Origin of the sequence: Roseovarius sp. SCSIO 43702, from assembly GCF_019599045.1 — a bacterium.
GTDB lineage: Bacteria > Pseudomonadota > Alphaproteobacteria > Rhodobacterales > Rhodobacteraceae > Roseovarius.
Map to the genome: position 1 here is coordinate 2,145,493 of NZ_CP080623.1, position 56,883 is coordinate 2,202,375.

50 protein-coding genes and 1 tRNA gene (2 of these 51 cut by a window edge) are annotated in these 56,883 nt (G+C 66.6%); 21 read left to right on the forward strand and 30 right to left on the reverse strand.

Features of this window, described 5'->3' with window-relative positions:
* On the forward strand, nt 1-489 hold the 3' end of the coding sequence (locus K1T73_RS10585) for a CTP synthase (RefSeq protein ID WP_220600677.1). The gene continues 1,155 nt to the left of window position 1, outside the view; the window shows 489 of its 1,644 coding nt (coding positions 1,156-1,644); its start codon lies beyond the left edge, outside the window; it ends in the stop codon at nt 487-489.
* A 304-nt stretch (nt 490-793) separates the two neighbouring features.
* Here the strand turns inward: K1T73_RS10585 and K1T73_RS10590 are convergent, their stop codons facing one another.
* From K1T73_RS10590 to K1T73_RS10600, 3 genes are all read right to left on the reverse strand, one after another.
* Entirely contained in the window at nt 794-1,729 is a 936-nt protein-coding gene (locus tag K1T73_RS10590) for an HNH endonuclease (RefSeq protein WP_220600678.1), read from the reverse strand.
* A 179-nt stretch (nt 1,730-1,908) separates the two neighbouring features.
* Nucleotides 1,909-4,038 (reverse strand): methylmalonyl-CoA mutase, encoded by a 2,130-nt coding sequence (gene scpA / locus K1T73_RS10595; RefSeq protein ID WP_220600679.1) that lies wholly within the window; start codon nt 4,036-4,038, stop codon nt 1,909-1,911.
* The gene (locus K1T73_RS10600; protein WP_220600680.1) at nt 4,010-4,945 is read right to left on the reverse strand and encodes a hypothetical protein; all 936 of its coding nucleotides are present in this window, start codon (nt 4,943-4,945) and stop codon (nt 4,010-4,012) included. The genes scpA and K1T73_RS10600 overlap by 29 nt, the downstream gene beginning before the upstream one ends.
* 172 nt (nt 4,946-5,117) lie before the next feature.
* On the opposite strand from K1T73_RS10600, the gene K1T73_RS10605 reads away from it, so the two are divergent.
* A complete protein-coding gene (locus K1T73_RS10605; protein WP_220600681.1) occupies nt 5,118-5,582 on the forward strand; it encodes a DUF4174 domain-containing protein in 465 nt (154 codons plus the stop codon).
* 31 nt (nt 5,583-5,613) lie between these two features.
* Here K1T73_RS10605 and K1T73_RS10610 read toward each other — a convergent pair whose 3' ends face one another.
* The 7 genes from K1T73_RS10610 to K1T73_RS10640 form a co-directional block, all read right to left on the reverse strand.
* Nucleotides 5,614-5,973, reverse strand: a complete 360-nt coding sequence (locus tag K1T73_RS10610; protein ID WP_220600682.1) for a hypothetical protein — start codon at nt 5,971-5,973, stop codon at nt 5,614-5,616.
* Nucleotides 5,973-8,018, reverse strand: coding sequence for an acetyl/propionyl/methylcrotonyl-CoA carboxylase subunit alpha (locus tag K1T73_RS10615; protein WP_220600683.1), 2,046 nt, complete (start codon nt 8,016-8,018; stop codon nt 5,973-5,975). The genes K1T73_RS10610 and K1T73_RS10615 overlap by 1 nt, the downstream gene beginning before the upstream one ends.
* Before the next feature lie 140 nt (nt 8,019-8,158).
* Entirely contained in the window at nt 8,159-8,374 is a 216-nt protein-coding gene (locus tag K1T73_RS10620; RefSeq protein ID WP_220600684.1) for a hypothetical protein, read from the reverse strand.
* A 391-nt stretch (nt 8,375-8,765) separates the two neighbouring features.
* Complete coding sequence (locus K1T73_RS10625) at nt 8,766-9,110, reverse strand: hypothetical protein (protein ID WP_220600685.1); 345 nt, start codon at nt 9,108-9,110, stop codon at nt 8,766-8,768.
* Nucleotides 9,111-9,194: 84 nt separating this feature from the next.
* Complete coding sequence (locus K1T73_RS10630) at nt 9,195-9,350, reverse strand: hypothetical protein (protein WP_220600686.1); 156 nt, start codon at nt 9,348-9,350, stop codon at nt 9,195-9,197.
* Between the two features lie 217 nt (nt 9,351-9,567).
* Nucleotides 9,568-9,960 (reverse strand): DUF6497 family protein, encoded by a 393-nt coding sequence (locus K1T73_RS10635; RefSeq protein ID WP_259400218.1) that lies wholly within the window; start codon nt 9,958-9,960, stop codon nt 9,568-9,570.
* Between the two features lie 90 nt (nt 9,961-10,050).
* Nucleotides 10,051-11,583: an acyl-CoA carboxylase subunit beta gene (locus K1T73_RS10640; protein ID WP_220600687.1), complete on the reverse strand. Its 1,533-nt coding sequence runs from the start codon at nt 11,581-11,583 to the stop codon at nt 10,051-10,053.
* Nucleotides 11,584-11,766: 183 nt separating this feature from the next.
* Between K1T73_RS10640 and K1T73_RS10645 the strand changes: the two genes are divergently transcribed.
* Nucleotides 11,767-12,984, forward strand: a complete 1,218-nt coding sequence (locus tag K1T73_RS10645) for a multidrug effflux MFS transporter (RefSeq protein WP_220600688.1) — start codon at nt 11,767-11,769, stop codon at nt 12,982-12,984.
* A gap of 56 nt (nt 12,985-13,040) precedes the next feature.
* Nucleotides 13,041-14,438, forward strand: coding sequence for a short-chain fatty acyl-CoA regulator family protein (locus K1T73_RS10650; RefSeq protein ID WP_220600689.1), 1,398 nt, complete (start codon nt 13,041-13,043; stop codon nt 14,436-14,438).
* 4 nt (nt 14,439-14,442) lie between these two features.
* Here the strand turns inward: K1T73_RS10650 and K1T73_RS10655 are convergent, their stop codons facing one another.
* From K1T73_RS10655 to betI, 5 genes are all read right to left on the reverse strand, one after another.
* On the reverse strand, nt 14,443-14,964 hold the full coding sequence (locus K1T73_RS10655; protein WP_310794387.1) for a superoxide dismutase family protein: 522 nt from the start codon (nt 14,962-14,964) through the stop codon (nt 14,443-14,445).
* 53 nt (nt 14,965-15,017) lie between these two features.
* A complete protein-coding gene (locus K1T73_RS10660) occupies nt 15,018-15,461 on the reverse strand; it encodes a hypothetical protein (RefSeq protein ID WP_220600690.1) in 444 nt (147 codons plus the stop codon).
* A 296-nt stretch (nt 15,462-15,757) separates the two neighbouring features.
* Complete coding sequence (gene betA / locus K1T73_RS10665) at nt 15,758-17,416, reverse strand: choline dehydrogenase (protein ID WP_220600691.1); 1,659 nt, start codon at nt 17,414-17,416, stop codon at nt 15,758-15,760.
* A 76-nt stretch (nt 17,417-17,492) separates the two neighbouring features.
* Entirely contained in the window at nt 17,493-19,001 is a 1,509-nt protein-coding gene (gene betC, locus K1T73_RS10670; RefSeq protein ID WP_220600692.1) for a choline-sulfatase, read from the reverse strand.
* Nucleotides 18,998-19,600: a transcriptional regulator BetI gene (betI, locus tag K1T73_RS10675; protein WP_220600693.1), complete on the reverse strand. Its 603-nt coding sequence runs from the start codon at nt 19,598-19,600 to the stop codon at nt 18,998-19,000. The genes betC and betI overlap by 4 nt, the downstream gene beginning before the upstream one ends.
* Before the next feature lie 264 nt (nt 19,601-19,864).
* Between betI and K1T73_RS10680 the strand changes: the two genes are divergently transcribed.
* Nucleotides 19,865-21,421, forward strand: a complete 1,557-nt coding sequence (locus tag K1T73_RS10680; protein WP_220600694.1) for an ABC transporter substrate-binding protein — start codon at nt 19,865-19,867, stop codon at nt 21,419-21,421.
* A gap of 102 nt (nt 21,422-21,523) precedes the next feature.
* Here the strand turns inward: K1T73_RS10680 and K1T73_RS10685 are convergent, their stop codons facing one another.
* A complete protein-coding gene (locus K1T73_RS10685) occupies nt 21,524-22,438 on the reverse strand; it encodes a DMT family transporter (RefSeq protein ID WP_220600695.1) in 915 nt (304 codons plus the stop codon).
* Between the two features lie 153 nt (nt 22,439-22,591).
* Between K1T73_RS10685 and K1T73_RS10690 the strand changes: the two genes are divergently transcribed.
* The 4 genes from K1T73_RS10690 (at nt 22,592) to K1T73_RS10705 (ending at nt 28,339) form a co-directional block, all read left to right on the forward strand.
* Nucleotides 22,592-23,737, forward strand: a complete 1,146-nt coding sequence (locus K1T73_RS10690) for an alpha-hydroxy acid oxidase (protein WP_220603705.1) — start codon at nt 22,592-22,594, stop codon at nt 23,735-23,737.
* Nucleotides 23,738-23,950: 213 nt separating this feature from the next.
* Entirely contained in the window at nt 23,951-27,391 is a 3,441-nt protein-coding gene (locus tag K1T73_RS10695) for a pyruvate carboxylase (RefSeq protein ID WP_220600696.1), read from the forward strand.
* Between the two features lie 55 nt (nt 27,392-27,446).
* A complete protein-coding gene (locus K1T73_RS10700) occupies nt 27,447-28,184 on the forward strand; it encodes a TerC family protein (RefSeq protein ID WP_220600697.1) in 738 nt (245 codons plus the stop codon).
* 80 nt (nt 28,185-28,264) lie between these two features.
* Nucleotides 28,265-28,339 (forward strand) — tRNA-Gly (locus tag K1T73_RS10705).
* Nucleotides 28,340-28,369: 30 nt separating this feature from the next.
* On the opposite strand, the gene K1T73_RS10710 is transcribed toward K1T73_RS10705, so the two are convergent.
* Nucleotides 28,370-28,810: a hypothetical protein gene (locus K1T73_RS10710; RefSeq protein ID WP_220600698.1), complete on the reverse strand. Its 441-nt coding sequence runs from the start codon at nt 28,808-28,810 to the stop codon at nt 28,370-28,372.
* Between the two features lie 82 nt (nt 28,811-28,892).
* Here K1T73_RS10710 and K1T73_RS10715 point away from each other — a divergent pair, with 82 nt between their 5' ends.
* On the forward strand, nt 28,893-29,348 hold the full coding sequence (locus K1T73_RS10715) for a MarR family winged helix-turn-helix transcriptional regulator (RefSeq protein ID WP_220600699.1): 456 nt from the start codon (nt 28,893-28,895) through the stop codon (nt 29,346-29,348).
* Between the two features lie 18 nt (nt 29,349-29,366).
* Here the strand turns inward: K1T73_RS10715 and K1T73_RS10720 are convergent, their stop codons facing one another.
* The 5 genes from K1T73_RS10720 to K1T73_RS10740 are packed head-to-tail and all read right to left on the reverse strand — an operon-like array spanning nt 29,367 to nt 36,331.
* Nucleotides 29,367-30,863 (reverse strand): aldehyde dehydrogenase family protein, encoded by a 1,497-nt coding sequence (locus tag K1T73_RS10720; protein WP_220600700.1) that lies wholly within the window; start codon nt 30,861-30,863, stop codon nt 29,367-29,369.
* A complete protein-coding gene (locus K1T73_RS10725; protein ID WP_220603706.1) occupies nt 30,860-31,900 on the reverse strand; it encodes an ACP S-malonyltransferase in 1,041 nt (346 codons plus the stop codon). Before K1T73_RS10725 ends, K1T73_RS10720 begins: the two co-directional genes overlap by 4 nt.
* Nucleotides 31,900-34,089 carry an alpha-ketoacid dehydrogenase subunit alpha/beta gene (locus tag K1T73_RS10730; RefSeq protein ID WP_220600701.1) on the reverse strand — a complete coding sequence of 730 codons (2,190 nt, stop codon included), beginning with the start codon at nt 34,087-34,089 and terminating at the stop codon, nt 31,900-31,902. The genes K1T73_RS10725 and K1T73_RS10730 overlap by 1 nt, the downstream gene beginning before the upstream one ends.
* Nucleotides 34,090-34,100: 11 nt before the next feature.
* Nucleotides 34,101-35,270, reverse strand: a complete 1,170-nt coding sequence (locus K1T73_RS10735; RefSeq protein WP_220600702.1) for a pyridoxal phosphate-dependent aminotransferase — start codon at nt 35,268-35,270, stop codon at nt 34,101-34,103.
* Complete coding sequence (locus tag K1T73_RS10740) at nt 35,267-36,331, reverse strand: saccharopine dehydrogenase family protein (RefSeq protein WP_220600703.1); 1,065 nt, start codon at nt 36,329-36,331, stop codon at nt 35,267-35,269. Before K1T73_RS10740 ends, K1T73_RS10735 begins: the two co-directional genes overlap by 4 nt.
* Nucleotides 36,332-36,444: 113 nt before the next feature.
* Between K1T73_RS10740 and K1T73_RS10745 the strand changes: the two genes are divergently transcribed.
* Nucleotides 36,445-37,335, forward strand: coding sequence for a LysR substrate-binding domain-containing protein (locus K1T73_RS10745; protein WP_220600704.1), 891 nt, complete (start codon nt 36,445-36,447; stop codon nt 37,333-37,335).
* Here K1T73_RS10745 and K1T73_RS10750 read toward each other — a convergent pair.
* Genes K1T73_RS10750 through K1T73_RS10760 form a run of 3 tightly spaced genes read right to left on the reverse strand, consistent with a single transcriptional unit; the run spans nt 37,304 to nt 40,708 of the window.
* Nucleotides 37,304-38,683 (reverse strand): cytochrome P450, encoded by a 1,380-nt coding sequence (locus K1T73_RS10750; protein WP_220600705.1) that lies wholly within the window; start codon nt 38,681-38,683, stop codon nt 37,304-37,306. The genes K1T73_RS10745 and K1T73_RS10750 overlap by 32 nt on opposite strands.
* On the reverse strand, nt 38,680-39,903 hold the full coding sequence (locus tag K1T73_RS10755; RefSeq protein ID WP_220600706.1) for a hypothetical protein: 1,224 nt from the start codon (nt 39,901-39,903) through the stop codon (nt 38,680-38,682). The genes K1T73_RS10750 and K1T73_RS10755 overlap by 4 nt, the downstream gene beginning before the upstream one ends.
* 52 nt (nt 39,904-39,955) lie before the next feature.
* Nucleotides 39,956-40,708 carry a cytochrome c biogenesis CcdA family protein gene (locus K1T73_RS10760; protein ID WP_220603707.1) on the reverse strand — a complete coding sequence of 251 codons (753 nt, stop codon included), beginning with the start codon at nt 40,706-40,708 and terminating at the stop codon, nt 39,956-39,958.
* Between the two features lie 92 nt (nt 40,709-40,800).
* Between K1T73_RS10760 and K1T73_RS10765 the strand changes: the two genes are divergently transcribed.
* On the forward strand, nt 40,801-41,031 hold the full coding sequence (locus tag K1T73_RS10765) for a sulfurtransferase TusA family protein (RefSeq protein ID WP_220600707.1): 231 nt from the start codon (nt 40,801-40,803) through the stop codon (nt 41,029-41,031).
* Between the two features lie 182 nt (nt 41,032-41,213).
* On the opposite strand, the gene K1T73_RS10770 is transcribed toward K1T73_RS10765, so the two are convergent.
* A complete protein-coding gene (locus K1T73_RS10770) occupies nt 41,214-44,036 on the reverse strand; it encodes an Rne/Rng family ribonuclease (protein WP_220600708.1) in 2,823 nt (940 codons plus the stop codon).
* Nucleotides 44,037-44,537: 501 nt separating this feature from the next.
* Between K1T73_RS10770 and K1T73_RS10775 the strand changes: the two genes are divergently transcribed.
* A complete protein-coding gene (locus tag K1T73_RS10775; RefSeq protein WP_220600709.1) occupies nt 44,538-46,538 on the forward strand; it encodes a CocE/NonD family hydrolase in 2,001 nt (666 codons plus the stop codon).
* A 23-nt stretch (nt 46,539-46,561) separates the two neighbouring features.
* Here K1T73_RS10775 and K1T73_RS10780 read toward each other — a convergent pair whose 3' ends face one another.
* Both K1T73_RS10780 and K1T73_RS10785 read right to left on the reverse strand, forming a co-directional pair.
* Entirely contained in the window at nt 46,562-47,296 is a 735-nt protein-coding gene (locus K1T73_RS10780) for an aspartate/glutamate racemase family protein (RefSeq protein ID WP_220600710.1), read from the reverse strand.
* Nucleotides 47,293-48,393 carry an anhydro-N-acetylmuramic acid kinase gene (locus tag K1T73_RS10785; RefSeq protein WP_220600711.1) on the reverse strand — a complete coding sequence of 367 codons (1,101 nt, stop codon included), beginning with the start codon at nt 48,391-48,393 and terminating at the stop codon, nt 47,293-47,295. The genes K1T73_RS10780 and K1T73_RS10785 overlap by 4 nt, the downstream gene beginning before the upstream one ends.
* 63 nt (nt 48,394-48,456) lie before the next feature.
* On the opposite strand from K1T73_RS10785, the gene tyrS reads away from it, so the two are divergent.
* From tyrS to arsB, 4 genes are all read left to right on the forward strand, one after another.
* Complete coding sequence (tyrS, locus tag K1T73_RS10790) at nt 48,457-49,710, forward strand: tyrosine--tRNA ligase (protein WP_220600712.1); 1,254 nt, start codon at nt 48,457-48,459, stop codon at nt 49,708-49,710.
* A 67-nt stretch (nt 49,711-49,777) separates the two neighbouring features.
* Nucleotides 49,778-50,107, forward strand: a complete 330-nt coding sequence (locus K1T73_RS10795; RefSeq protein WP_220600713.1) for a helix-turn-helix transcriptional regulator — start codon at nt 49,778-49,780, stop codon at nt 50,105-50,107.
* Between the two features lie 12 nt (nt 50,108-50,119).
* A complete protein-coding gene (locus K1T73_RS10800; protein ID WP_220600714.1) occupies nt 50,120-50,635 on the forward strand; it encodes an arsenate reductase ArsC in 516 nt (171 codons plus the stop codon).
* A 27-nt stretch (nt 50,636-50,662) separates the two neighbouring features.
* Nucleotides 50,663-51,709 (forward strand): ACR3 family arsenite efflux transporter, encoded by a 1,047-nt coding sequence (arsB, locus tag K1T73_RS10805; RefSeq protein ID WP_220600715.1) that lies wholly within the window; start codon nt 50,663-50,665, stop codon nt 51,707-51,709.
* Nucleotides 51,710-51,723: 14 nt separating this feature from the next.
* Here the strand turns inward: arsB and aroB are convergent, their stop codons facing one another.
* Together aroB and K1T73_RS10815 are read right to left on the reverse strand one after the other, a co-directional pair.
* Nucleotides 51,724-52,842 (reverse strand): 3-dehydroquinate synthase, encoded by a 1,119-nt coding sequence (aroB, locus tag K1T73_RS10810; RefSeq protein WP_220600716.1) that lies wholly within the window; start codon nt 52,840-52,842, stop codon nt 51,724-51,726.
* Nucleotides 52,839-53,441: a shikimate kinase gene (locus tag K1T73_RS10815; RefSeq protein ID WP_220600717.1), complete on the reverse strand. Its 603-nt coding sequence runs from the start codon at nt 53,439-53,441 to the stop codon at nt 52,839-52,841. The genes aroB and K1T73_RS10815 overlap by 4 nt, the downstream gene beginning before the upstream one ends.
* A 32-nt stretch (nt 53,442-53,473) precedes the next feature.
* Between K1T73_RS10815 and K1T73_RS10820 the strand changes: the two genes are divergently transcribed.
* From K1T73_RS10820 to K1T73_RS10835, 4 genes are all read left to right on the forward strand, one after another.
* A complete protein-coding gene (locus K1T73_RS10820) occupies nt 53,474-53,659 on the forward strand; it encodes a hypothetical protein (protein ID WP_220603810.1) in 186 nt (61 codons plus the stop codon).
* Nucleotides 53,646-55,172: a hypothetical protein gene (locus K1T73_RS10825; RefSeq protein ID WP_259400219.1), complete on the forward strand. Its 1,527-nt coding sequence runs from the start codon at nt 53,646-53,648 to the stop codon at nt 55,170-55,172. The genes K1T73_RS10820 and K1T73_RS10825 overlap by 14 nt, the downstream gene beginning before the upstream one ends.
* Entirely contained in the window at nt 55,169-56,140 is a 972-nt protein-coding gene (locus K1T73_RS10830) for a tyrosine recombinase (RefSeq protein ID WP_220600718.1), read from the forward strand. The genes K1T73_RS10825 and K1T73_RS10830 overlap by 4 nt, the downstream gene beginning before the upstream one ends.
* Nucleotides 56,141-56,239: 99 nt before the next feature.
* Nucleotides 56,240-56,883: the 5' end (the start) of an HlyC/CorC family transporter gene (locus K1T73_RS10835; protein WP_220600719.1), read on the forward strand. Its footprint extends 667 nt past the window's final position; the window shows 644 of its 1,311 coding nt (coding positions 1-644); the start codon lies at nt 56,240-56,242; the stop codon falls past the right edge of the window.

Below are 56,883 nucleotides of genomic sequence, written 5' to 3' on the forward strand. Positions count from 1 at the left end.
GCCGTGATCGAAGCCGCGCGCAACGTCGCCGGCATCACGACCGCGGGCTCCGAGGAATTCGACCACGAGGCCGGCGCCCGGCGGTTCGAGCCCGTGGTGTATCACCTCAAGGAATGGGTGCAGGGCAACGAGAAGGTGAAACGCAAGGTCTCCGACGACAAGGGTGGCACCATGCGCCTCGGGGCCTATGACGCGACCCTGAAGGACGACAGCCGCGTTGCCGAGATCTACGGCACGACCTCCATCGACGAACGCCATCGCCACCGCTACGAGGTCGACATCGCCTATCGCAAGCAGCTCGAGGATTGCGGTCTCGTCTTCTCGGGCATGTCCCCCGACGGACGCCTCCCCGAGATCGTGGAATGGGCCGATCATCCCTGGTTCATCGGGGTTCAGTTCCACCCCGAGCTGAAATCGAAACCCTTCGCGCCCCACCCGCTCTTCGCCGATTTCGTGCGTGCGGCGGTGGAAACCTCGCGCCTGGTCTGAATCCGCGCAGCCCACGCCGCCTCACGACGAGCGCGCCACCGGCGCATCGACCGGCAGGACACCGCCCCCGTCTCACACCCGGACGGTCCGCCGACACGCGGCCCGCAACGCAGCGCCACCGCCACGTCGGGGCGCCTTGACCCTGACATTCCTCGCCCCGCCCGACCCTTCTCCTGCCGGAAATATCCCGGGGTGAGCCGTGAAAGCCCATGGGCTTTCACGGTGAGGGGCCGCGCCCCTCCTGCCACGGAACCGGCGCGGCGCGGCCGCACCGTTCAGGCCGAAACCCGCCCCTCTCCACCGCTCAGGGCGCGCATCCCTCCCACGGTGCAGCGCCTTCGGGACTGACCTGCCCGAACACGTTCTCGCGATGCCACCGCAGATTGACCGGATGCGGCCAATCCCGCGGATGCGCGGGGCGCAAGAGCTTGCCGTCCCGAGGCAGAAGCCGATCCACCACGTCCCCGGGTACCTTGTTGCCTGATACAAGGATCGTCTCGCAATCCTCCGCCACCGAGACGAGCCCCCGGTCGAACATCCAGTGCAACGTGCCCGAAAGCGCCAGCCCGTTGCGCACGGCATCGCTCCCGCCATGCGCGACGGGCCGGATATGCGCGGCCTCAACCTCCGGCCGCCCGCCGCCATTGCGCAGTTGCAGGCCCGACATGGCACAGCGATACCCATAAGCCTCCCGCACCTTCCGGCGGAACGCGACATCCCGATAGGCCCGGCGCGTCAACCGCTCCACCACCGGGCGCGCGAAGGTCGCGCCGGCGTCCTCCATGGCGTCCGCGTCGCGCTCGTATCGCGCCGCCTCGATCCGCTCCAGGTCCTGCGGCAGGCCCATGTCGACGATCCGCGCGAAATCCGCCTCGGGCAGGCGCCGCACGGCGCTCTGGTTCAGGCCGCCGATCGTGGGCCGCCCCTCGCCATCGGCCAGCAGGCTCTCGACCGGGCGACCCTCGATCAGGCGCGGCACCTCGCGGTCGAGCGGCAGATAACTGCCCGGCGCGATCAGCGCGAGGTATCGCCCCGCCACACCCAGCTTCGGGATCACCCGTGAGATCCTCGCCACCGCGAAATACCCGCGCGGTCCGGCCTTGACCGGCTCGTAATAGACGATCCAGTCCCCCACGGCCTCTTCCACGGCGCGCAGATACCGCCGCGGAAAGTCATAGACCGTGTCGGGCTCATCCTCGTAGATCGAGTCGGCCTTGTGCAGGAGAACCAGTTTCACCATGCCGCCAGGAAACCCCGCCGGTGGAGCGGCGCAAGCCAAAACACGCACCCGTCCCCTTCTTCTTGCCAAAAAATATCCTGGGGTGAGCCGCGAAAGCCGTCAGGCTGTCGCGGCGAGGGGCGAAGCCCCTTCCCTGCGGGGCGCCCATCCCAGGAGGTCCGACCGAAGTCTCGCCCCCCTTACCCCCGCGTCTCGCGAATGAGTTTGAGGATATCCTGCGCCGCTTCTGGAATGTTCGTGCCCGGACCGAAGATGGCCTTCACGCCCGCCTTCCTCAGAAACTCGTAATCCTGCTGCGGGATCACTCCGCCGCAAATCACGATGATATCGCCCGCGTCGTTCTCCTCGAGCGCCTGGATCAGCTTCGGCGCCAACGTCTTGTGCCCCGCCGCCTGCGACGAGATGCCGATCACGTGCACGTCGTTGTCGATGGCGTCCTGCGCGGCCTCCTCGGGCGTCTGGAACAGCGGGCCCACGTCGACGTCGAAGCCGATGTCGGCAAAGGCCGTGGCGATCACCTTCGCGCCCCGGTCATGCCCGTCCTGACCCATCTTGACCACCAGCATGCGCGGCCGGCGGCCCTCGGCCTCGGCGAACTCCTCCACCGATTTCTGGATCGCGGCGAAGCCCTCGTCGCCCTCGTAGGCCTTGCCATAGACCCCGGCCAGCGTCTTGACCTCCGCCCGATGCCGCCCGAACACCTTTTCCATCGCCATGCTGATCTCTCCCACCGTGGCGCGTGCGCGCGCCGCCTCGACGGCCGCCTCGAGAAGGTTGCCCCCCTCGCCCGCGCGGCGCGTCAACTCGTCCAATGCCGCGTCACAGGCTGCCTGGTCGCGGCCCTCGCGAATGCGCGCGAGCGCGGCCACCTGTCCCTCGCGGACCTTGACGTTGTCCACGTCGAGGATGTCGATCGGGTCCTCCTTGTCCTTGCGGTACTTGTTGACGCCCACGATCACCTCCTCGCCGCGGTCGATCATCGCCTGCCGCGTGGCCGCGCTTTCCTCGATCCTGAGCTTCGGCATGCCGCTCGCGACGGCCTTGGTCATGCCGCCCATCTCGTCGATCTCGCCGATCACCTTCCACGCCGCCTCGGCCAGTTCGTGGGTGAGCCGCTCAACATAGTAGGACCCGGCCAGCGGATCGACCACGTTGGTGATCCCCGTTTCCTCCTGCAGGATCAACTGCGTGTTGCGTGCGATGCGCGCGCTGAAATCGGTGGGCAGCGCGATCGCCTCATCAAGCGCGTTGGTATGCAGCGACTGCGTGCCGCCCAGCACCGCGCTCATCGCCTCGTAGGCGGTGCGGATCACGTTGTTGTAGGGATCCTGCTCCTGCAAGGACACGCCGCTCGTCTGGCAATGCGTGCGCAGCATCTTCGAGCGGTCCTCCTTGGCGCCGAACCCCTCCATGATCCGATGCCATAGCAGGCGCGCGGCCCGGAGCTTGGCCGCCTCCATGAAGAAATTCTTGCCGATGGCGAAGAAGAACGAGAGCCGCCCGGCGAAACGGTCCACGTCCATGCCAGCGTCGATGGCGGCCTGCACGTATTCCTTCCCGTCCGCGAGCGTGAAGGCCAGTTCCTGCACAAGGTCCGCACCCGCCTCCTGCATGTGATAGCCCGAGATCGAGATCGAGTTGAAGCGCGGCATCTCGTTCGCGGTGTATTCGATGATGTCCGACACGATCCGCATCGAGGGTTCGGGCGGATAGATATAGGTGTTGCGAACCATGAACTCCTTGAGGATATCGTTCTGGATCGTCCCCGACAGGACCGACCTGTCGTGCCCCTGCTCCTCGCCCGCGACGATGAAGCTCGCCAGCACGGGGATCACCGCGCCGTTCATCGTCATCGAGACGCTCACCTGATCAAGCGGGATGCCGTCGAAAAGGATCTTCATGTCCTCGACCGAGTCGATGGCGACACCGGCCTTCCCCACGTCCCCCTCGACACGGGGATGGTCGCTGTCATAGCCGCGATGCGTTGCCAGGTCGAAGGCGACCGACACGCCCTGTTGCCCGGCGGCGAGGTTGCGGCGGTAGAAGGCGTTCGATTCCTCGGCCGTCGAGAACCCCGCATATTGCCGGATGGTCCAGGGGCGGCCCGCATACATCGTGGCCTTCACGCCCCGCGTGAACGGCGCCTGCCCCGGGATCGTGCCCAGGTGATCGACCCCCTCGAGATCCTCGTCGGTGTAGAGCGGCTTGACCGCGATCCCTTCGAGCGTGTGCCACGTCAGATCGTCGAGACTGCGGCCGCGAAGCTCCTTTTCCGCGATCTTACGCCAGTCGTCTTCCTTGCGTCCCATATCCTTGTCCTCTTTCCTCGGGTCCGGGCGCGGGGTTGATCCCCGCCGTCTCCGGCCCCCATTCCTCGCAAATCCGCGCAAGCCCGTCGGCACCCGCGCGCAACCAGTAGAGATCGTCCTCGTAGCTCTCGCGCATCGCGGCCAGTTGCGCGCGGCCGAATGCCGGAAGCGCATCCGCCCCGGTCAGCGCCTCGACCGGAAGGCCCGCACGCTGGGCCACCTCGGCGCGTAGCGTCACGGGGCCCGGCCCCGCGTTGCGATGCACACGCGCACTCTCGCGCGGCACGTCGCGCGTGTCCAGCAGCGCCCCCAGCCGAGCCGCCGCGTCGTGACCCATCGTCTCATGCGGCATCGCCACGATCTCGACCCCGGGCATGGCACAGGCCACGTCCATGACCACGTCACGCCAGCCTCGCGGCATCGCGGCGAGGCGCAGCATGTCCTCGGGCTCGGGCAACCGGCCCAGCCGCATGAGGCAATATCCCATGGCCGAGCGCCAGTAACTCTCGGGGCTGCGCAGGCTGATGCCGACCCGCCGCACCTCGGTGCCGAACCCCGCGTGATAGCGCGCCATCCTCTGGCCTGCCGCGCGATAGAGCGCCCCGTCGCGCATATTGGCGCGCATGCTGCCCAGCATGTTCTCGTCGCTGATGACCAGCCGCTCGAAGCCCCGATCCTCGAGCTTGGCGAGCTTGAGCGCGATGCGCCCCCGGGCGCGGGCCATCTGCTGTGCCATGCTGCGCCGCGACGGGACCGGCATGATGCCGTGGAACATTCCGTTCCGCGTCCGCGCCGGACCCCAGAACGCGGTGTTGCGCCGCGCGAGCGCGGCAGCGTTCTCGCGCATGTAATACTGGAAGGAGGTCGACGCGGCCCGATGCGCCCCGATATGCAGGTAGATGTCCATGGTGGCCCCCGGCTTCCGGCGCGCGCCCCTGCGCGGCACCGTGACAAGACTGCGATCAGCCTGCCGCGCGAGGTTTGAGATATCATGAACACGCAGCGGCCCCGCCGCCCCGGTGCATTTAGCGGTCGCAATCCCCCCCGAAGCGCTTATATTCCCAAGGAGAGGAGAGTGCATGAAACGCGGTTTTTCCATGTTTTTCGGGGTGTTGATGGCGTCCTCCGTGCTCGCGGCGGATGGCGCGGCCATCCCCGGCGACGAGGTGCTCATCGGCCCGATGGACACCGATTTGAGCGAATTTTTATGGAAAAAGCGGCCGCTCGTCGTCTTCGCCGACAGCGAGAACGACCCCCGCTTCATCCAGCAGATGGACAAGGTCACGGCGCGGCTCGATGACCTGGCCGAGCGTGATGTCATCGTGCTGACCGACACCAATGCCGGTGAGCGCACCGAATTGCGCGATCGCTTCCACCCGCGCGGCTTCATGATCGTGCTTCTGTCCAAGGACGGGTCCATCGTGCTGCGCCGGCCAGCGCCGCGCGACGTGCGCGAATTGTCGCGCTCGATCGACAAGCTGCCGCTCCGCCAGCAGGAAATCCGCGACCGCCGCGGCATCGGCGACGACGAACGCGCCCAGTAGCGCCGCTCGCGCCCATATGCGCGTCCCCGGCTCACGCCCGCTCCGGTCCCAGCGTGATCAACGCCACCACCAGGAGCGCCAGCACCAGCCCGAGCGCGGCCACGGGCGGCGCCACCACGCCGCGCACCATCGCCCAAAGCGCGACACCGCCGACGCCCACCACGGCCAGAGGCGCGAACACCCAGTAGCGCCACCGCGGCATAGTGCCCACCAGAAGCCCGAAGATCAGCGCGAAGACCGCGAGCCCGGCAAGCGGCGCCATGACGACCGTGGGCCAGACCTCGCCCTGCGGCCCGGGTGCGAAAAGCGCGCCCACCGTCTTGACCTGCACGAACCACGCGACGCCCAGGGCCACCGCGTAGGCCATGAGCACCGCGATCAACCGTCGCATCACTCGAACTCCATGATCACGTCGTCGACCGCCAGGCTGTCGCCCTCGGCCGCGTTGACCTTCGCGACGACGCCCTTGCGCTCGGCGCGCAGGATGTTCTCCATCTTCATGGCCTCGACCGTGGCAAGCGCCTGGCCTTCCTGCACCTCGGCGCCTTCTTCGACGTGCAGCTTCACCACCAGCCCCGGCATCGGACACAGCAGCAGCTTCGACGTATCGGCCTCCTTCTTCTCGGGCATGAGCGCGGCAAGCTCCGCCTGGCGCGGCGTGCGCACGTGACAGATCAGCTCGGCCCCCCGCGTGCGGATGCGGAACCCGCCCGGCACCTTGTTCACCTTCAGGACCAGCGGTGCGCCATCGACCTCGAGCCGCGCAAGGCGCTGCCCCGGCGTCCAGTCGCTCGCCACGCGCAGCGTCGTGCCGTCCTCGAACGCCACCGATGATCCCTGCCGGTCGGCGGCGATGTTCACCCGGTGGCTTTCACCCTGAAGCGTGACGACCCAGTCCTCGCCCACGTGCCGCTCGTGGTTGTCCATCCGCCCCGAGACCCGCGTGCGCCGGATCTCGGCCACCCGGTGCATCGCCGCCGCCGCCGCCGCAACGCGGCGCAGCGTATCGGGGGCCAGTTGCACCCCTTCGAACCCATCGGGATATTCCTCGGCGATGAAGGCCGTCGTCATCTCGCCTGCCACGAATTTCGGGTGATCCATCACCGCGCTCAGGAACGGCAGGTTGTGCCCGATCCCCTCGATCTCGAAGGAGTCGAGCGCCACGCGCATCGCCTCGATCGCCGTCGCGCGATCCTTGCCCCAGGTGCAGAGCTTCGCGATCATCGGGTCGTAATACATGCTGATCTCGCCACCGTCATAGACGCCGGTGTCATTGCGCACGGCGGTCTCGCCTTCGCGCGCCTCGTCCTGCCACTTGCCGCTTTCCGCCAGCGGCCCGGCGGCCACTTCCTCGGGCGGGCGATAGGTGGTCAAACGCCCGATCGACGGCAGGAAGCCGCGATAGGGGTCTTCTGCATAGACCCGGCTCTCCATCGCCCACCCGGTGAGCGTCACGTCCTCCTGCGTCATCGACAGCTTGTCCCCCGCCGCGACCCGTATCATCTGCTCCACGAGGTCCACCCCGGTGATCAGTTCCGTCACCGGATGCTCCACCTGGAGGCGCGTGTTCATCTCGAGGAAATAGAAGTTCCGCTCCCCGTCCACGATGAACTCGACCGTGCCCGCGCTCGCGTAATCCACCGCCTGTGCCAGCGCGACGGCCTGCTCGCCCATGGCGCGGCGCGTCTCCTCGTCGAGGAACGGGCTCGGCGCCTCCTCGATCACCTTCTGGTTCCGCCGCTGGATCGAACATTCCCGCTCTCCCAGGTAGATGCCGTTGCCGTGGGTGTCGCACAGCACCTGGATCTCGATATGACGCGGTTGCGTCACGAATTTCTCGATGAAGATACGGTCGTCGCCGAAACTCGACGCCGCCTCGTTCTTCGAACTCTGGAAGCCCTCGCGCGCCTCCTCGTCGTTCCAGGCGATGCGCATGCCCTTGCCGCCGCCCCCGGCGCTGGCCTTGATCATCACCGGGTAGCCGATCTCGCCCGAGATCTTCACCGCCTCCTCGGCATCCTCGATGAGACCCATGACCCCCGGCACGGTGCTGACCCCCGCCTCCTGCGCGATCCTCTTCGAGGTGATCTTGTCGCCCATCGCCTCGATCGCCCCCTTGGGCGGCCCGATGAAGGCCACGCCTTCCTTCTCCAGCGCCTCGGCGAATTTCGCGTTCTCGCTCAGGAAGCCATAGCCGGGATGCACCGCCTCGGCACCCGTCTGGCGGATCGCGTCCATCACCTTGTCGATCACGATATAGGACTGGTTGGCGGGCGCCGGGCCGATATGCACCGCCTCGTCCGCCATCTTCACATGCAGCGCGTTGCGGTCGGCATCGGAATAGATCGCAACCGTGGCGATCCCCATCTTGCGCGCGGTCTTGATCACGCGGCATGCGATCTCGCCGCGGTTCGCGATCAGGATTTTCTTGAACATCTCACGTCCCCTTTACCTCGCGACCGCGATCTTCGCCCCGGCCGGTCATGAAAAAACCACCGGCGGGAAACCCGCCGATGGTCCAATGGAAATCAGCGCGCGAGGCCCGAAGGCCCGCGCCATGTGTCTCTGTCAGCCGGTCAGAAGCCCCGGCACTTGCCGGGATTGGCCTGGCAATAGATCGTGTTGCCCGCCGCGCCCACGGCCGCCCCGGCCAGAACGTTGCCGTCAAGCACCGCCGCGGTGCCGGCGCCGGCCGCGCCGCCGATGAGTGCCTGTTCGCCGATATTGTCGCCGCAAGCGGCAAGGCCCAGCACAACCATGACGGGTGCGGTGATTTTGAGAATATGTCGCATTTCGGGGTCCCTTCTTCCTGAGGATACTGCTCTATCCCCCCATGAATGCCATTAACGCAAGACGCGTGAAACAGTTCCATGCGCGAAACGCCGCCATCGGCGGAACGCCACCGATCCGCGCATGTTCCCTCGGGAAAACCAAAAAAGGGCGGCAGACGCAAACTGCGCTGCCGCCCGTCAGGGGAAGGGTAACGGTTCAGACAAATTGTCTCGGGCCCTTGGGGGAGGCCCGCCACTACGACCATCACCCTGCACACCTTCCCGGCCCGCGCCAACCCCGTGCGACGCGTTGCGCAACTTTCGGCTGAGTTCCGCGTAAATCGGCGCTCCATGCGCGGATTGCAGCCGAAAGCGGTGCAATCCGGCCCGGCGCCATATGCCGCCCTCCCCGTCATTCCATCGCCTCGGGAAACGCACGCCGCATCGCCTCGGCGTCGATGACAAGCCGTGCCTCGTAATCGGTCGGATCGAAGGGATCGTCATAGGGCAGCACCTCGCGCCCGAACAGCCAGCTCAGCCGCCCCGCGTCGAGGTTCCCGCGCTCGAACGGCTCCTCTCCGAAATGCGCCCAGAGCGCGGCGGCGAAGGCCTCGTCGGCACGCCGGTCGGCGGGCCTGCGATCACGGTAGCGTTCGCGCGCCACGATGGGTGTCGCACCCTTCGGATTGGCCCTGCGCAGGGTGAACTGGTAATCCGTGCCGGGCAACCGGCCGGGGAACCCGCGATGCTTCATCATCGCAGCCCCTCCCGGCCAATGGCCACGAAAAACGGGACAGGCCGAAGGGCCCGCCCCGTCTGTCCCGCAAGGGACGAAACCGGCTTAGTACTTGCCGCCGTATTTGCCCGTCGAGACCGGCTCGACCGAAATCGGCTCGGGCTCGACGACCACGTATTCCTCTTCCTCGGCCTGCTGTGCGCAAGCCGCGAGCATGGCCACGAGGCCCAGCGCCAGAAGGCTCTTGATACTGTTCGACATGTTTGTCTCCTGTCCGTTATGTCCATGATGCGGAGGGCACGCCCTCCCACCACCTGCCCCGCGTTCGGGGTGCGGGCCGCTTGGATGCGGCCGACGGGCAGAATACGCGAATCCCCGCGCCAGAGATACGCGGGCGAAGTTATCCACAGCCTATGTGACCGGGAAGCCTCAAAAGCCGCCGCACCTGAGATTCGATCCGCAAGATGTTGTGCCATCGTCAGAATTCCTCCCATATGCAGGCGCCATTCTCGACCAGGTAGGTCTCGAAGACCTGCGCGATCTGCGGATCGGCGACGCCGAATTGGCCGGGCGCGGACGCAAGCGAAACCACCACCTCCTGCGGCCCCGGCGCGCGCGCCAAGAGCCACGGGGCCACATGCCGCGCGCAGAGATGCTCGAGGTCGGCCATCACCGCGGCGAATCTCGCCTCGTTCATCTCGAACCCCTCCTGAACGTAACGGAACCTGTAGGACGGCCCGTAGCCCTCGGGCTCCGCGCGCACCTCCTGCACCCAGGCCTCCCCGCCCGAAGGCAGCGCGATCCGCTCGGGCGTCTCGGCGCCGGCCGCCGCCCCCAGCATCATCAGCCCTGTCGCGAAGACCGTCCTCACCGTGTCACTCCGAGCCCTTCTTCTTGCTTAAAATATCCTGGGGTGAGCGTGGAAACGCAGTTTCCGCGCGAGGGGCAACGCCCCTTTCGCTCACAACGGGATGTTGTCGTGCTTCTTCCACGGGTTGCTCAGCGACTTGTTGCGCAGGCTGGCGAAGGCGCGGCAGATGCGCTTGCGCGTCGAATGGGGCATGATCACCTCGTCGATGAACCCGCGTTCGGCGGCCACGAAGGGATTGGCGAACCGGTCCTCGTAATCCTTCGTATGCTGGGCCAGCTTCTCGGGGTCGCCCGCGTCCTTGCGGTGGATGATCTCCGACGCGCCCTTCGCCCCCATCACCGCGATCTCGGCCGTGGGCCAGGCATAGTTGAAATCGCCCCGCAGATGCTTCGACGCCATCACGTCGTAGGCGCCGCCATAGGCCTTGCGCGTGATCACCGTCACCTTGGGCACCGTGGCCTCGCCATAGGCGAAGAGAAGCTTGGCGCCGTGCTTGATCACGCCGCCATGCTCCTGCCCCGTGCCGGGAAGGAAGCCCGGAACGTCCACCAGCGTCAGGATCGGGATCTCGAACGCGTCGCAGAACCGCACGAACCGCGCGGCCTTGCGGCTCGAATCGATGTCGAGACACCCGGCCAGCACCATCGGCTGGTTGGCCACCACCCCCACCGTGCGCCCCTCGAGGCGGATGAAGCCGGTGATGATGTTCTTCGCGAAATTCTCCTGTATCTCGTAGAAATCCCCCTCGTCGCCCAGCTTGAAGATCAACTCCTTCATGTCATAGGGCATGTTGGGGTTGTCGGGGATCAGCGTGTCGAGGCTCTCCTCGATGCGCTCGGGCGTGTCGAAGAAGGGACGCACGGGCACGCCGCCGCGATTGTTGAGCGGCAGGAAATCCACCAGCCTGCGCACCTCGGCCAGCGCCTCCACGTCGTTCTCGAAGGCGGCGTCCGCAACGCTCGACTTGCGGGTATGCGTCGACGCGCCGCCGAGTTCCTCGGCCGTCACCTGCTCGTTGGTGACGGTCTTGACCACGTCCGGCCCGGTCACGAACATGTAGGACGTGTCCTTCACCATCATGATGAAATCGGTCATCGCTGGGCTATAGACCGCGCCGCCCGCGCAGGGGCCCATGATGACGCTGATCTGCGGGATGACCCCGCTCGCCATGATGTTGCGCTGGAACACCTCGGCATAGCCCGCAAGGCTCGCCACCCCTTCCTGGATACGCGCGCCGCCACTGTCGTTGATGCCGATCACGGGGGCGCCGTTCTGCATCGCCATGTCCATGATCTTGCAGATCTTCTCGGCATGGGTTTCCGACAGCGATCCGCCGAAGACCGTGAAATCCTGGCTGAAGACATAGACCATGCGCCCGTTGATCGTGCCCCAGCCGGTGACCACGCCGTCGCCATAGGGGCGGCTCTGCTCCATGCCGAAATCGGTGCAGCGATGCGCCTTGAACATGTCGAATTCCTCGAAACTGCCCTCGTCGAGCAGGATCTCGATCCGCTCCCGCGCGGTGAGCTTGCCGCGTTCGTGCTGCGCGTCGATCCGCGCCTGCCCGCCGCCCTGCCGCGCCTCGGCGCGCCGATCTTCGAGTTCCTCCAGAATGTCGCGCATATGGCCTCTCCCCGGCATGTGACCTCGGTCCCTTATAAGGCTGGGCCAATCGGGTCAAAAGCACTTTCCGGCAAATTTGCAAACAGATGCAAAGCAATCGCCGCTAACTTGCAAATCGGCAAACCGGCCGCGCTTGCCCGTGACCGATGGACTCTCTGCCTGCGCTCGCCTACCGATTCCGCCATGACCGACCGCCCCGAAATCCGCTTCCTCGACCGCTCCACGCCGCCGCATATCCTGACGCTCATCGTGCTCGCGGGGATTTCGGCGCTCGCGCTCAACATCTTTCTGCCGAGCCTTCCGGGCATGACCGCCTATTTCCGGACCGACTACCGGATCATGCAGCTTTCGGTCGCGGTCTATCTCGGCGTCAACGCGGTCATGCAGCTCTTCGTCGGCCCGCTCTCGGACAAGCTCGGGCGCCGGCCGGTGATCCTCGGGGGCATCCTGCTCTTTCTGGTGGCCACCTTCGGCTGCATGCTGGCGCGCGACGTGGCGGTCTTTCTCGCCTTCCGCATGATGCAGGCGGGCATCGTCGTCGCCATGGTGCTGAGCCGCGCCATCGTCCGCGACATGGTGCCCCAGGACCGCGCCGCCTCGATGATCGGCTATGTTACGATGGGCATGGCCGTGGTCCCCATGATCGGACCCGCGATCGGCGGCCTCCTCGACGAGCTCTTCGGTTGGCAGGCAACCTTCGCGCTCCTGCTCGTGCTTGGCCTCGCGACCCTCGCGCTCGTCTGGTTCGACCTCGGCGAAACGGCCCCGCGCAGCGAACTGGGCCTCCTGCGCCAATTCGCCGAATACCCCGAACTCCTGCGCGCGCCCCGCTTCTGGGGCTACGCGCTCGCCACCGGGCTCTCGTCGGGCTCGTTCTTCGCCTATCTCGGCGGTGCGCCCTTCGTGGGCGAACAGGTCTTCGCCCTCGCCCCGTCCGAAATCGGGTTCTATTTCGGCGCGCCCGCCATCGGCTATTTCCTGGGCAATTTCCTGTCGGGCCGCTTCTCGGTGCAGATCGGGGTGAACCGTATGGTCTTCTGGGGCACGCTCATCAACGCGGGCGGCATCGCGCTGAACCTCGCGCTTTTCCAGGTGGGGGCGGCCAACGCGATCACCTTCTTCGGGCTGATGTCGCTGATGGGTCTCGGCAACGGCATGTCGATCCCCAACGCCACGGCGGGGGCGCTCTCGGTGCGGCCACACCTGGCGGGCACCGCGTCGGGCCTCGCGGGCGCGCTGATGATCGGGCTCGGCGCGGCGCTCTCGGCAGCGGCGGGCGCGGCACTCTCGCCTGAGACGGGCGCCACGCCGCTTCTGTGGATCATGCTCGCCACCGCCCTCCCCGCCATCGCGGCCATCCTCTTCGTCATGCGGCGCGAGACGCGGCTCGGGCTGGCTTGAATACCGCGCTTTGCAAAGCTACCCTGTGGCCACCGCAAACCTGCAAAGACCCGCCCATGCCCTCCCGCAAACTCTATGCCGGCGCCAAGCTGCGCGAAACGCGCCAGCGCCTCTCGCTCACGCAGAAGGACTTCGCCGCCCGCCTCGGCATCTCGCTGCCCTATCTCAACCAGATGGAGAACAACAACCGCCCGGTCAGCACCTCGGTCGTGCTGGCACTGGTGCAGGAATTCGGCTTCGACGTGTCGGAACTCAACCCCGGCGATGCCGAACGCATGGTCTCGGACATGCGCGAGGCACTGGCCGACCCGGTCTTTTCCGACGCGCCGCCCGTCTCGGACCTGCGGCTCGCGGCGGCCAATGCGCCCGCGCTCGCCCGGGCCTTCCTCGAACTCCACGCGGCCTACCGGCAGACCCATGAGCGCCTCGCCTCCCTTGACGAGGCCCTGGGCCGCGACGATGCCCAGACCCAGCAATCACCCTGGAACGAGGTTCGCGACTTCTTCCACTACTGCGACAACTACGTCGATGCCGTAGACCGTGCCGCCGAACGCTTCGGCACACCCGACCGGCCCGGCGCGACGGCGGCGGATCTCGCCCGCGACGCCTTGGCTGAACTGGGCATCACCATCGTGATCGAGGACAGCGACACGCTCCGCCGGCTCGACCGCGCGACGGGGCTCCTGCATCTCTCGTCCCGGGCCGCCCCCGAAACCCGCACGTTCCAGATGCTCCTGCAACTGGCGCTTCTCACGCAGGACGCGCTCTTCGAGGCCACGCTTGATTTGGCGCGCTTCCAGTCGGACGAGGCGCGCGCCATCGCCAAGATCGGGCTTGCCAACTATTACGCCGGTGCGGCGATGATGCCCTACGGCGCGTTCCTCTCCGCCGCGCGCGAGATGCGCCACGATCTCGAGATACTGGCCAGCCGCTTCGGCGCCTCCATCGAGCAGGTCGCGCACCGCCTCTCGACCCTGCAACGCCCTGGCGCCAAGGGCATCCCCTTCTTCTTCGTGCGCGTCGATCAGGCGGGGACGATCACGAAACGGCACTCGGCGACCTTCCTGCAATTCGCCCGCTATGGCGGGGCGTGCCCGCTCTGGAACGTCCACCAGGCCTTCGAGACACCCGGCCGCTTCCTGCGGCAACTGGCCGAGACGCCCGATGGCGTGCGCTACATCAGCCTCGCGCGGGACGTCTCGAAACCGGGCGGCGCCTTCGGTGCGCCCGTGCGCCGCTTCGCCATTGCGCTCGGGTGCGAGGTAAAACATGCCGCCGCATTGACCTTCGCAGACGGTCTCGACATCGCGAACGCCGCCGCGTTCGAGCCCATTGGCATCTCCTGCCGCATCTGCGAGCGGACCGACTGCCATCAGCGCGCGATCCCGCCGCTCGAACGCAGGCTCACCATCCGGCCCGACGAACGCGGCGTGCTTCCCTACCGCGTCGGCTGAGCCCTCACCCGGCCTCTTCGAAGACGCCGCAGGCAATGCGCGAGCCCGCGTCCCCGGCGGGTTGCGAGGCATAATCGTCGGCGCCGTCATGCATGACGAAGGCCGCGCCGTCCGCGTCGAAGATCATTCCGTCGATATCGAGCGCGCTCAGGAATACCTCGCCCTTCAGCACGCCGTCGCTGCCCACGACCATGTTGGGCATGTCGCCCGGATGGGGGCCGCCCTCGACAAGCACGCCGTGCTTGGCGTCGCCCGCCACGTGACCTCCGGCGCTCGTGAAGTCGTCGGCACTGCAATCCCCGGTCTCGTGCAGGTGAACCGCATGAGTTCCCTCCGGCACGCCCGTCAGGTCCATCTGCACGAGGACGCGCCCCGAGGCCGTGTCGTTCAGCGTCACGGTTCCGGCAAGCTCGGTGCCGGCACCGCTTACCTGCGCGCTCGCCCGCGGCGTCATGTGATCGTCGGCCATCGCTCCGCCCGCGACCAGGCTCAGCGTGGCGACAGTGGCTATCGTCTTGGGTGTCATCTCGGGGTCTCCCTCTTTCGGTGGACATTCCAGAGGGAAACCGATGTGCCGCCCTACTGTTCCATCTGCGCGCCCGGCACGCAGGCAAAGGCCGCGACCCAAAGCGCGCCGCCCTCGTCGCGCCAGCCTGAATCAAGCACGTTGTGCCAGGTCTCACCGTTGCGCGAGATGACCCGCACCGACGGCCCGCCGCCCCAGTCGACGAAGACGACATTGTCCTCGGCCAGGCCGTTGGGAGAGAATTCGCGCCGGGTGATCTTGCCGATGGCGGCACCGAAGGGGCTGGTGACTTCGTTCGCATCGAAATCTATCGCGTAGCTCCTGCCATCCGCCTCCATCTGTTGGGCCGGACCCTCCATGGGAAGCTTCAGATATTGCTTGAGATCGCACCGCCATTGGCTCGCGATCGCCCACATGGGCGTCGGCTCTGCCGCGGCCGCGCCGGTCGCCCCGGCTGCCATGACGCCGAAACACAGCGCCGCACGTATCATCCGCATCCTTGCCTCTCCGCTCGCGTGGTGCCGGAACTCTCGCAAATTCCGGCCTCGATGACACGCGCTTTTCGGCGCCGCTCTGCGTGAAATTTCCAGTTGATTTTTCACGCATCTCCGTGGTTTCCGTATCGTGCGCCGCGTTAACAGGGGCCATTCGCACCAAATGCACCGACGCGATACCGACGTGGATACCGACGTAGATACCGACGTCCCGAAACGCCCCCAAACCCCTTGTTAACATGGCCGATTCGCACCTTCACCGCGCCGGGCCTCCCCGACACGCCGCACGGCCCGTTAACCTATCGCTGGACGGTCTTCCACTCGGGATGGATCCATGGCTCGGCATTCTCGGGCGCCAGCGGCGCGCGGCCCAGAACGTGATCGGCGGCCTTCTCGCCCACCATGATCGAGGGGGCGTTGAGATTGCCGTTCGTGATGCGCGGGAAAATGCTGCTGTCTGCAAGGCGCAGCCCCTCGACCCCGATCACCCGGCACTCCGGATCCACCACGGCGTTCGGATCGTCGCGACGGCCCATCCGGCAGGTGCCACAGGGATGATAGGCGCTCTCCACATGCTCGCGGATGAAGTCGTCGAGCTCGTCGTCCGACTGCACGGCCTCACCCGGCTGGATCTCGTGTTTCACGTAGTTTTCAAAGGCTTCCTGCGCAAAGATCTCCCGCGTGAGACGGATGCAGCTTCGGAAATCCTCCCAGTCGCTCTCGTGGCTCATGTAGTTGAAGAGGATGCGCGGGGCGTCCGCCGGATCCGCGCTCCTGAGCGTCACCTCGCCGCGCGACAGGCTTCGCATCGGGCCGACATGTGCCTGGAAGCCGTGACCCTCGGCCGCGGCCTTCCCGTCGTAGCGCACCGCAAGGGGCAGGAAGTGATACTGGATGTCCGGATAGTCCACCCCCGCCCGCGAGCGGATGAAGGCCGCGCTCTCGAACTGGTTCGACGCGCCCGGTCCCGTCCGCGTGAAAAGCCACCGCGCGCCGACATAAGCCTTTCCCAGGAGGTTCCAGTAAGAATAGAGGCTCACCGGCTGGCGCGATGCCATCTGGATGTAAAGCTCGAGATGATCCTGGAGGTTCTGTCCAACGCCCGCCCGATCGGCTACCACGTCGATCCCATGTTCCGCGAGATGCGCGCCCGGCCCGATCCCCGACAGCATCAACAGCTTCGGCGAGTTGATGGACGAGGCCGCGATGATCACCTCCTCGCGCGCGCCGATCTCCTCGACCTGCCCGCGACGCAGCACCTCGACACCGCGCGCCCGGCCGTCACGTATCACCACCTTGCGCGCCAAGGCATTGACGACCTGACATTTCCCGGTCTTCCGCGCGGGCTTGAGATAGGCATTCGCCGCCGACCAGCGCCGACCCTTCCACACCGTCATGTCGAACGGCCCGAACCCCTCCTGCTGCCACCCGTTATAGTCATCCGTCACCGGGTATCCGGCCTGCCGCCCCGCCTCGACGAAGGCACGGGTCAGCGGGTTGTCGCGCCGCCCCCGCGTCACGTGAAGCGGGCCGTCATGTCCGCGCCAGCCCGGATCGCCGCCATGCCCACTATCGTGCCAGTTCTCCAACCTCTTGAAATACGGGAGAACATCGGCATAACCCCAGCCCGCCGCGCCCTCGTCCCGCCAGTGGTCGAAATCTCGCGCATGGCCGCGCACATAGCACATCCCGTTGATCGACGATGACCCCCCGATCACCTTGCCCCTCGGACAGGCCAGACGCCGCCCGCCAAGATGCGGCTCGGGCTCGGTCATGAAACCCCAGTCATAGCGCGCCATGTTCATCGGATAGCTGAGGGCGCCCGGCATCTGGATGAACGGCCCCGCATCCGTCCCGCCATGCTCGATCACGATCACCTCGCGCCCGGCCTCGGCCAGTCGATAGGCCATCGCGCAGCCCGCGCTGCCTGCCCCTATGATGACGTAATCAGCTTGCATCGGGATCGCTCCGTGATCATCTCCCCGTCACTCGGGACGGCTCTTTTCTCTAATGTTTTCCGCGAGATGTCGGACGCTATTCACCTCTCGGGAAACGCGCCCTCTCCTCGACGATGTTGAGGTCCATGTGGTTGCGCATGTAGCGCTCGCTCGCTTTCTGAAGCGGCTGGTAATCCCACGGATAATAGCCGCCCTGCCGGAGCGCCTCGTAGACCACCCACCGCCGCGCCTGGCTTTCGCGGACCTCGGCATCGAACTGCTCGAGGTCCCAGCGCGCCGCGGCCTCGAGGCGGAAACGCTCGATCACGTCCCTGTGCGCCTTCTCCTCGGCAAGATTGGTCAGCTCGTGCGGGTCCGCCTCGAGATCGAAAAGCTGCTCGGGATCGAGCGCGCAATTGGTGTATTTCCACTTGCCGCTCCGCAGGCAGACGAGCGGCGAATACGAGGCTTCGGCGGCGTATTCCATGGCGACGGGGCTCTGCCTCTGCGCGCCCTGGCCCAGCGAAACAAGGCTTTCACCCGCCACCCACGGCATGACTTCGGACATGTCGACCCCTGCCAGCTCACACAGTGTCGGGCAGACGTCGATCGTGCTTACCGGCGCGTCGATGCGTCCCGGCTCCATCTCTGGCGCGGCGATCATCAGCGGCACGCGCGCCGAGCCTTCATAGAAGCTCATCTTGAACCACAATCCCCGCTCGCCCAGCATGTCGCCGTGGTCCGAGACGAACAGGATGATCGCCTCCTGCCGCGTCGCCTCGAGCGCGTGCAGGATCTCGCCCAGCTTGTCGTCGAGATAGGAGATGTTGGCGAAATAGGCCCGCCGTGCACGGGCGCGGTCCTCGTCGGTGATGTCGAAGCTGCGCCAGTCATTCGCGTCGAAGATGCGCTGGCTGTGCGGGTCGTGCTCCTCGTAGTCGAACGCTTTCACCTCGGGCAGCAAGTGTTCGCAATCGCTATACAAATCCCAGTATTTCTTCCGCGCGACATAAGGATCATGCGGATGGGTGAAGCTCACCGTCAGGCACCAGGGCCGCGCCTCGTGGCCCCGCCCGAGGTCATAGATCTTGCGGGTGGCGTGATAGGCGACCTCGTCGTCATATTCCATCTGGTTGGTGATCTCGGCCACCCCGGCGCCGGTGACCGATCCCATGTTGTGATACCACCAGTCGATCCGCTCTCCCGGCTTGCGATAATCCGGGGTCCAGCCGAAATCGGCGGGGTAGATATCGGTCGTGAGCCGCTCCTCGAAGCCGTGAAGCTGATCGGGGCCCACGAAATGCATCTTGCCCGAAAGGCAGGTCTGGTAACCGGCCCGCCGCAAGTGATGGGCATAGGTCGGGATATCGGCGGCGAACTCGGCCGCGTTGTCATAGACCCGGCTGCGCGACGGCAGGAGACCCGACATGAACGACGCCCGCCCCGGCGCGCAAAGTGGGCTCGCGGTATAGGCATTGGCGAACCGGGTCGAGCGCGCGGCGAGCCTCTTGAGATTGGGGGCGTGAAGCCATTCGGCCGGCCCGTCGGGAAAGAACGTTCCGTTAAGCTGATCTACCATCAGAATCAGGATATTGGGGGATGTCATCTGCTTTCCCTCCTCGAAGTTTCGGCGATGAGCGCATCGTCGAGATAGCTCAGCATCACGTCAATGGCCGCATCCGCCGCGATCGGGTCCGGCCTGAGCGCCTGGCGCAGGTAGAGACCGTCGATCATCGCGGCGAGCCCGCGGGTCAGGATGCGCGCGCGCGGCTCGGGGACAAGCTGGCGAAGCGCGTGATGCAGGTTCGACCGCAGCCGTCGCTGGTAGATGTGCAGAAGCCGCGCCGCCTCTTCCGACTTGAGCGACTGCACGTAGAAATTGAGCCATGCCGCCACGGTTTCGGGCCGGAACTGCGTGCTCGAGAAATTGACACGGATGATCGCCTCGAGCCGCATCCGCGGATCCCGCGCCATCGCGAGCGCGCCGCGTATCTCGGCACCGTAAAGCCCGAGGATATGGCGCATCGCGGCGGTGAATATCTGCTCCTTGCCGCCGAAGTAATGATGCGCCAGCGCGCTCGACATCCCCGCGCGGCGGGCGATCTGGCTCACCGTCACGTCCAGCGTCCCGCGCGCGCCGACCTCGTGGATCGTCGCCTCGACAAGCGCCGCGCGCCGTATCGGCTCCATCCCGAGCTTGGGCATCCGTCCCTCCGACTCACCTGTGCGAAACCGCTTGTCAGATGGCAATATTGGCGTTTAATTGACTCGTCAATCAATAAGCTCGCATCGAACCCGGTTGCAGCCGGCGCGGCTCTGGCCTTATGGTTCGATCAAGGGTTCGGCCGCGTCACGCGGTTTTTTGCATGGGGATCAGACAACCGGATGAGACGCTTGGAGACAACGCAGGCTTCCCGGTAGCCCCGCCCGAAACACCAGCCAGAAACGATAACCAAGGGAGAAACACTCATGTCCATCATCAAAGGCGGCCTTCTGGATCGCCGCGGATTCCTCAAGACCACCTCGGCCGCCGCCATCGCGGCCACCCTGCCCATGTCGGGCGCCATGGCGCAGACGCCCAAGCGCGGCGGCCATATCCGCGTCGCCAAGGGCCACGGCCAGACCACCGACACGCTCGATCCCGGCCAATGGGAAAACGGCTACATGCTGGCGCTCGGCTTCGGCGTGCATGGCCGTCTCACCGAGGTGGCTGCCGATGGCAGCCTCGTGCCCGAAGTCGCCGAAAGCTGGGAAGCCTCCGACGATGCCGCCCAGTGGCGGTTCAAGCTGCGCAAGGGCGTCACGTTCCATGACGGCAAGGACGTCACCGTCGATGACGTTGTGGCCTCGATCAACCATCACCGCGGCGAGGACTCGACCTCGGCGGCCGGCCCCATCGTGGCCCCGATCAAGGATATCAGCACCGAAGGCGACGACACGATCATCTTCGATCTCGATGGCGGCAACGCCGACTTCCCCTTCATCCTCAGCGACTATCACCTGACCATCCATCCCAAGTCCGACGATGGGATCGACTGGCGCTCCGGCAACGGCTGCGGCAGCTACGTGCTCAAGAATTTCGAGCCGGGCGTTTCGTCGCAGTTCGAACGCAACCCGAACCACTGGCGCGACGATGTGGCGTGGTTCGACTCGGTCGAGATGCTGGCCGTCGTGGACCAGAACGCGCGCACGACCGCGCTCGTCTCGGGCGACGTGCAGGCCATCGACAAGGTCGACCTCAAGGCCGCGGCTCTTCTGGGCCGCAACCAGAACGTGGTCATCGAATCCGTGGACGGCACGCAGCACTACACGTTCGCCATGTCCACCAACAAGGACCCGTTCACCGACAACCACGTCCGCCAGGCGCTGAAATACGCGATCAACCGCGAGGAACTGGTCGAGAAGATCCTGTTCGGCTACGGCTCGGTCGGCAACGACCATCCCATCGGCGCCGGTCAGCGGTTCTACAACTCCGAACTCGAGCAGAAGACCTACGACCCGGACAAGGCCAAGTTCCACCTCAAGGAAGCCGGCCTCGATTCGCTCACGGTCAACCTTTCGGCCTCCGACGCGGCCTATCCGGGCGCCGTCGACGCGGCGATCCTCTTCCAGGCCTCCGCCGAGGCGGGCGGCATTCAACTGAAGGTCCAGCGCGAGCCGAATGACGGCTACTGGTCCGACGTGTGGATGAAGAAACCCTTCACCGCCGTCTATTGGGGCGGGCGCCCGGTCGAGGACCAGATGTTCGCAACGGCCTACAAGTGCGGCGCAGACTGGAACGACACGTTCTGGTGCAACGAGCGGTTCGACGAACTGATGGTTTCCGCCCGCGCGGAGCTCGACGAGGACAAGCGCCGCCAGCAATACTGGGAGATGCAGGACATCGTCGCCAACCAGGGCGGCGCGATCATCCCGATGTTTGCCAACTACGTCTTCGCCAACTCGAAAGAGATCGGTCACAACGAGCTTGCGACCAACTGGGACATGGACGGCGAACGCTGGATGGAGCGCTGGTGGTTCGCGTGATCCCTCGCTGACCGGCGCCTTCTCGCTCCGGTCGCACCCGGCATCGCCCCCCGCGGTTTCGCGCCGCGGGGGGCTTATTCATGGACGCGCCGCCACCCGGTCTCAGAACTTGGTGGCAGACACGGCGGGCGTGGTGGCCTTGCGCTTGAGCATCGCCTCGCGCCAGCTGATGAAGGAAATCGACGCGACGATGATCATCCCCCCGACCACGACCCAGAGGTCCACCGGCTCGTGGAAGAAGATCGCGCCGATCGACACGGCCCAGACGAGCTGAAGGAAAGTCACCGGCTGCGTCACGGCAAGCGGCGCCGCGCGGAAGGCGAGCGTCATGGTGTAATGGCCGCCCGTCGCCACGCAGGCGACCCCGAAGAGGATCAGAAGCTCCCACGGCGTCGGTGTCACCCAGGCGGCGATGGCGAGCGGCGCAAGCCCGATCGTGACCGTCACCGAGAGCATCGCCACAACGATTCCCGCGCCGCAGGTCTCGCTTACCTTCTTCGCCACGAGATACGAGATACCGAAGGACAGCCCGGTCCCCAGCATCGCGATGTGACCTGGGCCCACCTCGCGGAAACCGGGCCGCAGGATCACCAGCGCCCCGATCAGCGCGGCGATGATCGCCAGCACCCGCCGCAGCGCCAGCGACTCCCCGAGGAAAAGCGCGGCGCCCAGCGTCACGTAGATCGGCGAGAGATAGTTGATGGCCGTCACGTCGGCGAGCGGGATGCGCGCCATTCCGTAGAACCAGAGCGCGACCCCGGCCGTGTGAGTAATCCCCCGCAAACCGAAAAGGCCCAAGGTGAAGCGATCCATCTCGCGCGCCCTGCGCCAGAGCGGGCCCATCATCGGAAGGAAAAAGACGAGCCCCATGACATAGCGCAGGAACGCACCCTCCGCCGCGGGAATGCGAGTCCCCAGGATCTTGACCAGCACTGTCACCATCACGAACAACAGCCCGGTGGTGAGCATCCAGAAGACGCCCCACAAGGGGCCGGTTCGGGTGAGCGCGTTGATCATGGCGCCATTAATCTGCCCCTTTCGCGGAATGTCGAGGGGGCGGGCCGTTTTATTTGGCGGCACATGCGGAGTATCCTCTGCAGCCGCAATTCCACCCTCGCCGTGGCGCATTCGACTCTGGACAAACGGCGCCCCGCGCCGCACCTCTGGATCATGGACCTCGATACGCGCTACCCTTCCCTCGCCGATCTCGCGGCACGCGCCCGTGCGCGCCTCCCCCGCTTCGTCTGGGAGTATCTGGAGGCTGGCACCGGGGCCGAGGAGGCCCGCGCCCGCACCCGCGCCGCCTTCGAGCGGGTGACGGTCCTGCCCTCCATCCTGCACGGCGACATCACCCCCGACCTGTCGGTCCAGCTCCTCGGCTCCACGCTGCCCCTGCCTTTCGGAATGGCACCGGTGGGCATGGCGGGCCTCGTCTGGCCCGACGCCGAGCGTCACCTCGCCCGGGCGGCGCGAAAGCTCGATCTGCCGTACACGCTCTCGACCGTCGCCAGTCAGACACCCGAGGCCGTCGGTCCGCTCGCCGGAGATCATGCGTGGTTCCAGATGTATCCGCCGCGCGATCCCGAAATCCGTGCCGACATGCTGCGCCGCGCGCGGAAGTCCGGGTTTCGCGTGCTTGTTCTCACCGCTGACGTGCCGGTCGCCTCGCGTCGCGAGCGGCAATTGCGTTCCGGCCTGACCCAGCCGCCGCGCCTGACGCCGCGCCTTCTCGCACAAATCGCCGCCCGGCCCGCCTGGGCGCTGGCGATGGCGCGGACGGGGATGCCGCGGATGCGCCTCATTGACGATTACGCACCCGATACCAAGGGGCTGCCCTCCACGGCTCATGCCGGCTACCTGCTGCGCACATCGCCGGACGCGGCGTATCTTCACTGGCTCCGAGATCATTGGGATGGTCCGCTCATCGTGAAGGGCGTGCTCGATATGCGCGACGTGCCGAGACTTGAGAATGCGGGTGTCGATGCCCTCTGGATCAGCAACCACGGGGGCCGGCAATTCGACGCCGCCCCCGCCCCCCTCTCGGTCCTGCCCCGGATCCGGGACGCGACGCGCCTGCCCCTCATCCTCGACGGCGGGATCACCGGGGGGCTCGATATCCTGCGCGCCATCGCGCTCGGGGCTGATTTCGTCATGCTGGGCCGCGCCTGGCACCACGCGCTCGCGGCTTTGGGCACGCGCGGGCCCTACCATCTCGCCGAAATCCTCCGCCGCGATCTCGAGGCCAACATGGGGCAGATGGGGCTATCGCGGGTCCGCGACGTCCGCGACCGGCTCGCGCCCCACCCGACCGGGTAGGACACCGCGCGCAACTCCTTGTTGACAAGGGACGATCGGCTCTCGTTCGCGCGTGACCGCACCCCCACCGACGGACAAGATATGTCGCAGACGGGTGCAATTGCTTCGGTCTGGATTGCACAACGTCCTCCCAAATCCTACAACTTCCGCACAATCGCGCTGCAACGCGGCATCGTCGGTCAACGTGCCGGACAGGGAAGAAGGGGAAGACCCGTGCCAGAGTTCAAGAAGATCCTCGTCGCCAACCGGGGCGAGATCGCCATTCGCATCCTGCGCGCCGCGAACGAGATGGGCAAACGCACCGTCGCGGTCTTCGCCGAGGAAGACAAGCTCGGCCTGCATCGCTTCAAGGCCGACGAGGCCTATCGCATCGGCGAGGGTCTGGGACCCGTGCAGGCGTATCTCTCGATCGACGAGATCATCCGCGTCGCGCTGGAATGCGGGGCCGATGCCATCCATCCCGGCTATGGCCTGCTTTCCGAGAACCCGGATTTCGTCGATGCCTGCGACGCGAACGGCATCACCTTCATCGGCCCCCGCGCCGAAACCATGCGCGCCCTTGGCGACAAGGCCAGCGCGCGGCGCGTGGCGGTCGAGGCGGGCGTCCCGGTGATCCCCGCGACCGAGGTGCTGGGCGACGACATGGAGAAGATCCGCCGCGAGGCCGAGGAGATCGGATATCCCATGATGCTCAAGGCGTCCTGGGGCGGCGGCGGCCGCGGGATGCGCCCGATCCTGAAACCGGAGGAGCTCGAGGAAAAGGTGCTCGAAGGCCGGCGCGAGGCCGAGGCCGCCTTCGGCAACGGCGAGGGCTACCTCGAGAAGATGATCGAGCGCGCCCGCCACGTCGAGGTTCAGATCCTCGGCGACAAGCATGGCAACATGTATCACCTCTGGGAACGCGACTGCTCGGTCCAGCGCCGCAACCAGAAGGTCGTCGAACGCGCCCCCGCCCCCTATCTCAGCCAGGACCAGCGCGAAGAGCTGTGCGCGCTCGGTTACAAGATCTGCAAGCACGTGAACTACGAATGCGCAGGCACGGTCGAGTTCCTGATGGATATGGACACCGACCAGTTCTACTTCATCGAGGTGAACCCCCGCGTTCAGGTCGAACACACCGTCACCGAGGAGGTGACGGGGATCGACATCGTGCAGGCCCAGATCAAGATCGCCGAGGGCAAGACGCTCGAAGAGGCCACGCGCAAGAAATCGCAGGACGAGATCACGCTCAATGGTCACGCGCTCCAGACGCGCATCACCACCGAGGATCCGCAGAACAATTTCATCCCCGATTACGGCCGCATCACCGCGTATCGCTCTGCCACCGGCATGGGTATCCGTCTCGATGGCGGCACGGCCTATGCGGGCGGCGTCATCACGCGCTACTACGACTCGCTTCTCGTCAAGATCACCGCCCACGCCCAGACCCCCGAAGCCGCCATCGCGCGGATGGACCGTGCCCTGCGCGAATTCCGCATCCGCGGCGTCAGCACCAACATCGCCTTCGTCGAGAACCTGCTCAAGCACCCCACCTTCCTCAGCAACGAGTATTCGACCAAGTTCATCGACACCACGCCCGAGCTCTTCACCTTCAAGAAGCGGCGCGACCGGGGCACCAAGGTGCTCACCTACATCGCGGACATCACCGTCAACGGCCACCCCGAAACGCAAGGCCGGCCTGCCCCCGACGCCGACGCGAAGCCGCCCAAGCCGCCCCGGAGCCGCGCCGCACCCGCCGACGGCACCCGCACGCTTCTCGAGGCCGAGGGGCCCAGGGCCGTCGCCGACTGGATGCTGGCACAGGACCGCCTCCTGCTGACCGACACCACGATGCGCGACGGGCACCAATCACTCCTCGCCACGCGGATGCGCTCGATCGACATGATCCGCGTGGCGCCGGCCTACGCCGCAAACCTCCCGGGCCTCTTCTCGGTCGAGTGCTGGGGCGGGGCCACGTTCGACGTGGCCTACCGCTTCCTGCAGGAGTGCCCGTGGCAGCGCCTGCGCGAGCTGCGCGCCGCCATGCCCAACCTCATGACCCAGATGCTCCTTCGCGCGTCGAACGGCGTCGGCTACACGAACTACCCCGACAATGTCGTGCAGGAATTCGTGCGCCAGGCGGCCGAGACGGGCGTCGACGTGTTCCGCGTCTTCGACAGCCTCAACTGGGTCGAGAACATGCGCGTCGCCATGGACGCGGTGAACGAGGCCGGCAAGGTCTGCGAAGGCACGATCTGCTACACCGGCGACATGCTCGACCCCGAGCGGTCGAAATACGACCTCAGGTATTACGTGAACATGGCGCGCGAGTTGCAGGATGCCGGCGCGCATGTGCTGGGCCTCAAGGACATGGCCGGGCTTCTGAAACCCGCCGCCGCGCGCGTGCTCGTGAAGGCGCTGAAGGACGAGCTCGACATCCCCGTCCACTTCCACACGCACGACACCTCCGGCATCGCGGGCGCCACCATCCTCGCCGCCGCAGAGGCGGGCGTCGATGCGGTCGACGCGGCCATGGATGCCTTCTCGGGCGGCACGTCGCAGCCCTGTCTCGGCTCCATCGTCGAGGCGCTCGAGAACACCGACCGCGCCACCGGGCTCGACATCGAGCGCGTGCGCGAGATTTCGAACTACTGGGAACAGGTGCGCGCGCAGTATGTGGCCTTCGAATCCGGGCTTCAGGCCCCCGCCTCCGAGGTCTACCTGCACGAGATGCCGGGCGGACAGTTCACCAATCTCAAGGCGCAGGCGCGCTCGCTCGGGCTCGAGGATCGCTGGCCGGAAATCGCCCGCACCTATGCCGAGGTGAACCAGATGTTCGGAGACATCGTCAAGGTTACGCCCTCGTCCAAGGTGGTGGGCGACATGGCCCTGATGATGGTGAGCCAGGGCCTCACCCGCGCCGAGGTCGAAGACCCCGAGACCGATGTGGCCTTCCCCGACTCGGTCGTCGACATGATGCGCGGCAACCTGGGCCAACCCCCCGGCGGCTTTCCCGAAAAGATCGTCAATAAAGTGCTCAAGGGCGAGACGCCCAATACCGACCGTCCCGGCAAGCACCTCGCCCCGGTCGATCTCGAAGCGACGCGCAAGGAGCTTTCTCAGCAGCTCGAGGGCAAGGAGGTCGATGACGAGGATCTCAACGGTTATCTGATGTATCCAAAGGTCTTTCTCGACTACATGGGTCGCCATCGCACCTATGGCCCGGTGCGCACCCTGCCCACACGCACCTTCTTCTACGGGATGGAACCGGGCGAGGAGATCTCGGTCGAGATCGACCCCGGCAAGACACTGGAGATCCTGCTTCAGACCGTCGGCGAGACGCAGGAGGACGGCGAGGTTCGCGTGTTCTTCGAACTGAACGGGCAACCCCGCGTGATCCGCGTGCCGAACCGCCTGGTCAAGTCCCAGACCGCCGCGCGTCCCAAGGCCGAGGCGGGCAACCCCAACCACATCGGTGCGCCCATGCCGGGCGTCGTGTCGTCGGTCGCGGTCAAGGAAGGTCAGAAGGTCAAGGCCGACGACCTGCTCCTGACCATCGAGGCGATGAAGATGGAGACCGGCATCTATGCCGAGCGCGATGCCGTCGTGAAGGCCGTTCATGTCCACCCCAGCGGACAGATCGACGCGAAGGACCTGATGATCGAGCTGGAATGACGGAACAATTTTCCCGGTCCCGCACTGATACGGTCAAAGGGACCGGGAAAGTCACATGCTCGAACTTCTCAACGATCCATCCGTCTGGGCCTCGTTTCTGACGCTCACGATCCTCGAAATCGTTCTTGGCGTCGACAATCTCATCTTCATTTCCATCGCCGCCTCGCGCCTGCCCGAAGACCAGCAGGCCCGTGCCCGTGTGCTGGGCCTTGCCGGTGCACTCATCCTGCGCATCCTACTGCTTTTCTCCATTGCCTGGATCGTCGGGCTGTCGGACCCCATCGCCGAAGTGTGGGGATGGGAGATGTCGTGGCGCGATCTGATCCTCATCGCGGGTGGCCTGTTCCTGATCTACAAGGCCGCGACCGAGATATTCGACGAGGTCGAGGGGGAAGAACTGCGCACCGCCCAGGAGAACGTCGTGAGAGCCACGTTCCTGAGCGTGATCATCCAGATCATGATCCTCGACCTGGTCTTCTCCATCGACAGCGTCATCACCGCCGTCGGAATCGCCCGACATATCGAGGTCATGATCGCCGCCGTCTCCATCGCCATCGTCGTGATGATGGTTGCGGCCAAGCCCATTTCCGATTTCGTCGCGGCCCATCCCAGCACCAAGATGCTTGCGCTGGCCTTCCTCGTGATGGTCGGCATGGCGCTCGTGGCCGACGGGTTCCATTTCCACATCGAGCGCGGCTTCATCTACGCCGCGATGGTCTTCGCGGGTGCGGTCGAGGGGTTGAACCTCCTGCGGCAGCGTCGGCGCCGGCGGCTCGAGGCGGCGCGCGAATAAGGCAAAAATTTTGGCCCGGCCCTGCGTTTTGCACTTGCAGGCGCGGGCCAGACTTTATAGATCACCCTCACCCAACGGACGCGGGTGTAGCTCAGGGGTAGAGCGTTACCTTGCCAAGGTAAATGTCGTGAGTTCGAATCTCATCACCCGCTCCAATTTCTTCCGTTACTCATATCACTGCCGCTTCAGGCCCGCTTGCGCCTCCGCGAAAGCCGGATGCCGTCGCGCATGTTGAGCGCCATCAGCGCGATGTTCATCGCACCGGCGATCAGCTCCACGCCCTGCACGGAATAGAACGCGCGGTCGAATTCTCCGGCGCTCGCCTTCACGGAAAGGTAAAGCGCGGCGGGAACAAGAATTAGTAAACCATTTGCGGCAATGATCGGCATGCGGCGCGTCTTGGCCGCGATCAGCGGCCCCCGCATTCCGCGCCCCATTGCGAACCCCGTGCCGCCCGTCGCCATCAACGCGGGCACCAGCAACAGGAGAAACCAGGGAATCACCGTCTTGACCGCGACGACCGCACCCATGGACAGAAAAAATTCCGAAATGACGGTCGAGATCCAGAATCCTGCGATGGTCAGGAGCGCAACCGCGCCCGCGATCGGGTGGATGATCTGCTTCATGGTCTTGGCCTTTTCCACGATTCATCAATATAGCTCGCTATATATTATTGCATAGCCTGCTATTCAACTGCTATCGTGCGGCATGTCGTTCGAGAAAGAGCAATCGGCGGGATATCTCGCAAATCACCTGGCGCGCCTCTTCGCGCGCGGCCTCGCGGCGCGTATAGGCCCGCTCGGCCTCACCATCGGGACATTTCCCGCCCTCCTCGAACTTTGGGAAGAAGACGGCCTGACCCAGAAGCAATTGGTCGAACGCCTCGACATCGAACAGGCAACCATGGCCAACACCCTTGCCCGGATGGAGCGTGACGGCTTCGTCACGCGCAAGCGCGACGCGCGCGACGGCCGGGTGCAACGCGTCTGGCTGACGCCCGAAGCCCGCGCTCTGAGGGATCCCGCGACCGCGGCCGCAATGGCGGAAAACGAGGAGGCGCTCGCCCCGCTGAGCCAGTCGGAGCGCGACGCCTTCCTTGCGGCGATGCGCAAGATCATCACGGCGCGCAGAAAAACGGGCGAGGCCGACGCCCCGCCCGATTAAGATCGCGCTACCAGTGATTTAGATGTCGAACTTCACCCCTTGGGCAAGCGGCAATTCGTCCGAGTAGTTGACGGTATTCGTCTGCCGCCGCATGTAACCCTTCCACGCGTCCGAGCCGCTTTCGCGCCCGCCGCCGGTCTCCTTCTCGCCGCCGAACGCGCCGCCGATCTCGGCACCCGAGGGGCCGATATTGACGTTGGCGATCCCGCAATCCGAGCCGAAATCCGAGACGAATTTCTCGGCCTCGCGGACGTTGAGCGTGAAGATACAGGAGGAAAGACCCTGGCTCACATCGTTCTGCATGGCGATGGCCTCGTCGATATCGTCATAGCCCATCACGTAGAGGATCGGCGCGAATGTCTCGGTTTTGACGATCTCGGTCTGGCCCGGCATCTCGACCAGCGCGGGCTTGACATAGGCACCGCCCTTGACGCCCTCGACGCTCTCGCCGCCATGGACTTTCCCGCCATCCTTCTTCGCGGTCTCCAGCGCCTTCTGCATCCGCTCGCGCGTATCCTCGTCGATCAGCGGCCCGACGAGCGTACCGTCCTTGCGCGGATCGCCGATGGGCAGGGTTTCATAGGCCTTGGCAACCTTCGCGACGAGTTCCTCGCGGATCGAGTTATGCACGATGAGCCGCCGCAGCGAGGTGCAGCGCTGCCCGGCCGTGCCCACCGCCGAGAAGACGATGGCGCGCACTGCCATGTCCTGATCGGCCGAGGGCGCCACGATCATCGCGTTGTTGCCGCCAAGCTCGAGGATCGAGCGGCCGAACCGTTCGGCCACTTTCGGCCCCACGATGCCGCCCATCCGGCACGATCCAGTGGCCGAGATGATCGGCACGTCGCGCGAGGTGACAAGCGCGTCGCCCACATCCGCACCGCCGATCACAACCTGGCTCAGCCCCTCGGGCGCGTCGTCACCAAAGCGTTCGATGGCCCGCTCTAGGATCTTCTGCGTCACCAGCGCGGTCAGCGGCGTTTTCTCGGACGGCTTCCAGATCACCGGATCGCCGCACACCAGCGCCAATGCCGCGTTCCAGCACCAGGGCGCCACGGGAAAGTTGAAGGCGGTGATGATACCCACCGGCCCCATCGGATGCCACGTCTCCATCATGCGGTGGCCCGGACGCTCCGACGCGATGGTCTTGCCGAAAAGCTGCCGGGACTGGCCCACGGCCAGATCACAGATGTCGATCATCTCCTGTACCTCGCCCAGGCCCTCGGACACGATCTTGCCCGCCTCGAGCGTGACGACGGCGCCCAACTCGTCCTTCGCGTTGCGCAGTTCTTCCCCGAAGAGGCGCACAAGCTCACCGCGCCGCGGCGCGGGGATCTGACGCCAGGCGCGGAACGCCTCGTTCGCCTTGGCGATGATGCCCTCCATCTCGGAGGCTTTCGTCTCGCGCACCTTCGCGGCCACCGCCCCGTCGATGGGCGAGCGCACTTCCATCGTGCCGCCCGAAATCTCGTCCTCCGAGAGGCCCGCCTTGAGCAATACATCCTTGTGGGTCATGTCGTCTCTCCTTTCGTCACGCGCCCGCGCTGGTCTTCCATTCCCATGGAAACGAGCACCGGGTCGCTTTCCTGTTTCGCCTTGAAATCGTCCTTGGTCTTCATGCCCTTCCAGTCCGCCGCGATGAGCGATTGCGCCACCGCGCCGCCCAGGGTCGTGCCGGGGCCGGTCACGATGAAGACATCCGGCGCGAACTCCCGCGCGGCCACCGTCACGGCGCGCGCGAAATCGTAGGTTTCGGTCACCTGGTGGCCCAGCGTGTAGTCCCAAAGCGCCTCCTGCCGCGAGGCTCCCGGCCACCAGATCGCGCCACGCCCGTCGATGAGCGGCAGGTCCGGCTGCATGAACATCGAGGCGGGAAGCGCGGCGCGGCCCCTTTCGGCCACCGGCTCCTGCAAGTGCGAATGGAAGCCCGCATGATTGGCCAGGAACATCGGATAGCGCCCGTCGATCTGCGGCACCGCGTCCTCGAACGCATCGAGCCCCTCGTGATTCCCGGCAAGAACGAGCATTCCCCCGAGATCGATGGACAGCGTGAGATGACACCCGTCGCGCGCATCAATATCGCCGATCAACCTCATGATCTCGCGCCGTTTCTCAGGGTCCGGAACCCAGTCGCCACCGGTGATCGGATAGACCATCTGCCCACCGATCATCGCCTCCTGCATGAGGGCGCCCATGGTGTTCACGACCTCGAAGCCGTCCCGCGGCGAAAGCGCTCCGGCAAGGCCGAGGGCGCTGTACCAGCCCATCGAATTGCCCGTCACCGCCACCACCTCGACGGCATCGCGATCGATCGACAGGAAATCCCCCAACGTCGCGGCATAGATGAGCGCCGAGGCATTGTCGCCCCGCGTGTGCTTGGCAAGCGAGAATTTCTCGGCCCCGTCCAGATCCGAGAGCGGCGTCTCTCCCCGCTCGACCCGCCGCGCGTCGAACTGCGCGAGCAAGTCAGGCTCGGGGAAATGGCGCCCAAGATAGCCAAGCTCGCCCTTGTTATATGTCCCCCGACCGGGGCAGATGACCACCGCACGCATCATGCATCCCCCCCGACCAGGCGTTTCGCGGCCTCGAAGATACTGTCGGTCGATGGCATCGTCGCTGCATAGGCGGGGCCCGTTGCGATGAAGCTGTCCCGGGCCACCTCGCGCGCGAAGGGCACGTCCAGATGTTCGGCGCACACCGCCATCAGCGCCTCTGCCACCCCGCCCGAGCGGCGCGTCTCGTCCACGATCAGCACCCGCTTCGCACCCTCCAGGGCCTCGAGCAGCGAAGTTTCGGGCAAGGGCGAGAGCCAGCGGAGGTCGATCACTCGCGTTCCGATCCCCTCGTCATTCAGCCGTTTCGCCGCCTGGGTCGAAAGGTAACGCCCGTTGCCATAGGTCACGATGGCGAGGTCATCGCCGTCGCCCTCGATACCCACCTCGCCGAAGCTCGCGCGCTCGGACGGGTCCGGATAGGGGGTCAGCCAGCCATTGTCACCCGCTTCGTGAAGATCGCGCATCGGGTAGAGAGCGATGGGCTCCACGAAGACGACCAGCCGCTGCTCCTCGCGCGCGAGGCGCACGCATTCGCGCAACATCCGCGCGGCATCTGCCCCGCTCGACGGCACGGCCAGGATCAGCCCGGGAATGTCGCGCAGCACCGCGAGCGAGTTGTCGTTGTGGAAATGACCGCCGAACCCCTTCTGGTAGCCGAGCCCCGCGATCCGCACGACCATGGGGTTCGTGTATTGGCCGTTCGAGAAGAAGGGCAGCGTCGCCGCCTCGCCGCGCAATTGGTCCTCGGCGTTGTGAAGGTAGGCGAGGAACTGGATCTCCGGGATCGGAACATAGCCATTATGCGCCATGCCGATCGCCATGCCGAGAATGGATTGCTCGTCGAGCAACGTGTCGACGACGCGGTCCTGTCCGAACCGCGCCTGGAGCTTCTGCGTCACGCCATAGACCCCGCCCTTGCGGCCCACGTCCTCGCCCATCATGACGATTTCGGAATGCTCGAGCATGAGGTCCGTCAGCGCCCAGTTGATGTGCCGGGACATGATCTGTGGGTCGTCCATCGCCTTCAGATCGCCGCCAAACGCCTTCTCGCGCGCCTCGGGCTCAGGGCCGTTGGTGGCGCGGCATTCGCGCTTCGGCGGGATGAGGCTCGCCATCACGTCCTCGGCGGTCTTGAGCCGGGGCCGCGTCACGGCCTCTTCGGCCACCGCGACCACGCGCGCGCCGGTCTCTTCGTAGACCTTCAGCGCGCCATCGCGCGCCATCGCGCCCGCCTGATCCAGAAGACGCACGGAATGCAGCAGCGGATCGTTGGCCTCGTCCGCCTCGACTTCGGATTTCGGCATGTAGGTCGTGGGCATGTCCGCGCCCGCGTGACCGTAAAGTCGCACGGTGCGCACGTGCAGGAAAGCGGGCTTGCGCTGTGTCCTGACGTAGCGCGCGGCCTCCTGCGCCACGCGATACGTGTCATAGATGTCGAGCCCGTCACAATGGAAGTATTTCAGACCCGGCCGATGCTTGAAACTGGCCGCGATCCAGCCTTTCGGCGTCTTGACCGAGATGCCGATCCCGTTGTCCTCGCAAACGAAGAGAAGCGGCAGCGGCACGCCTTGGTAGGACGTCCAACTGGCGGTGTTGAACGCCCCTTGCGAGGTCGAGTGGTTGGCGGAGGCGTCGCCGAAGCTGCAATAGACGATGGCGTCGCGCGGCAGCGTCGCATGTTCGGGACGGTGCCGCCGCGCCATGCCGATGGACCAGGCCGCGCCCACCGCCTTGGGCAAGTGGCTCGCGATGGTCGAGGTCTGGGGCGGGATGCTGAGCGCCTTCGATCCCAGCACCTTGTGCCGCCCGCCGCTGATCGGATCCTCGGACGAGGTGGCAAAGCTCAGCAGCATGTCCCAGGTGATCGTCTGGCCCGGCACCTGCATGCTGCGCGCGATCTGGAACGCCGCGTCTCGATAATGGAGAAAGGCCATGTCGGTGGGCCGAAGCGCGGCGGCCACGGCGGCCATCCCCTCATGGCCCGACGAGCCGATCGTGTAGAACCCCTGCCCCGCCTTCTGCATCGCGCGGCTTTGCCGGTCGAGCGCGCGGCTGAGACATCCGGCGCGGTAGATCGCGACCGCCTCCTCGCGTGCCAGCGGCCCGTCGGGCGCGCGGCCCTCGGGCAGATCGCCCGTCGCGACGCGGCGCAGGAAATTCTCGTGAACGATCTCGGCGCGATCCATATTCCTGCCCCCTAGCCCAGGCTTTCCACGAAGCGGCCCATCCGCGCGATACCTTCATCAAGCGACGCCTCGGCATATGCAAAGGAGAGCCGCACGTGGCCCGGCAACCCGAAGGCCCGGCCCGGCACCAGCGCGAGCGCCTCGCGCTCCAGAAGCGCGCGGCAGAACTCCGCGTCACTCTTGAAACCACCTGCGGCCATCGCCTCCTCGATATTCGGAAAGGCATAGAATGCCCCATCCGGCACCGGGCAGCGTATACCGCTCAGCGCGTCGAGCCCCGCGACCACCTTGTCGCGGCGCGCTTTCATCACCTTGCAACGTTCTGCGAGGAGCGATTGATCGCCCGTCAGCGCCGCCACCGCCGCGGCCTGCGAGATCGAGGACGCACCGGACGTCACCTGACCCTGCACCGCCGTCATCGCCTTGATAAGCGGCGCGGGCCCGATGCCCCAGCCGATCCGCCAGCCGGTCATCGAATAGGCCTTGCTGACCCCGTTCACGATCAGTGTCCGCCCCTCGAGTTCCGGCGCGGCTTCGCGGAAAGAGGTGAAAGGCACGAAGCTCAGATGCTCGTAGATCTCGTCGGCCATGATCCAGACATGGGGATGACGCTCCAGCACCTCGGCCAAGGCCCTGATCTGGTCCTCGTCATAGACCGCGCCCGACGGATTCGACGGCGCGTTGAGCATGAGCCATTTCGTGCGCGGCGTGATGGCCGCCTCCAGCTGTTCCGGTGTCAGGCGAAAGCCCGCTTCCATAGGACATTCCACCAGCACGGGCGTCCCGCCCGACATGCGCACCACGTCCGAATAGGTGGTCCAGTAGGGCACCGGGATCACCACCTCGTCGCCCTCGTCGAGCGTCGCCAGCATGGCGTTGGCGATGACCTGCTTGGCGCCGGTGGAAATCACCGTCTGGCTCATGTCGACACCCGCGCCGCGCGCCACGACGGCGCGCAGCGCGACGGTGCCACCGGTGGGGGTATAGTTGGTGTCGCCATCTAGCGCCGCCTGATGCGCGGCTTCGATCACGTGGTCGGGGGTGGGAAAATCCGGCTCGCCTGTGCTGAGCGCCACGACATCATGCCCTTCGGCGCGCATCGCACGCGCGGCCTCAGAGACCTGCACGATCTCGGAAAGCTCCAGCCCTTCGAGCCGCGTGGCGCGTCGAAATTCGGTCATATCCTGCCCCCGCTGGCATATCTTTCGCCGCCTACCGTATCAAAGAAGCGGTCGAGGGGAATGTCTTCCTGCTTGAGGAACCCCTGCCCCGGCAGGTTTCCATCGCGCACCATCTCGATCACCGCGACCACGGACGAGGCGGTGGTCCAGGCGATCGCGGTACGCCGTTCGCCAGCGATCTCCATGGGCTTGTAGGCGCGCACGAATTCCTCGCGGCCCAGCCGCCCGTCCTTGGTGCCCTCGGCGGCCACGTGGACATAGACCACGTCCTCGGCCACCGGCGGCTTGGCGTTGACGAGGATCTCGCCCGCCTCCTTGCGGCGGTCACGCATCAGGAGCTCGTGAAAGAAGAAGTTCATCAGGTCCACGTGACCGGGATAGCGCATGGTTTTGTAGTCCATGTTGGGCACGCGCCCGAGATAGGTCTCGCACATGGTGCCGAGACCGCCCGACGTGGTGAAGGCCTCGAACTCGATGCCGCCGATGGTGATCTTCTCGATCCATTCCATCGCCGAGACGGATTTGAGCTGACCGTCCTCCAGAACTTCGCAGTCGTTGAGATATTCGTTGACGACCCCCTCGGGCGACCAGTTGAAGGAATACCCCATGAGGCCCGTGGGATGCTGCGGCAGCGCGCCCACGCGCATCTTGCACAGACGGCAGTCATCGAAGCGACTGATGAGATCCGCACCGACGATCCCCACGAAGCCGGGGGCGAGCCCGCATTGCGGTGCCATGAGGCCCTTGGACGTCTTCGAAAGCTCGATGATCGCCTTGGTGGTCGGCACGTCCTCGGTCAGGTCGAAATAATGGATTCCGGCACCATGCGCGGCCTTGGCCAGCGCCTGGTTGAGACTGAAAGGCAGGCAGGAGAGGACGGCGTCCTGATCCGACAGCGCACCCGTCAGGCCCGCCTCGTCCGAAAGGTCGAGCACCCGCGTCTCGAACCGGGCCTCGCGCGGCACGGCGTCGAAGCCCGTCACCTCGAAGCCCGCGTCCACCAGAAGCTCGGCGGCAAGCGTGCCCACCTTGCCCAATCCCATGACGGCGATGCGTTTCATCTTGCTCCCTTTCGTGCCCGACTCGGTCGCGCGCACCATAGCCGCGGCGATCAGGGATTAAAATGCACGGAAAACTCCGGTATGCATGAGCGTAGATCATGAATCGGACTTCGATGAGCCACCTTCCATCCCTTTCCGCGCTTCGCAGTTTCCAGGCCGCCGCCCGCCATCAGAGCTTCACCCTGGCCGCCGACGAGCTTAGCCTCACGCAGGGCGCGATCAGTCGGCAGGTGCGCGAGTTGGAGGAGGCGATGGGGCTGCGGCTTTTCCGTCGCGCGGGCCGGGCAGTGCAGCTGACCGATGCGGGCCGTGCCTTTGCGGCGGATCTTGAGCATGACCTCGGCCGGCTGAAGCAAAGTGTCGCGCGGGCGATAGCGGCGGGCGACGGGGCGCGCATCCTGTCGATTGCGGTGCTGCCCACCTTCGGCTCACGCTGGCTCATGCCGCGCCTGCCGGAGTTCCGGACACGCCACCCCGAGATCGAACTCAGCTTCATGAGCCGGACCGAACCCTTCGATCTCGAAGCCGAACGCTGCGACCTCGCCATCCATTTCGGTCACGCGGAATGGCCCGGCGCGCGGCTCACCCCGCTCTGCCCCGAAGATCTTCTGGCGGTGGCCGCGCCGGGTTTCCTGCGCGCACACGACATCCGCGACGCCGAGGATCTTGGCCTCGCACCGCTTCTTCATCTCTCCTCGCGGCCCTCGGCCTGGACGGATTTCATGGCGGAGTTCGGCGCGGAGGGGCGGCCGGCGCGGTCGGGAATGCAGTTCGATCAGTTCTCGTTGATGATCTCGGCATGTGTTCAGGGTCTCGGCGCGGCGCTTCTGCCGAGTTACCTCATCGAAGAGGAGCTCGACAGCGGCGCGCTCGATTGCGTGGCGCGCGCGTCCTCGGTGCGGTCGGGCAGCTATCATATCGCCACGCCGCTCGGGGCGGACCGCCCGGAGACACGCGCTTTCGTGGAATGGATCATCCGGCAGGTGCCCCGCCGCGCGGCGTGATCGAAAGCCAGATACCATCGCGACCGCGCACGGTGAGGTGCGCGACGGGCATCGCGGGCCGCGCCTCGACCGGATCGAAGCGGAACCGGCGCACGAGCATGGAGAGGAGCAGCGGCCCCTCGATCATCGCGAATCCGGCACCGGGGCAGACCCGCTGACCCGCGGAAAACGGGATGAACGCATTGCGCATGCAGGCGCGCCCGTTCTCGGTGCCGAAACGATCGGGGCGGAACGCGTCGGGGTCGTCCCAGAGGCGCTCGTGGCGGTGGAGATGCCACGGGCTGAGCACGATCTGGCTACCTTCCGGCACGTCGCGATTGCGGAAAATCTCGGGGCACGCAGCCTCCCGCACCATCATGGGAACGGGCGGGTAGAGGCGCAGCGCCTCGCGGAAAACATCACGCGAAATCCGTAGCTTGCTCATGTCCCTGAAAGTGAAACCGTGCGCCATGGCGTCCTTGGCCTCATCGGCAACGCGGGCCTGCCATTCGGGAAAGAGCGCGAGCAGGTAGAGCGCCCAGCCGAGCGCGGAGGCGCTCGTCTCGTGCCCTGCGAGGAAGAAGATCGCCACCTGGTCGACCATTTCCCCGGTGTCGAAGCAGCGGCCCGTCTCGGGGTCCGGCGTGGTCATGATCTTGGTGGCCAGGTCGTCGGGGGCGGTGCCGGCTTCGATCTCGGCCATGCGGCGCGCGGTGAGCTCGTGGATCAGCGCGCGGATGCGGCGAGCGGTGGCCTTCGTCTCCCGGCGGTGGAAGCGCGGGAACCAGCGTGGAAGGGGAAGGAAGGCGCCCAGGTTGAGGACGGGCTGCGCGCGTTGATGGGCGCGGAACGCGTCAAAGACCTGCCCCGCGATCCGGTCCTCGATGGGCAGCGAGAAGAGCGTGCGGAAGATCACGTCGGCGGCGGCGTGCGACATCTCGCCCTCGACATCGTGGGGTGCGCCGTCGGCCAGACCCTCCATCCGCGCGACCGCCCCCTCGCCCGCGGCCTGCATGGCGGCGAAGGTGTCGCGCAGGCGGCCGCCCTCGAAGGCGGGGTCGATGATGCGGCGCTGGTGCTTCCAGGTCTCGCCGTTGGTGACGAAGACCGAGTTGCCCAGAAGCGGCATCAGCCCCTCCCGGATGCGGTTCGACTTGGGGAAATCGTCGGGGCGGCGCTTGAGCACGAGATCGACGAGATCGGGGTCGTTGCACATGAACGAGCGGAAGAAGGGCGTGCGGAACTCGGCCATCCATGCGCGATAGAGCCGTGCCGGCTGCGCCGAAAGAATATCCTTTCTAAACAAACGCATGTAGCGCCAGAGCGATGTGCGCCCTGCGCGGGCGGGCGGCTTCGGCGGGTGCGTCATGCGGCCATCCCGGTGAAGCGGTTAACGGGTTTCTCGATACGGCTTTTCGAGGGCTGGCGGTCGCGGTAGCGCGCGCCGAGTGTCATCGGTCCGGCGGTGACGCGGAAGTAGTCGTAATCGCCCGGCCGGTCGAAGGCGCAGAGATACTGGAAATGCAGGCGGAAGAAGCGCCAGCGCAGCTCGCGCCAGCGCGCGGGGCTGAGCGTCTGGGTGAAGGCAGCCGAGAAGACGAGCGGCCAGCGCTTGCCCTCGGGTGCGACGCCGGTGACGCTCACCGGATCGCAAAGCGCGAAGGCGCAGCCATCGCCGGGCGCGGTGACGTCGACCCAGGCAAGCTCCTCCCGCGTGGAGAGATAGGCGAGATCCGCGCGCAGGCGATGCGCGTCGGGAAGGAACGACACCATCGGGACCACCTGCCCGAGGCTCAGGAACGAGAGCGCCGGCCCCTCATTCGGCACCCGCCCCGCGCGGATGAGATCGGCCAGGATCGACACGCCCAGATGCGCGCCCGAGGAATGGCCGACCACGAGCACCTCGTCGCAATCGTCCGCGAGCGCCGCGGCGATTTCCTCCACGAACCGGGCGATCCGCGCCTCGAGCTCGGGCGGGTTGGCACCGCGCGACTGCGCCGAATAGGCGTAGTCATGCATGAGGTAGTAGGCGAAGAACCTGTTGTCCTTGCGCCGGAACCATTCGAGCAGTTGCCACGCGGCGAGCAATCCGAGAAGGGCGAATCCCGCGCCTGTCCAGACACTCTCGGGCAGAAAGGTGGAGATTTGGTAAATCCCCAGCCCCACCATCACCGCAAGTGCGAGCTGCACCACGAGGAACACCACCGGATAGAGCGCCGCGATCACCGGTCCCTTGCGCAGGCGCATCAGCCGGAAAAGCGCGCCGGTCGAGATGTAGATCCAGGCGGTGCGGGCAAGTTGAAGATAGGTCGCGAAGATCCCCTGCTCCATGCTGCCGCGCACGATGTCGGACCAGACGAGAACCTCGAAATCGGTCTCGACGCGCGCGCCCTCGATCCCGGCATCGACGTGCCAGCCATAACGGCCCGTCTGCGCGGATTTCGCCCGTGGTTTCAGGGTGATGTCATAACCGCTGATCGCCGCCTGCGCAGCCGCCTCCTTGCGATACAGCTCCCTGTAGCGCCGGGGGTGGATGGGGTCGTATCCGGGAATGTAGAAGACCCGCCTGTGGGTGACCTGCGTGCTCATGCCCTTGCCTCTCGCGCGGGACGTTAGCGGAGGATTCGGGCCAGAGTAAGGCTTAACCGAGTGCCGCGAGCCCGGGGAAGACCTCGAGCAGCCAGAAGGCGAAGGCCGAGAAGCCGCCGGTCAGCATCATGAGGCCGATGGTCCAGAGCAGCAGGCCCATGATGCGCTCGATGACCTCCATGTGACGTTTCATCCAGTCGAGGAGCCCGCCCATGCGCGGCAGGAACGCCGCGACGAGTAGGAACGGGATGCCAAGCCCCGCCGCATAGACCGCGAGGAGAAACGTGCCGCGCGGGACCGACCCCTCGGAGGCCGCGAGCGAGAGAATCGCGCCCAGTTGCGGGCCGATGCAGGGGGTCCAGCCGAAGGCGAAAGCGAGGCCCAGGAGATAGGCGCCGAACGCGGTGCCACCCTGGTCGCCCGCATCGACGCGCGCCTCGCGATCGAGGAAGGGAACACGCAGGATGTGCAGGAAATGCAGCCCGAAGACCATGACAAGAATGCCCGCCAAGGCGTTGAAATAGCCTTGGTATTGCATGAAGGCCGATCCGGCGAGCGACGCGGCGAAGCCCAGGATCAGGAAGATCGTCGAAAGGCCCAGCACGAAGAAGAGCGCGGGCAGGAGCGCGCGATTGCGCACCGCCGTGTCGCCGCGCAGTTGCGCGATGGTGCTGCCGCTCATGTAGGCGAGGTAGGGCGGCACGATCGGCAGGACGCAGGGGCTCAGGAACGACAGAAGCCCCGCCGCCAGCGCGACGAGCATGGCGGGGATGAGGGAGGCGTCTATGAGGTCGATGCCGAACATGGACCCCAGATAGGCCATTTCGCGGCAAAGGTCATCGCCCCAATCGCTCACAAGTGTGTGGACGAAGTGTCACATCGGGGTTAACAGGCCGCATGAGCGAACACCTGACCCTCGACACGCAAGGGCTGCTTTGCCCCCTGCCCGTTCTCAAACTTCGCAAGCTTCTGAAATCGCTTGGGAAAGATGCGCGCGTGACCATGCTGGCCGATGATCCGGCGGCGGTCGTGGACGTGCCGCATTTCTGCGCCGAGGCGGGCCACGATCTGCTGGAAACCCGCGAGGCGGAGGGGGTTCTGACCTTCGAGATCCGGGTGCGCGGCTGAGACTTCGAATCAAGGGTTAACGGGCCGAACCCCACGTCGGTATCTACGTCGGTATCCACGTCGGTATCGTGTCGGTGGAGGGTGAGTCGGGGCAATCGTAAACCCTGCGCGCGCAACCCGTCGCACATGAAAAAGGGCGGGACCCGGCAGGCCCCGCCCTTCGCTGTTCGATCCGCGAGCCGTCAGCGGCCGAGCGACCACCAGCCGCGGCGTTTCGGCTTCTTGTCGTCATCGGAACCGCTCTCCGCCTCGGAGGGCGCGTCGGGGGCCGGCGCGGCGTCGGATTGCGAAGAGTTCGACGCCCCGGCGAGTTCCGAGACCTTCTCGGGTTCCGGGGCCGGTTCGGGCGCCGACGACGGCGCGGGCGTGGCGGCCTCGACCTTCTCGGTCTTGGCCGCAGCGTCGGTCTTGTCCGCCGCGTCCGCCTCGGCGGTCTCTTTCTTCTTCCGGGGCGCACGGGTGCGCTTGGGCTTCTCGCCTTCCTCGGCCGGCTTGTCGGACTTCGCGTCGCCCTTGGCCGGTTTCGTGGGGGCGTCGCCGCCCTTGTCGCCGGTCTCGTCGCTCTTCTTGCGCGACGAGGAGGAACGGCGCACGGTCTTCGGCTTGGGTTTGTCGCCCTCGTCCCCGTCCTTCGATGCAGGCTCGGTCTTGGCCTCGGCCTTCACCTCGTCGGCTTCGTCGGCGCGCTCGTCCTTGCCGCGCTTCGCTTTCGCCGTGTCGGGCTTCGCGTCGGAGCTTTCCGTGGCATCCGTATCGGCGTCGTCCCCGTCGTCGGAATCGCTTGCCGAGTCGTCGGCCTGCTGGCCCTCGCCGTTGCCGGATTTCTTGGAGCCACCCCGGCGGCGCCGGCGGCGGCGTTTCTTCTTGGGCTTGTCGTCATCCTCGCCCTCGTCGTCCTCGCCGCGTGGCAGGTTGTCGGACATGGGCGCGGCGGTCTCGGTCAGGGCCTCGTCATCGAGATCGTCCATGATCGAGCTGTCCACCGAGACCACGGGCGCGGCCACTTCGGGCACGGCGCGGGTCGCGGTCTTGAACTTCTCGAGGCTGAAATCGGGGCTGATGAGTGTCGGGTCGCCCTCGATCCGCACGGAAAGGCCATACCGCGCCTCGATTCCCGCCACATGCTCGCGCTTCTGGTTCATGAGGAAGTTGGCGATGCTCACGGGGCATTTCACCAGCACCTCGCGGGAGCGGCGGCGCACGCCCTCCTCCTCGATCTGGCGCAGGATCGACAGCGCGAGGTTGTCGTCCGAGCGGATGAGGCCGGTGCCGTGGCAGGCCGCACAGGGCTGTGTCGTGGCCTCGATCATGCCGGGGCGCAGGCGCTGGCGGCTCATCTCCATGAGGCCGAAGCCCGAGATGCGGCTGACCTGGATGCGCGCGCGGTCGGTCTTGAGCTTGTCCTTCATGCGCTTCTCGACGGCGGCGTTGTTCTTGCGCTCGTCCATGTCGATGAAGTCGATGACGATGAGCCCCGCGAGGTCGCGCAGGCGCAACTGGCGGGCCACCTCCTCGGCGGCCTCGAGGTTGGTCTTGAGCGCGGTTTCCTCGATCGACCCTTCCTTGGTGGCGCGGCCGGAGTTCACGTCGATGGCCACCAGCGCCTCGGTCACGCCGATGACGATATAGCCGCCCGACTTGAGCTGCACCGTGGGATTGAACATCGCCGCGAGGTAGCTTTCGACCTGGTGGCGCGCGAAGAGCGGCATGGTGTCGTGGTAGTTCTTCACGTTCTTCGCGTGGGACGGCATGATCATCTTCATGAAGTCCTTGGCGATGCGATACCCGCGCTCGCCCTCGACGATGACCTCATCGATGTCGCGGTTGTAGAGGTCGCGAATCGAGCGTTTGATGAGGTCGCCCTCTTCGTAGATCTTGGCGGGCGCGATGGATTTGAGCGTCAGTTCGCGGATCTGTTCCCAGAGCCGCTGAAGATACTCGTAGTCGCGCTTGATCTCGGCCTTGGTCCGCTTGGCCCCGGCGGTGCGCACGATCAGGCCCGCACCCTTGGGCACGTCGATCTCGGTCGCGATGGCCTTGAGCTTCTTGCGGTCGGCGGCGTTGGTGATCTTGCGGCTGATCCCGCCACCGCGCGCGGTGTTGGGCATGAGCACGCAGTAGCGGCCCGCGAGGCTGAGATAGGTGGTGAGTGCCGCGCCCTTGTTGCCGCGCTCCTCCTTCACGACCTGAACGAGCAGGATCTGGCGGACCTTGATGACTTCCTGGATCTTGTAGCGGCGCGGACGGGGTTTCCTCGGCGGGCGGATGTCCTCCTGGTCGTCGTCATCGGCCACGGATTCGATGCTGTCGTCCTTCTCGGACGCGTCGCCGCCCCGCGACCGGCCGCGGCGGCCGTTGTTGCGGGTGGTGCCACCGTCCCGGTCGCCATCGCCATTGTCGTCATCGTCGCTCTCGTCGTCGTCACCGGAGTCGTCCGAGGCGGTGTCGTCGTCGGACGCGTCGTCATCGGGGTCGCCGTTCGGATCGTCGGGTTCCTCGACGGGGGTTTCGCCCACGCGCTCCATGGGCGAGGTGCCCTCCTCGTCGGCGCCGTCGCCGTCGTCGTCGGACGTGTCGATCGTCTCCATGCCCTCGATCGGCTCGGAGGTTTCGACGGCGTCGCCCGTCCGTGCATCGGCCGCCTTGGACTTGCCGCGGCTGCGGCGGGAGCGCTTGGGCTTGTCCTCGTCATCCTCGCGGTCCTGCTGTGCCTCGGCATAGGCGCGCTCTTCCTCGAGCAGCGCCTCGCGGTCGGCGACGGGGATCTGGTAGTAGTCGGGATGGATCTCGGAAAACGCGAGGAAGCCGTGGCGGTTGCCGCCGTAATCCACGAAGGCCGCCTGGAGCGAGGGCTCCACGCGGGTGACCTTGGCGAGATAGATGTTGCCGGCTAGCTGGCGTTTGTTCTCGGATTCGAAGTCGAATTCCTCGACCTTGTTTCCGTCCACCACCACGACGCGGGTTTCCTCCGCGTGGGTGGCATCGATAAGCATTTTCTTGGCCATGTAATCCAATTGCACCGGCGAAACGGTCCGCGTCCGGGTGGAGCGGCAGACCATCTCGCGGGGTGTCTGTCAAAGGCGAATGCGGGCACGGCGGGATCGCGGCCGCAAGCGGCCTCTCCGATCCTGATTGTCGCTGTCGCGCGCGTCATCGCGGTTCTTCTCCGGCACCCGCGAGGGGCACCCGTTCGGTGGCCCGGGGCGCCGCGTGCGCGACGGCGGGCATGCATGCGGCCGGGGGATCGCCCCTGGCCCAATCGGTCTGTGTCAGATGCCGGGATGTTCCCGGTTTGCCTTCTGAAACAGCGAAACTCAGTGCGCGGGACATGGATATTCGCCCCGCGCTTGCGTTCGCACACTAACGGGGGAGGGGTGGGAAAGACAATGGGCAAAATGTTCCATGACATGATCGGCCCGGAGCCGTGCTGCGGGAGAGAGCCATTGCATCATCCGTGCGGTCGGCGCAGGAATGGCCGGAAAGGTGCAGCGACGGGGAGCAGGAGCATGGTCGAGACCACCGAGACGATCTGGATCGAGATGCCCGATGGCGTGCGACTGGCCGCGCGGCTCTGGCGGCCCGAGGGGGTCGAGGGGCCGGTGCCCACCATCCTGGAATATATCCCCTACCGGCGGCGCGACCGCACGCGGCTTCGGGACGAGAGCATGCATCCGCGCTTTGCCGAGGCGGGTTACGCCGCGCTGCGCGTGGATATGCGCGGAACGGGCGACAGCGGCGGGATCATGCATGGCGAGTATCTCGAGCAGGAGATCCAGGACGGCTGCGACGTGATCGCCTGGATCCGGGCGCAGGACTGGTCGGACGGCCAGGTGGGCATGTTCGGCAAGAGCTGGGGCGCCTACAGCTCCTACCAGATCGCGGCGCGGCGGCCCGAGGGCCTGAAGGCAATCGCGCCGGTCATGGGCACCGACGACCGCTGGTCCGAATGCATCCATTTCAGCGGCGGCTGCCTCATGACCGACAATTTCTGGTGGGGCGCGATCATGCAGCTTTTCATGGCGCAGCCGCCCGACCCCGAGATCGTGGGCGAGCGCTGGCGCGACATGTGGCGCGCGCGGCTCGACGCGGCGGAGTTCTGGCCGGCGGAGTGGCTGGAGCACCAGACGCGCGACGCGTTCTGGCGGCATGGCTCGGTCTGCGAGGATTACGCCGCGATCGAGGTGCCGGTCTATATCTTCGGCGGCTGGGCCGATGCCTATCGCAACACGCCCTTCCGCATGGCCGAACACGCGCGCGCGCCGGTCAAGGTGATGATCGGACCCTGGGGGCATCTCTATCCGCACGAGGGCGCGCCGGGGCCGCAGGTGGATTTCCCCGCCGAGCTGATCCGGTGGTGGGATCACTGGATGAAGGGGCGCGACACGGGGCTGATGGACGAGCCGCGCCTGCGTCTCTACCTTCAGGAGGCCGTGCCGCCCGCGCCGATCCATGCCCATCGCGAGGGGGTGTGGGTCGAGGAGCCGTGCTGGCCCAGCCCGAATATCGAAACGCGCCGCTTGTGGCTGAACGCGGGGACGCTGGGCGCGGAGGCCGAGGACGGTCCCGCCATGGAGGTGAGGACACCCACGAGCTACGGGCAGATGGCGGGTGACAACATGTCCTTCGCCACGCCGGGCGATATTCCGGGCGACGCGCGGCTCGACGGCGTCGGGGCGCTGGAGTTCCGCGACGCGGTTCGGGAAGGGCCGCTCGACATCCTGGGCGTGCCGCGCATGACGCTGAGCATCGCGGCCGACAAACCCCAGGCGCAGATAGCCGCCCTGCTGGTGGACGAGGCACCCGACGGCGCGCAGACGGTCATCACGCGCGGCTTTGCCAACCCGGCGCATCGCGAGGGACCGGAGCAGGCCCTGCCGCTCACCCCCGGCAAAGCGGTGGAGATCGCGATCGAGTTTCACGCGACCAGCTACCGCCTGCCCGAGGGGCATCGGCTGATGCTGAAGCTCTCGTCGGGATATTGGCCGATGCTCTGGCCTGCGCCCGAGCCGGTCGCCCTGACCCTGCGTCCCGGCGAGGCGCGGCTCGACCTGCCGGTGCGGCGCGCGACGCCTGACGCGACCACGCCGCGCCCCCTGCCCGTCCCCGCGCCCGCGGCGGCACCGGCGATGACGCAACTGCGCGGGGGTTCGATGAACCGCGAGGTCTGTTACGACGCGATGACCGGGCGTCTCGGTTCGCGCATGATGATCGACGGCGGCGTTTTCGGTCCGGTGGGCCGTATCCGGCTTGACGCGACGGGCACCGAGATGGGCGACCTCTCGGACCGCCTCTACGAGATCGGCGCGGACCCGTCGAGCGCGCGGGCGGTGATGACGCAGGAAGGCGGCTTCGCGCGCGAAGGCTGGCGGCCCCGGATCGAGACGCGGGCCGAAATGTGGTCCGATGCGGAGACGTTTCACCTTCGGGCGGTGACGCGGTGCTACGATGGCGACGCGCTTTTCCACGAGAAGGAATGGTCTCACGAGGTGCCGCGCAACGGCATGTGACCGGGCCCTGACGGGCCGGGCGCTCAGTCCTGCCAGAGGCGGCCCGGCCCGGAGCCGCCGGCGGGAAGGCCCGCGAGCGAGACGAGATGCCACAGCAGCGCCTGGTTGGAGGTGACGACGGGCAGGCCCGTCTCGGCCTCGACGCGGTCGATGATGCCGAAGCTGCGCAGGTTGGTGCAGCTTGCGAAGATCGCCTCGGTGCCGGGCGCGCGGGCGGCCTCGAGCATGGCGGCGCGGGTGCTGGCCTCGGTGATGCGTCCGACGCGGCGGTCGTCGCCCTCGCCGAAGCTCACCTCGTGCGTGACCTCGATCCCGTGGCCCGCGAGATGGGCGCGCATCGGGGCCGTGACGCTTGGCAGGTAGGGCGTGACCAGCGCGATGCGGGATGCGTCGAGCGCGCGCAGCGCCGCGATCACCGCGGTCATCGGGTCGCTGACGGGAACGTTGGGATGCGCGATGTGAAGAAGGCGCGCGACCTCGGCGGGCCCGATCACCGTGGCGCCCGAGGTGCAGGCATAGCCCAGCGCCGAAAGCCCCAGCGGCAGGAGCGCGGCCGTCGCCGTCATCTCGTCGGCCATGGTGGCGAGCGTGTCGGGCCTGACCTCGGCGATGGAGGGGATGCGGGCGTGCAGGAGGTTGACGTCACGGCCGGTGAAGGCCAGCCGCGCCTCGTGTTCGAGCGTCTCGTCGGTGGAGAGCACGACGAGACCGATCCGCGTCCCTCCGCCCGCCCCGGCGTCGAGATCATAGCGCGTCACGCCGCGGCCTCGGGTCGGCTGAGCGTGCCGCCGCAGACCGAGGCCCGCACGCCCGTGGTGGAGGGGCACGAGGTGGGCAGTCCGCGCGCCACGCGCACCGCGAGGAAGGCGAAGGCCTGCGCCTCGAGCATGTCGCCGTCGTGTCCCACCGTCTCGACCGGGTCGACGGGACAGTCGAGCGCCGCCGCCAGCATCTCCATCAGCACAGGGTTGTGCCGCCCGCCGCCCGCGACCAGAAGCCGCGCGGGCGGCGCGGGGCAATGTTCCATCCCGCGCATCACCGCCGCGGCGCTCATCGCCGTGAGCGTCGCCACCGCGTCGGCGTCAGGCAGCTCGCGCACGCGCTCGATCATGTCGTGAAAGGCGTTGCGGTCGAGCGACTTGGGCGGCATGCGAAAGAAATACGGGTCTTCGAGAAATGTCTCGAGCGCGCCCTCGGCCACGGTGCCGCGCCGTGCGAGCCGCCCGTCGCGATCGCAAGCCTGCCCCAGCCGCGCCTGCATCACGTCGTCGATGGGCGCGTTGGCGGGACCCGTGTCGAAGGCCAGCAGCGCGCCCGGCACCTGCGGCGCATCGCGGCGCGGGTCGATCCAGGTGAGGTTGCCGACGCCGCCGAGATTGAGAAATCCCAGCGGTTCGGTCGCGCCCATCCACTTGGCGCAGGCGAAGTGATAGAAGGGCGCGAGCGGCGCGCCCTGCCCCCCGAGCCGGATGTCGGCACTGCGGAAATCCCACACCACGGGCCGCCCCAGCCGTTCTGCCAGCATGGCGCCGTCACCGAGCTGATGCGTGCCGCGCCCCTCGGGTTCATGCGCGAGGGTCTGGCCGTGGAAGCCCACGATTTCGGCGTCGAGCGGCAGCAGCGCCTCCTCGTGCGCGTCCATCACCACGCGCTCGGCCTCGGTCAGCTCCTCGCCCGGCCAGCGCCCGAGGGCCGCGCGGAGCACGCTGCGCTCTGCCTCGGTATAGGCGCGATAGCCGGTCTCGCCGAAACCCGCGATCCGCTCGCCGTCGGTTTCGATCACGGCCACGTCCACCCCGTCGAGCGAGGTGCCCGACATGGCTCCCGCGGCCCTCCTGATCCCCGGCCCCAACATGGCCTTTTCCTTCGGCAGTTGCGCCCCTATACATGCCGCGCAAATCACCGCGGGACAAGCGCCATGACCTATCATCCGAAGTCCGATTTCCTGGCCGTCATGATCGAACGTGGCTTCATGGCCGATTGCACCGATCTGCAAGGGCTGGACGAGGCGATGGTGCGCGGTGTCCTGCCGGCCTATATCGGTTACGACGCGACGGCGGCATCGCTGCATGTGGGGCATCTGCTCAACATCATGATGCTGCGCTGGCTCCAGAAGACCGGCCACAAGCCGATCACGCTCATGGGGGGCGGGACGACCAAGGTGGGCGATCCGAGCTTTCGCGCCGACGAGCGGCCGCTGCTGACGCCTGCGCAGATCGCCGACAACATCGCGGGGATGAAGGCGGTCTTCGCCTCCTACCTGACCTATGGCGAGGACGAGACGGATGCGCTCATGCTCGACAACGCCGAGTGGCTCGACGGGCTCAACTATCTCGAGTTCCTGCGCGATATCGGGCGGCATTTCTCGGTCAACCGGATGCTCTCGTTCGAGAGCGTGAAGTCGCGCCTCGACCGGGAGCAATCGCTGTCGTTCCTCGAGTTCAACTACATGATCCTCCAGGCCTACGACTTTCTCGAGCTGAACCGGCGCTATGACTGCCGGCTGCAGATGGGCGGCTCGGACCAGTGGGGCAACATCGTGAACGGCATCGACCTCACGCGCCGGGTGATCGAGCGCGAGGTCTGGGGCCTGACCTCGCCGCTTCTGACCACGTCGGACGGGCGCAAGATGGGCAAGAGCCAGGGCGGCGCGATCTGGCTCAATGCCGACATGCTCTCGCCTTACGAGTTCTGGCAGTTCTGGCGCAACACCACGGATGCCGACACGGGCCGGTTCCTCAAGCTCTATACCGAGTTGCCGGTCGAGGAATGCGAACGGCTGGGCGCGCTGGAAGGATCCGAGATCAACGAGGCCAAGATCGTGCTGGCCGACGAGGTGACGACGCTTCTCCACGGGGCCGAGGCCGCGGCGGCGGCACAGGCCACGGCGCGCGAGGTGTTCGAGCGCGGCGGTGTGGGCGACGACCTGCCGACGGTCGAGCTGTCGGCCGAGGAACTGGGCGACGGGATCTCGGTGGTGCAGCTTCTGGTGCGCTCGGGTCTCGCCAAATCGGGCAAGGAGGCCAAGCGCCTCATCGCCGAGAACGGCGCGCGGATGGACGATGCGCCGCTCACCGATGCGGGCGTGATGATCGACGCGGGCGCGCTCGCACAGCCGATCAAGCTGAGCGCGGGCAAGAAGCGGCACGCGCTGGTGAAGCTCGGCGGCTGACGGTCCTTCACGGCTGTCACGAAACCTTCACTTGCAGCGCCCGGTATATATCCGTATTTCACGATATATGGATACGATAACCGCCGCCACCGCCTTCGCCGCCCTGTCGCAGCCGCTCCGGCTCGACGTGTTCCGCCGCCTCGTCGTCGCGGGCGATGCGGGCATGCTGGCGGGCGAGATCGCCGAGGCGCTGGACACGAAGCAGAACACGATGTCCGCGAACCTCGCCGCGCTGCGCCATGCGGGCCTGATCCGCAGCACGCGCGAGGGCCGCGCCATCCGCTACCACGCGGATCACGACGGCATCCGCCGCCTGCTCGGCTTCCTGCTCGAGGATTGCTGCGGCGGCCACCCGGATCGCTGCCGACCGCTCATTTCCGAACTCACCTGCTGCTGAAGGGGCCGCCTGATGACCGCCATCCGAAACGTCCTGTTTCTCTGCACCGGCAACTCTGCCCGCTCGATCCTTGCCGAGGCGATCCTGACGGCGCGGGGCGCGGGACGGTTCCGCGGCTTTTCAGCCGGCTCGCACCCCTCCGGCGCACCGCATCCACGCGCGATCGCGCTGCTCGACCAGCTCGGGCATGACACGTCCGGCCTGCGGTCCAAGAGTTGGGATGAATTCGCCGAACCGGACGCGCCGAAAATGGCTTTCATCATCACCGTCTGCGACAATGCGGCGGGCGAGGTCTGCCCGGTCTGGCCCGGCAGGCCCGCGACTGCGCATTGGGGCCTGCCCGATCCGGCTGCCGTGACGGGATCCGACGCGCAGGAAGCGCTCGCCTTCGCCGAAACCTACCGGATGCTGACCCGCCGGATCGACGCCTTCACGGCGCTGCCGCTCGAAACGCTCGACGCGATGTCGCTGCAATCGCGGCTCGACGCGATCGGGCGCGATGACGACACGCGCATACCGGCGCGCTGACCCGAAACCGAAAGATCGAGGATGACCATGACCGACACCACCGCGCCTGAGCCGCTCGGCACGTTCGAACGCTACCTGACGCTCTGGGTGGGGGCAGCGATGATTCTCGGCATCGCGGTGGGCAGTGTCGCGCCGGGACTCGTGAGTGCGATCGCCGCGGCCGAGGTCGCGTCGATCAACCTCGTGGTGGCGGTGCTGATCTGGGCGATGGTCTACCCGATGATGGTCGGAGTCGATTTCCGCGCCGTCGCGGGCGTCGCGAAGCAACCGAAGGGGCTGATCGTCACGCTGGTGGTCAACTGGCTGATCAAGCCATTCACCATGGCGCTGCTCGCGGTCCTGTTCTTCGACCACGTCTTCGCGCCCTGGATCGCGCCCGAGGATGCCGCGCAATACATCGCCGGGCTGATCCTCTTGGGTGCCGCGCCCTGCACGGCGATGGTCTTCGTCTGGTCGCAGCTGACGCGGGGGGATGCTACCTACACGCTCGTGCAGGTGTCGGTGAACGATCTCATCATGGTCGTGGCCTTCGCGCCGATCGTGGCGCTTCTCCTGGGCGTGACGGACATCTCCGTGCCGTGGGAGACGCTGGTGCTGGCCACGGTGCTCTATGTCGTGCTGCCGCTCATCGCGGGGCTGTTCACGCGCCGCGCGCTCGGGTCGGCGGAGCGGATCGACGGCTTCGTCGCGCGGATCAAGCCGTGGTCGATGATCGGCCTCGTCGCCACGGTCGCGATCCTCTTCGGGTTGCAGGGCGACACGATCCTGGCGAAACCGCTGGTGATCGCGCTCATCGCGGTGCCGATCGTGATCCAGAGCTACGGCATCTTCGCGCTGGCCTACGGCGCCGCCTACGTCCTGCGGGTGCCGCACCGGATCGCGGCGCCCTGCGCGATGATCGGCACGTCGAATTTCTTCGAACTGGCCGTCGCCGTCGCGATCAGCCTCTTCGGGCTCAATTCCGGCGCGGCGCTGGCCACGGTGGTGGGCGTGCTTGTCGAGGTGCCTGTGATGCTGTCGCTCGTGGCGATCGCGAACCGGACCCGCGGGCGGTTCGTCACGTCTTCGGGGTGAGGGACCCGCTCGCCCTAACCTCCCCGCGCGGCGAGCGCATCGGCCAGCACGTTGCGCACGGCGTCGCGCGGCACGTCGGAGGTCACGAAGGCGTCACCGATCCCGCGCGCGAGGATGAAGCGCAGCTTGCCATCGATTACCTTCTTGTCCTGCGCCATGAGGTCGAGAAGGCCGTCGGCATCCGGCAATTCCCCTTCGATATCCGACAGATCGACCTTCATCTTCATGTCGCGCAGATGGGCACGCACACGGCTCGGCTCCTCTTGCGGGCAAAGTCCGAGACGCGCGGACAGTTCGAATGCCAACGCACAGCCGATCGCCACGCCCTCGCCATGCAAAAGACGCCCGGAATAGCCGGTGGCGGCCTCGAGCGCGTGGCAGAACGTATGCCCGAGGTTCAAGAGCGCACGGTCGCCCTGCTCGGTTTCATCCCGCGCGACGATATCGGCCTTCATGCTGACCGAGTGGCGCACGGCATGGATGCGCGCCGCCATGTCGCCACGGGCGGCGGATGAGCCGTTGCCCTCAAGCCACTGAAAGAATTCGGCATCCCCCAGGAGACCATATTTGACGACCTCGCCGTACCCCGCGAGGTAATCACGTTCGGGGAGCGTGCCCAGCACCTCGGTGTCGGCGAGCACGAGGCTCGGCTGATGGAAGGCGCCGACGAGGTTCTTGCCGTGGCGCGAGTTGATGCCGGTCTTGCCGCCGACGGAGCTATCCACCTGCGCAAGCAGGCTCGTGGGCAGTTGCACGAAGCGCACGCCGCGCCGCAGGATCGCGGCGGCGAAGCCCACCAGGTCGCCGATCACGCCACCCCCGAAGGCCAGGATCACGTCCCGGCGCTCGACCCGCTGCTTCAGGAGCCATTCGACCACCTGTTCCAACGAGGCCCAGCTCTTGGTTCCTTCTCCGGGTGGCAATGCGAGGGAAACCACTTCGATTCCAGATGCTTGCAACCCGTTCTTCAACGCCTCGAGATGCAGGCCGCCCACGTTTTCATCGGTCACGACAGCGACGCGGGGCCGGCCCAGGAGGGGCGCGATCCGGGCGCCGGCCTCGGCGATCAGGCCGGGGCCCACCAGCACGTCATAGGAGCGCGCTCCGAGGTCCACATGCACGGTTTCGGTCATCGCACCACCTCAAGCACATCGGGCCGGTCAAGCAGCGCGTCGATCACGCGGTCGGCCATGTCGTCGATGCTGAGCCCGGCCTCCGACGGGACGGTGATATCGGCCTTCGCGTAATGCGGGATGCGCGCCTCGTAGAGCTCGGCCAGCGTCGCGTAGGGATCAGGGGTGCGGAGCAAGGGCCTGGTATCCTTGTGTTTCACCCGGCTCCAGAGAAGTGCCAGATCGGCGTTGAGCCACACGGACACACCCTTGGCCGAGATGGTTTCGCGGTTCTCGGGGTTCATGAAGGCACCGCCCCCGGTGCTGAGGATCGCGCGCTCGGAGGCCAGCAGACGCGCGATCACCCGCGCCTCGCGATCACGAAAGAACGCCTCACCGTCACGCTCGAAGATCTCGGCGATGGACATGGCGGCGGCGGCTTCGATCTCGGCGTCGGAATCGAGGAAAGGGACATCCAGCCGGGCGGCGAGCGCGCGCCCAACGGCGGTTTTGCCGGCGCCCATCATCCCCACCATGACGACCGTCTTCTTCAGCCTGAATGCGCCCGCGCGCGTCACTGTCGGCACCTCCCCGCCAATCCCCGATTTTTTGCCCCTCATGACGTGATCTTGCTAGAAAGGCCATATATAAAGTGCTCAAAATCACGGGCAAACTGGGCAGGCACACATTGGGACGATTGATCAAATGGCTGATTTACCTCATCATTTTGGCGTTCGTCGCGCTTGTCGCCTATGCGTATCTGGGTCCGTTCTTCGGGGCGGACTTCACACCGCCCCGCGAAGAGATTCGTCAGGAAATCATACTTGAAGGCGGCTAACCCCTTTCTCGTCGCGCTGATCCTTGCCTTGCCGGCGGCGGCGCAGGAGCCGCTTTCGGCGATCGGGTGGCTCGACGAGGCGGCGCGTGTGCCCGTCGCCCCGCCCCGTGTCGCGCCCGACGCCGAGGCGCCGGTGGCCGAAGGCGTGACGGTGCCCGAGATCACGGTCATGGCGCTCGACGATGTGCGGCGCGACGCGGTGGGCCTTCTGGCCGGTGACGTCACGGGCCTGCCGCCGACGCTCTGGACCGCCAGCCAGGAAGCGAAGCTCGAAGCATTGTGGGAACGGGCGACGGCGGAACCGCTTCCGGCGGTGCAGGCGCTCTATTACACGCTGCTTCTGGCCGAGGCGGAGCCGCCGGCGGGCGATGACGGCTCGTTCCTGCGCACGCGGATCGACGCGCTCATCCGCTTCGGGGCCATCGAGCCGGCCTACGCGCTTCTCGAGCGGGCCGGACCGGAGACGCCGGAACTTTTCGGTCGGTGGCTTGACCTCTCGCTGCTGACCGGGAACGAGGAAGCCGCATGCAGAACGCTTTCCAAGAACCCGGAATTGCTCATGGATTTTGCCGCGCGCATCTATTGTCACGCGCGCGCGGGCGACTGGCAGACGGCCGCGCTTCTCTATGACGGCGCCCATGCGATCGGGATGCTCGACAAGACCGAAGACCTGCTCCTGGCGCAGTTCCTCGATCCCGAGCTTATCCACGACGCCGTGACACTTGCCCCGCCGTCGGAGCCCTCGCCGCTCATCTTCCAGCTTTACGAGGCCGCGGGAACGCCCCTGCCCACGCGCAACCTGCCGCGGGCCTTCGCGAATGCCGATCTGCGCAACACGTCGGGCTGGAAGGCCGAGATCGAGGCCGCGGAGCGCCTGGTGCGCACCGGTGCGCTGTCCGAGAACCGACTTCTCGGGCTCTATACCGACCGCGACCCCGCGGCCTCGGGCGGGATCTGGGACCGGGTGGCGGCGATACAGGCGCTCGACCGCGCGGTGGAGGACGAAGACGCGACCGCCGTTGCACAAACCCTGCCGCGGGCCTGGACGCATATGCGGCGGATCGACCTGGAGGTCGCGTTCGCGCGTCTTTACGACGAACGACTGGCGGCGCTTGACCTGCCCGATCACGCACGGACGCTGGCCTGGCGCATCAGGCTGCTGTCGGACAATTATGAACGCGCGGCCGAGGATGCGCCGGAGGATGCGGATGCGCAGTTCCTGGCCTCGATCGCGCGGGGCCGCCCGGACCCTGATGCGGCGCCCTCACCGCTTGCCCGTCACATCGCGGGTGCCTTCACCCGCCCGTCGCGGCCGGCGCCGCGTCACGACACGGCGCTGCGCGACGGGAAGCTGGGCGAGGCGATCCTCAGCGCCGCCACGCTGCTCGACCGCGCCGGCCCGGAGGATTACGACGAGATCGCGGATGCGTTGACGACGTTGCGGGCCGTGGGGCTCGAGGATACCGCGCGCCGTGCGGCGCTGGAACTGCTGATCCTCGGAGCGCGGGAATGAGCGCGCATCCCTGGATCGCGCTTTTCCTCGATGCCCAGGCCGCCGAGACCGGGGCTGCGCACAACACGCTTCTAGCCTATGCGCGTGACCTGAAGGATTTCGAACAATGGCTCGAAAGGAATGGGCATTCCATCGCTGAAGCCGACCAGCGCGCGATCGAGGGCTACCTGGTTCATTGCGATGCGCAGGGGTTGGCCCAGGCCACGCGGGCGCGGCGTCTGTCGGCGATCAAGCAGCTTTACCGCTTTGCCTTCGACGACCGGCTGCGCCCCGACAATCCGGCGCAACGGATCAAGGGGCCCGGCCGCGCCAAGTCGCTGCCGAAGACGTTGAGCGAGGGCCAGGTCGAGGCGCTCCTGGCGGCGGCGCGGACCCATGGGCGCGGCGCGGGAGAGCGGTTGCGCAACACCTGCCTCATGGAGCTTCTCTATGCCACGGGGATGCGCGTGAGCGAGCTGGTGGGGCTTCCCGTCGCCGCGGCGCGGGGCGATCCGCGCATGCTGATGATTCGCGGCAAGGGCGGGAAGGAGCGGCTTGTGCCGCTTTCGCCGCCGGCGCGGACCGCCCTTGCCGAATGGCTCGCGGAACGCGACCGGGCCGAGGACAAGGCGCGGTCGAAAGGGCATCCGCCCTCGCCCCACCTCTTTCCGTCGCGCGGGAAGGCGGGGCACCTGACCCGTCATCGGTTCTACATGTTGATCAAGGAACTGGCCGTCGCTGCCGGCGTTCCCGTGGCAGCAGTCACGCCGCATACGCTGCGCCATGCCTTCGCCACGCATCTTTTGGCGAACGGGGCCGATCTGGTGGCGATCCAGGCATTGCTGGGCCATGCGGACGTGGCGACGACGGAAATCTATACCCACGTGCTCGAGGAGCGGCTTCGGACGCTGGTGCTCACCCATCATCCCCTTGCGGGCGAGACGGACCAGCGAAACGCGGGAAGCGGCGAGCGCGAGGCGGACGCTTAGCCCGGCGCGAGGCTTCCGAGCGGGGTTGCGGCGCCCCGCCCCCTTGATCGCGCGCGCCCGGCACCCCATAACCCTCGCAAACAAGGGAATTCCTCGCACATGGACGCCGCAAGCCTATCGTTCGATTCCGCCTTCTGGATCACCACGGGGGCGATCCTCGCCCTTCTCGTCCTCTCGGGCTTCTTCTCGGGGAGCGAGACCGCGCTTACCGCCGCGTCGCGCGGCAAGCTGAAGGCGCGGGCCGAACGGGGCGATGGCGGGGCCGAGCGCGCGCTGTCGATCACCGAGGACAACGAGCGGCTGATCGGCTCGGTGCTCCTGGGCAACAACCTCGTGAACATCCTCGCGGCCTCGCTTGCCACGGCGCTGTTCACCCGGCTCTTCGGCGAATCCGGCGTGGCCCTGGCGACGCTGGTGATGACGCTGCTGGTGCTGGTCTTCGCCGAGGTGCTGCCCAAGACCTATGCCATCACCAATGCCGAGGCGGCCGCGTCGCGCGCGGCGCCGGCGATCACGATCGTCATCCGCATCTTCGCGCCGGTGGTGAGCGCGGTGCGGTTCTTCGTGCGCGGGGTCCTGCGGCTTTTCGGGGTGCAGACCGATCCCGACAGCCACATCCTCGCCGTGCGCGAGGAGATCGCGGGCGCGCTCTATCTCGGGCAGTCCGAGGGCGTGGTGGAGAAGGAGGACCGCGACCGTATCCTGGGCGCGCTCGACCTTGGCGACCGCGCGGTCGAGGAGAT

Excerpts from the sequence above, each read along its gene's own strand:
- K1T73_RS10730 (WP_220600701.1), bottom strand. The coding sequence starts at position 34,089 with ATGGATCGCGCCGAGATCGTTCACGAGAATTTCCTGCGCCGCGTCGCG.
- K1T73_RS10600 (WP_220600680.1), bottom strand. The coding sequence starts at position 4,945 with ATGGACATCTACCTGCATATCGGGGCGCATCGGGCCGCGTCGACCTCC.
- arsB (WP_220600715.1), top strand. The coding sequence starts at position 50,663 with ATGACCGACACCACCGCGCCTGAGCCGCTCGGCACGTTCGAACGCTAC.
- K1T73_RS10815 (WP_220600717.1), bottom strand. The coding sequence starts at position 53,441 with ATGAGGGGCAAAAAATCGGGGATTGGCGGGGAGGTGCCGACAGTGACG.
- K1T73_RS10680 (WP_220600694.1), top strand. The coding sequence starts at position 19,865 with ATGTCCATCATCAAAGGCGGCCTTCTGGATCGCCGCGGATTCCTCAAG.
- K1T73_RS10760 (WP_220603707.1), bottom strand. The coding sequence starts at position 40,708 with ATGTTCGGCATCGACCTCATAGACGCCTCCCTCATCCCCGCCATGCTC.
- K1T73_RS10645 (WP_220600688.1), top strand. The coding sequence starts at position 11,767 with ATGACCGACCGCCCCGAAATCCGCTTCCTCGACCGCTCCACGCCGCCG.
- K1T73_RS10625 (WP_220600685.1), bottom strand. The coding sequence starts at position 9,110 with ATGATGAAGCATCGCGGGTTCCCCGGCCGGTTGCCCGGCACGGATTAC.
- K1T73_RS10685 (WP_220600695.1), bottom strand. The coding sequence starts at position 22,438 with ATGATCAACGCGCTCACCCGAACCGGCCCCTTGTGGGGCGTCTTCTGG.
- K1T73_RS10785 (WP_220600711.1), bottom strand. The coding sequence starts at position 48,393 with ATGTTGGGGCCGGGGATCAGGAGGGCCGCGGGAGCCATGTCGGGCACC.
- K1T73_RS10640 (WP_220600687.1), bottom strand. The coding sequence starts at position 11,583 with ATGCGCGACATTCTGGAGGAACTCGAAGATCGGCGCGCCGAGGCGCGG.
- K1T73_RS10615 (WP_220600683.1), bottom strand. The coding sequence starts at position 8,018 with ATGTTCAAGAAAATCCTGATCGCGAACCGCGGCGAGATCGCATGCCGC.
- K1T73_RS10690 (WP_220603705.1), top strand. The coding sequence starts at position 22,592 with ATGGACCTCGATACGCGCTACCCTTCCCTCGCCGATCTCGCGGCACGC.
- K1T73_RS10715 (WP_220600699.1), top strand. The coding sequence starts at position 28,893 with ATGTCGTTCGAGAAAGAGCAATCGGCGGGATATCTCGCAAATCACCTG.
- K1T73_RS10660 (WP_220600690.1), bottom strand. The coding sequence starts at position 15,461 with ATGCGGATGATACGTGCGGCGCTGTGTTTCGGCGTCATGGCAGCCGGG.
- K1T73_RS10700 (WP_220600697.1), top strand. The coding sequence starts at position 27,447 with ATGCTCGAACTTCTCAACGATCCATCCGTCTGGGCCTCGTTTCTGACG.
- K1T73_RS10765 (WP_220600707.1), top strand. The coding sequence starts at position 40,801 with ATGAGCGAACACCTGACCCTCGACACGCAAGGGCTGCTTTGCCCCCTG.
- K1T73_RS10710 (WP_220600698.1), bottom strand. The coding sequence starts at position 28,810 with ATGAAGCAGATCATCCACCCGATCGCGGGCGCGGTTGCGCTCCTGACC.
- K1T73_RS10740 (WP_220600703.1), bottom strand. The coding sequence starts at position 36,331 with ATGAAACGCATCGCCGTCATGGGATTGGGCAAGGTGGGCACGCTTGCC.
- K1T73_RS10750 (WP_220600705.1), bottom strand. The coding sequence starts at position 38,683 with ATGACGCACCCGCCGAAGCCGCCCGCCCGCGCAGGGCGCACATCGCTC.
- K1T73_RS10800 (WP_220600714.1), top strand. The coding sequence starts at position 50,120 with ATGACCGCCATCCGAAACGTCCTGTTTCTCTGCACCGGCAACTCTGCC.
- K1T73_RS10725 (WP_220603706.1), bottom strand. The coding sequence starts at position 31,900 with ATGCGTGCGGTGGTCATCTGCCCCGGTCGGGGGACATATAACAAGGGC.
- K1T73_RS10745 (WP_220600704.1), top strand. The coding sequence starts at position 36,445 with ATGAGCCACCTTCCATCCCTTTCCGCGCTTCGCAGTTTCCAGGCCGCC.
- K1T73_RS10610 (WP_220600682.1), bottom strand. The coding sequence starts at position 5,973 with ATGCGACGGTTGATCGCGGTGCTCATGGCCTACGCGGTGGCCCTGGGC.
- betI (WP_220600693.1), bottom strand. The coding sequence starts at position 19,600 with ATGCCCAAGCTCGGGATGGAGCCGATACGGCGCGCGGCGCTTGTCGAG.
- K1T73_RS10830 (WP_220600718.1), top strand. The coding sequence starts at position 55,169 with ATGAGCGCGCATCCCTGGATCGCGCTTTTCCTCGATGCCCAGGCCGCC.
- K1T73_RS10770 (WP_220600708.1), bottom strand. The coding sequence starts at position 44,036 with ATGGCCAAGAAAATGCTTATCGATGCCACCCACGCGGAGGAAACCCGC.
- K1T73_RS10620 (WP_220600684.1), bottom strand. The coding sequence starts at position 8,374 with ATGCGACATATTCTCAAAATCACCGCACCCGTCATGGTTGTGCTGGGC.
- K1T73_RS10735 (WP_220600702.1), bottom strand. The coding sequence starts at position 35,270 with ATGACCGAATTTCGACGCGCCACGCGGCTCGAAGGGCTGGAGCTTTCC.
- K1T73_RS10605 (WP_220600681.1), top strand. The coding sequence starts at position 5,118 with ATGAAACGCGGTTTTTCCATGTTTTTCGGGGTGTTGATGGCGTCCTCC.
- tyrS (WP_220600712.1), top strand. The coding sequence starts at position 48,457 with ATGACCTATCATCCGAAGTCCGATTTCCTGGCCGTCATGATCGAACGT.
- K1T73_RS10795 (WP_220600713.1), top strand. The coding sequence starts at position 49,778 with ATGGATACGATAACCGCCGCCACCGCCTTCGCCGCCCTGTCGCAGCCG.
- K1T73_RS10630 (WP_220600686.1), bottom strand. The coding sequence starts at position 9,350 with ATGTCGAACAGTATCAAGAGCCTTCTGGCGCTGGGCCTCGTGGCCATG.
- K1T73_RS10775 (WP_220600709.1), top strand. The coding sequence starts at position 44,538 with ATGGTCGAGACCACCGAGACGATCTGGATCGAGATGCCCGATGGCGTG.
- K1T73_RS10590 (WP_220600678.1), bottom strand. The coding sequence starts at position 1,729 with ATGGTGAAACTGGTTCTCCTGCACAAGGCCGACTCGATCTACGAGGAT.
- K1T73_RS10755 (WP_220600706.1), bottom strand. The coding sequence starts at position 39,903 with ATGAGCACGCAGGTCACCCACAGGCGGGTCTTCTACATTCCCGGATAC.
- K1T73_RS10655 (WP_310794387.1), bottom strand. The coding sequence starts at position 14,964 with ATGACACCCAAGACGATAGCCACTGTCGCCACGCTGAGCCTGGTCGCG.
- scpA (WP_220600679.1), bottom strand. The coding sequence starts at position 4,038 with ATGGGACGCAAGGAAGACGACTGGCGTAAGATCGCGGAAAAGGAGCTT.
- aroB (WP_220600716.1), bottom strand. The coding sequence starts at position 52,842 with ATGACCGAAACCGTGCATGTGGACCTCGGAGCGCGCTCCTATGACGTG.
- K1T73_RS10720 (WP_220600700.1), bottom strand. The coding sequence starts at position 30,863 with ATGACCCACAAGGATGTATTGCTCAAGGCGGGCCTCTCGGAGGACGAG.
- betC (WP_220600692.1), bottom strand. The coding sequence starts at position 19,001 with ATGACATCCCCCAATATCCTGATTCTGATGGTAGATCAGCTTAACGGA.
- K1T73_RS10650 (WP_220600689.1), top strand. The coding sequence starts at position 13,041 with ATGCCCTCCCGCAAACTCTATGCCGGCGCCAAGCTGCGCGAAACGCGC.
- betA (WP_220600691.1), bottom strand. The coding sequence starts at position 17,416 with ATGCAAGCTGATTACGTCATCATAGGGGCAGGCAGCGCGGGCTGCGCG.